The sequence below is a fragment of the Streptomyces sp. NPDC002125 genome, from assembly GCF_053593715.1.
The window spans coordinates 1-57,671 of the sequence record NZ_JBSFDD010000024.1 but is presented as its reverse complement, the minus strand read 5'-3'; the positions used below and the strand labels follow the sequence as shown (position 1 = coordinate 57,671).

Below are 57,671 nucleotides of genomic sequence, written 5' to 3'. Positions count from 1 at the left end.
ACCTGAAGAAGAGCATCGGCCTCCGGGGATACACCGTGCCGGACTTCTGGGCGGGCGACGACCAGGTCGCCGCAGCCCGGGCCGGCATGGACCTCGCCGGACTCGGCCCCGCCGGGGTGAAGCTCCCGGCGGGAGCACTCACCGGCGGCGCGATACCGGACGCACGGCTGGACGACGCGGCCCGCCGCATCCTCGTCACGATGTACGCGAACGGCCTCTTCGAACACCCCGTGCCCGCCCCCGCCGACGACGTCAGCACCCCGGAGCACCAGAAGCTGGCCCATGAGGTCGCCGTCGCCTCGACGGTCCTGCTCGCCAACCGGGCCTCGGCGCTCCCGCTGCCCGCCGCGCTGAAGTCCCTCGCCGTGATCGGCCCCGCCGGCACCGACGCCGTCACCGGTGTGGCGGGCTCCACCTACGTCGACCCCGGGACCTGGGCCACCCCCCTGCAGGCGATCCGCGACCGGGCCGGAAGCAAGGTCGCGGTCACGCACTCCCAGGGCACCAGCGGAGACCTGCCCCTCGCCCCGGTCCCCTCCTCCGTGCTCCGCGACGCCACCGGCACGGCCGGACTGACCGCGGCCTACTACGCGGGCACCGACGCCTCGGGCACCCCGGTGGCGACCCGCACCGACGCCACCGTCGACTTCGCCGCCGCGCCCGTGGAAGGGCTGCCGGACGTCTGGTCGGCGCGCTGGACCGGCACCCTCGTGCCCACCACCACCGGACCGCACCGCTTCTCGCTGCTCGCCGCCGGGACCGCGGAACTGAGGATCGACGGCGCCGTCGTCGTCTCCGGCACCCGGCACAGCCGCCGCTTCTTCCTCGGCCCGTACGACTACCCGCTCCAGGGCGCCACCGTGCTGACCGCGGGACGCCCGGTCACCGTCGAGCTGACGTACACCAACGCCACGGCGGACCGCGGCACCAGCGGACTGACCCTCGGCTGGCAGCCCGACTCCCCGATCCCCGCCGCGGTCAAGGCGGCCCGCGCCGCCGACGCCGCCGTGGTCCTCGTGAACCGGATCGCGGGCGAGGACATGGACCACGGCACGCTCCGGCTGCCGGGCGACCAGGACCGGCTGATCTCGGCCGTCGCCGCCGTGAACCCCCGTACCGTCGTCGTGCTCAACACGGACGGCCCGGTCGCCATGCCGTGGCTGGACGAGGTGGAGGCCGTGATCCAGGCGTGGTACGGGGGACGCGCGACGGGCACCGCGCTCGCCGCCGTCCTCTTCGGCGACAGCGACCCCTCGGGCCGGCTCCCGGTCACCTTCCCCGCCGACGAGACCCAGGGACCCGGCACCGGAGCCGCGAGCTACCCCGGCACCGGCGGCACCGTCTCCTACGAGGAGGGCATCGCGGTCGGCTACCGCTTCTACGAGGCCGAGGGGCAGCGGCCCCGCTTCGCCTTCGGCCACGGGCTGTCCTACACGACCTTCGCCCACGGAGCCGTGGAAGCCGTGTACGACCCCGCCACCCGGACCGTCGACGTGACGGCCACCGTCACCAACACGGGCCGCCGCGAGGGCACCGAGGTGCTCCAGGTGTACGCGACCCTGCCCGGCGCCGCGGCGTCGGAACCGCGCCGTCTGGCCGCCTTCCGCAAGGTCACCCTGGCGCCGGGGGCGTCACGGCGCCTCACCCTCACGGTCGACGCGAGGGACCTGGCCGTACGGCAGCCCGGCCGCTGGACCCTGCTCCCCGGCCGGTACACCTTCGCGACCGCGCGCTCGTCGGAGACCATCACCGCACAGCGGAAGGTGACCATCGGCTGACCCACGCACGCTGCCCCGCCCGCCCGGCGAAAACCGATACCGGACGGGCGGGGGCAGGGTGCAGACTCGTCCCATGGCTGACATGGGGGCATTCCGGGACGCGGTCACCGCGTGGGCGGCCGGCGGCCCCGCCGGACCCGCGGGCGAACTGGCCGATCGGCTCTCCGTACGGACGGTGGTCCTGCTCGAAGGGCCCAGCGACGCCGCGGCGGTCGAGGCCCTGGCCGAGAGCCGCGGACGGGACCTGGAGGCCGAGGGGATCTGCGTCCTGGCGATGGGCGGCGCGATGAGCGTCGGACGCTTCGCCCAGCTCCTCGGACCTCCCGGCCTGGACCTGTGCCTCACCGGACTCTGCGACGAGGCGGAGCGCCCCTACTACACCCGCGGCCTGGAGCGTGCCGGAGCGGCACAGCGGGGGTTCTTCGTCTGCGCGGCGGATCTGGAGGACGAGCTCGTCCGCGCGCTGGGCGTGACCCGTGTGGAGGAGCTCATCCGCGAGGAGGGCGATCTGCGCGCCCTCCAGACCTTCCTCCAGCAGCCCGCACAGCGTGGCCGCACCCCGCGGCAGCAGCTGAGGCGCTTCCTCGGCACGAAGAAGGGCCGCAAGATCCACTACGGCCGGGTCCTCGTCGAGGCGCTCAGCCCCGACCGCGTACCCGCACCGCTCGACGGTCTCCTCGGCACCCTCTGACCGCCCGGCTCCCGTGGGCCCGGTAGCGGAGCGGCCCTCCCGCCGGGCTGCCGAGGCCACCGGGGTATAGCGTCGAAGGCGCCGCCGGACAGCGCGCGTGCGGCCCGCCGCGCGCCCTTCGGCACCGGACCTCCCGCCGCGATCCGCCGGCGGTCCGTCCACGAACGACCAGGAGAAGGAGCCCATGTCCAAGCCCCCGCTGCCCTCCGAAGCCGTCACCCTGCTGGGACGGCCCAACCCGGCCGTCATGGCCACGCTGCGCTCGGACGGCACCCCGGTGTCCACGCCCACCTGGTACGTGTGGGAGGACGGCCACCTGCTGATCAGCCTCGACGAGGGCCGGGTACGCCTGAAGCACCTGCGCCGGGACCCCCGGGTGACCCTCACGGTCCTCGACAAGGACGACTGGTACACCCATGTCACCCTCGTCGGCCGGGCGACCGAGCTGTACGAGGACGAGGGCCTGGCCGACATCGACCGCATCGCCCGGCACTACACCGGCGGGCCCTACCCGGACCGGGTCCGCGCACGGGTCACCGCGCGGATCGAGGTGGAGCGCTGGCACGGCTGGGGCGCGATGAAGGACAGCGACCAGGCGTCCACCTGATCACCCCTCACGCAGTGCGTCGGAGACCGACTTGACGCCCCCGTGTGCGGTGAGGCCGCCGTCCACGGGGATCTCGGCGCCGGTGATGAACGAGGACGCGTCGGACAGCAGGAAGACGACCAGCGGAGTGATCTCGTCGACGGTTCCGGTGCGGCCGAGCGGCGTCTCGCGGATGTTGGCCTCCCGGAAGGCGGGTGCGGCCGACGCGGTCATCTCGGTCTCGATGTAGCCGGGGTGGATGGTGTTGACCCTGATGCCGCGCGGACCGAGCTCCAGCGCCGCGGTCTTCGACAGGCCCCTCAGCGCCCACTTGCTGGTCGTGTACGCGACCGGGTAATGGGCGGTGAGGGCTGCCGACGAGCCGACGTTGACGACGGAGGCGCCCGGGGGCATCAGCGGGGCGAGATGCTGGATGCCGAGCAGCGGGCCGGTGACGTTGACCGCGTGGACGCGCGCCATGTCCTCGGGGCGCACCTCGCCGATCCTGGCCCGCCAGGTGATGCCCGCGTTGTTGACGAGCCCGTGCACCTGCCCGTACGTCCCGCGCAGTTCGGCGGCCAGTTCGGCCCAGTCCCTCCCGCTGGTCACGTCGAGGTGCCGGCAGCCCTCCCGGGGCTCCACGTCGGTGGCGACGACCCGGGCACCCTCCAGGGCCAGGGCGCGCGCCTCGGCGGCTCCCTGGCCGCGGGCCGCGCCGGTCACGACGACGACCTTGCCGAGGAGCCGGCCGGGTCCGGTCACGGCCGTTCCCTGTCGCGCCGCCGGCCGGCGGGCAGCGGCACCGGATCGACGCCCGGGACGACCGTGCTGGTGAGCGTCCCGATGCCCTCGACCGTCAGCGAGACCGTGTCGCCGGGCTTCAGCGGCGGAGGGTTCTGCTCGCCGCGCAGGCCCCAGAGCTCGGCGAGGCAGCCGCCGTTGCCGCAGGTGCCGGAGCCGAGGACGTCACCCGGCACGACACGGGTGCCGCGTGAGGCGTAGGCGGTCATCTCCTCGAAGGTCCAGCTCATGTTGGACAGCAGGTCCTTGCCGATCACCTCGCCGTTGACCTCGGCGGTCAGCGCGAGGCGCAGCAGCCCCTCGGAGTCCCGGTACGGCTCCAGCTCGTCGGCGGTGACCAGCCAGGGGCCGAGGGTGGTCGCGGTGTCCTTGCCCTTGCAGGGGCCCAGGCCGACCTTCATCTCCGCGGACTGGAGGTCGCGCGCGGACCAGTCGTTGAAGACGGTGTAGCCCACGATGTGGTCGCGGGCCCGCTCGGGGGTGAGGTCACGGCCCTCGCGGCCGATGACGGCGCCCACCTCGAGTTCGAAGTCGAGCACCGCCGACCCGGGAGGCACGGGCACAGGATCGCCGTGTCCGAAGACCGCGTGCGGGTTGGTGAAGTAGAAGGTCGGCGCCGCGTACCACTGTTCGGGAACCCCCGGTACGCCGTCGACGGCACGGCGTACCCCTTCCACGTGCTCCTCGAAGGTGACGAAGTCCCGCACGGACGTGGGCTGGAGGGGCGGCAGCAGCCGCACCTGGGAGACGTGCGGGCCGGGCGGCACGTCGAGCGCCGAGGCGCCGGCGGCGAGCAGCCCGGGCAGGCCGTCGGTCTCCGCGATCAGTGTGCCGAGCGAGGTGACGCCGGGCAGGGGGAAGAGCGTGCCGTCCTCCTCCACGACGGCCACGCGCCGGCGCTGCTGGTGTTCGTAGGCGGCGAAACGCATGGTGTGCGGCTCCTGACGGAAGTGGGTGGGGGCGGGGACGCGGCGGTGGAGAACAGTCGCCGCGTCCCCGGGGCCGGGGGTGGCTCAGACCGGCGGGGCGATGAAGACGCCGCGGTCGGGGTCGTTGAAGGACTCCTTGGCGACGAGTTCGTTCATCGCGTTGGCCGTCCCCCACTGGTCGGTGACCTCGGGCCGGGAGAAGTCGTAGACGTGCGGGTGCCAGGTGTCCTCGTCGAGGTTCTCCAGCTCGGTGGTGTACTCGACGGTGTTGCCGTGCGGGTCGAGGAAGTACGTGAAGGTGTTGTCCCCGGCCATGTGCCTGCCGGGCCCCCAGATCTTGCGGAAGCCGGCCCGCATGACCCGGCCGGAGCCCCGCATGTACTCGTCGATCCCGCGCATCTCGAACGAGACGTGGTGCAGCGCGGTGTGCGGGCCCTGCGCGATGGCCATGGAGTGGTGCTGGTTGGAGATCCGCATGAAGTGCATCACCTCGCCCATGTGCGGCGAGCTGAGGGTGTCGGAGAGGGCGAAGCCGAGGTGGCGCTCGTACCACTCGCGGGTCCGGTTGAGATCGGGGGAGTTGAGGACGACGTGGGAGAGCTTGACCGGGATGGCCTCCTTCTCCTCGATCTTCCGGTGCTGCCGCACCTCGACGTCGGCGGACACCTCGATGGTGCGGCCGTCGACGTCGAAGAAGCGGAAGCCGTAGCCGCCGCCCGGGGTGTCCACCGTGCCGGGCCGCGAGATCAGCTGCACGCCGCCGGCCAGGAGCCGTTCGGCGAGGGTGTCGACGTCGGCCGCGTTCGCCGCGCCGTAGGAGACGAGGTCGAGCCGCTTCTCCTCGGCCTTGCGCAGCCGTACGACGTACTGCTCGGGGGAGCCCTCGGCGGCCAGGAAGGAGATCCCGGAGTCCTCGGAGACCTTGGTGAGGCCCCAGACACCGCCGTAGAAGTCGAGCTGCTTGTCGTAGTCGGGCACCGCCAGGTCGACGTGGCGCAGATGGGTGAGCAGGCGTGCGCTCATGATGGTTCCTCCTCGTTGAGGTCAGGCGAGTCGCAGCAGGGCGGCGGCGTTGCCGCCGCGTACGGCGTCGAAGTCGGTCCCGGACAGCCCGGCGGCGCGCAGCGCGCCGACCGGGTCCTCGGAGCCCATGTCGAAGGGGAAGTCGGAGCCGAGCAGGACCCGGTCCGCCCCCGCGACCCGGATCAGCGCGTCCAGCACCCCGGGGTCGTGGACGAGGGAGTCGAAGTACAGCCGGCTCAGGTAGCTGCTGGGCGGGTGCGCGCATCCGGCGCCCGCGTCGGTGCGGGCGGACCATGCGTGGTCGGAGCGGCCGATGTGGGTGGGCAGATAGCCCCCGCCGTGCGCGGCGATCAGCTTCAGGCCGGGGTGGCGGTCCAGGACCCCGGAGAAGATCAGGTGCGAGAGCGCAACGGCGTTCTCGGTGGGCTGGCCGACGGTGTTGGAGAGGTACCACCGGTCGAGGCGTTCGTCGAGCGTGCAGCCGAAGGGGTGCAGGAAGACCAGTGCTCCGGCCTCCTCGGCCCGCGTCCAGAAGGGCTCGTACGCCGGGTCGGAGAGCTCGCGCCCCGGCGCGTGGCTGGAGATCTCCACGCCCTCCAGCCCTTGTTCCAGGGCGTGGTCGAGCGCGCGCACCGTCAGGTCCGGATGCTGGAGCGGCACGAGCCCGAGACCCCGCAGCCGTTCGGGCGCCCCGGAACAGTGGGCGGCCGTCGCCTCGTTGGCCAGCCGGCAGAGCTTCTCCGCCGTGTCCTCGTCCGCCCAGTAGTGATAGTGCGAGGGGGAGGGGCTGACCAGCTGGACGTCCACGCCCTGCGTGTCCATCGCCGCGAGCCTTGTGGCCACGTCGGTCATCTGCGGGACGCGGTCGCGGACCATCGGGCCGCTGACGGCGAGCGCGTCGGGGCCGTTGCGCCGGGCGTCCAGCTCCCGGGCCTCGGCGTGGCCGGGCAGCCCGGCCACGAGCGCCTCCACCTCGGGAAGCAGCACATGGGCGTGTACGTCGATGGTGGGCGCGGTCACGGCAGCTCCCGGAGCATGGTCATGGTGCGGCCCATCAGGCCGGGCACATCGGCGTCGCGCACCCCGTCGAGCTGCCACCGCCCGATCTGTACGGACGCCTCGACGACCGGCCGGACACGCGCGATACGCCGCTCGTAGTACGCCTGGAGCAGGTCGTCGTCCCACTCCTCGGCCGCGGTCAGCATCTGCGCCAGCACCCAGGCGTCCTCCAGGGACAGCGCGGCGCCCTGCGCGAGGGTGGGCGGGCAGCAGTGCGCGGCGTCGCCGATGAGCACGACCCGCCCGCGGTGCCAGGAGCCCTCGACCAGCATCCGGTCGAACCAGGTGTAGTTGACCTTCGCCGGGTCCTTGATCGACTCGGTGATCTCCGGCCAGAAGCCGCCGTAGGCGGAGGCCAGGCCGCGCATCTCGTCGGCGTACGTCTCCGGGGGGATCGAGGCCCGGTCGCGGTTGGCCTCGACGACGTACGCGTAGAGCGTGGTCTCGCTGGTGGGGCAGTAGCCGGCGATGTAGGCCGGGCCGCCATAGGCGAGGTCCGTGCGGGTGACCCCGGCGGGGCGCGGCGCCGCGATGCGCCAGATGGCCATGCCGGTCGGCTCGGGCGCGGCCTCGATGCCGATGGCGGCGCGGGTGGTGGAGCCGAGGCCGTCGGCGGCGATCACCAGGTCGTAGCGCCCCTCGGTGCCGTCGGTGAAACGGGCCGTCACGCCATCGGCGTCCTGCTCGAACGAGGTGGCGCGGGTGCCCAGCCGGACCGACGCGCCGCTCTCCCGGACGGCGTCGATCAGGATCCGCTGAAGCTGGGGGCGCTGCATGCCGACGGTGGCCGGCAGGTCGTCGCCGCCGCTGCGGATGTCGTCCTGCGCGTGCAGGACCGTCCCGTCGGGAGCGGTGATGCCCACCGATCCGAAGCCGTAACCCGACTCCCGGACCCGCTCCCACACGCCCAGTTCACGCAGTACGCGCAGGGCGTTGCCCTGGAGGGTGATGCCGGACCCTGCGGTCGCGTTCCAGTCGTCCCTGGCCTCGACCAGGTCCACCGTGACGCCCGCGCGGCGCAGCAGGACCGTCACGGCGTTGCCGGCCGCCCCGCCGCCGACGACCAGGACCTTGCGTGGTGTGCTCATGAGGGAACTCCCTTGTTCCACTTGTTACTTGACGGCGATCGGGTTGACGGGGCTGCCGACCGCGCCGGTGATCGGCAGGGGGGCGGCGGTGAGCCAGAAGTCGTACACGCCGTCGGCCGCGCAGTCCTCGGCCAGTGCCTCCGGATCCCACATCTCGCCTATCAGCAGACCGATGTTGGGGATGGCGACCTGGTGCAGCGGCTGGAAGGCGTGCTCGAACTCGTTGGGCCGGACCTCGAAGCCCCAGGTGTCGGTGGCGATCGCGGCGATCTCCGTGCCGTGCAGCCAGCCGGCCGCCGTGAAGGACAGCCCGGGCGCGGGACCGCCTGCGTACTCGCCCCAGCCGTCGCGGCGGACCCTGGCGAGCTGCCCGGTACGCACCACTACGATGTCGCCGCGCCCCACGCGCACGCCCTGGGCCTCGGCCGTGGCCGTCAGGTGTTCCTCGGTGATCGCGAAACCGTCAGCCAGCTCTCCGCCCTCGCCGATGGCCCGGCCCACGTCCAGCAGCACCCCGCGGCCCGCCACGTGCGGCGCCATGTGCTCGATGCCGGTGACCAGGTCGCCCTCGGAGGTGACGACCTTCTCCGCCGGGCGCCCGTTCCACGCCTTGCCGTGGTCGAAGATGTGCCCGAGCCCGTCCCACTGCGTGGAGCACTGCAGGGGCATCGCGATGACGTCGTCCGCGCCGCCGAGGCCGTGCGGGAAGCCCTGCCCGGTGACGACGGCGTCCGTGCCGGTGTCGAGCATCGTGTGCACGGGGTTGGTGCGCCGGCGCCAGCCCTTCTGCGGGCCGTTCATGTCGAAGCTCTGGGAGAGGGAGAAGCTGACGCCGCGCCGGATGAGCGCGGCCCCCTCGCGGCGCTTGGCCTCGTCGAGGAAGTTGAGGGTGCCGAGCACGTCGTCCTCGCCCCAGCGGCCCCAGTTGGAGTACGCCTCGGCGGCCTCGGCGATGGAAGCCTCGGGATTCGCGCGGTCCAAGGTCACGACTCCTCCGCCACACAGAGGGTGCGCTGGGCGCCGAGCCCGGTGACGGACGCGTCCATGACGTCGCCGTCGCGCAGCAGCCGGCCCCAGTGCATGCCGTTGCCCGCCGGGCTGCCGGTCAGGACCAGGTCGCCGGGGAGGAGCCGGGCGGACTGCGAGGCGTACGAGACCACGCGCGCCACGTCGAAGATCATGTCCTTGGTGGACTCGTCCTGCATCGTCTCGCCGTTGAGCTTCAGCACGAGACGCAGGTCCCCGGGGTCGGCGACGGACTCGGCCGGCACGATCCAGGGGCCGAGGGGGGTGAAGCCCGGGGCGTTCTTGCTGCGCAGCCAGTCCGTGCCGATCTGCGGCATGTCCCGCCGGAAGACGGTGGCGCGGTCGGTGAGGTCGTTGGCGATCGTGTAGCCGGCGACGTACTCCAAAGCCTCCTCGGCGGAGACCCGGTACGCGGCCCGGCCGATGACCGCGGCCACTTCCAGCTCCCAGTCGGGCTTCTGGGCCCAGGCGGGGAGCACCACGTCGTCGTACGGCCCGGTGATCGCGCTCGGCAGGCCGATGAACACATAGGGCAGGTCCTCGGCCGCCCGGCGGTCCATGATCTCCGCCGCCTCGGCGCGACGCTCGTCCTCGGGCCGCTCGTCGCCGGGAGCCCGGTGGGCGACGTGTAGGTCGATGACGTGCTGCCGGTAGTTCGCGCCCGACTGGAAGACCTGCCGCGGCGCGACCGGCGCGTGCACACGGAAGTCCGCGAGCGCGGCGCGCTCCAGGGAGCCGTCGGCGGCCAGCGCCCGCAGCCGGGGCAGGCGCGCCGGCCAGTCCTCCAGGAGACCCAGGACCGTCAGCCCCGGTTCCGCGAGGGCGGTCCGGAGGTCGGCCACCAGGCCGTCCGGGGTGACGAGGGCGGGGAACGCGGGCCCGTCCTGGGCCGACAGGGTGGCGAGGGCGAACGGTCCTGCGAAGAGCGCGGACGCGGGTTCAGATTTCACGAACATGTCCTCCTGATTGCGATGTGACTAATCTGGACCTGCCGCCAGTGATCGGGGAAATCGATTGTGTGGATGATCGTCATCCATCGCGCCTATTCACCCCTGGTCGGCGCCCTGTCGAAAGGAGGAGCTTCCGTGAATCTGGCCAGCCTGGATCTCAATCTCGTGGTCGCGCTGCGTGCCCTGCTGGAGGAACGCAACGTCACCCGTGCCGGGCAGCGCGTCGGGCTGAGCCAGCCGGCCATGAGCGCCTCACTGGCCCGGCTGCGCCGCCACTTCGGCGACGACCTGCTCGCCCGGGTCGGCGGCCACTACGAACTCACCGCCCTCGGGCAGGTGCTCCTGGACCGGACCTCCACGGCCTACGACGTGCTGGAGCGGCTCTTCGCCAGCCAGGCCGACTTCGACCCGGTGAGCGAGAGCCGGGAGTTCAAGCTGATCGCGTCCGACTACGCCGTCGCCGTGTTCGGCACCGAGCTCGCGCGGGTCATGCACGAGGAGGCCCCAGGCATCCGTCTGCGCTTCACCCAGACACCGAACACCGTCGTCGACGACACGGCGACGCTCCTGAGCACCGCCGACGGACTGCTCATGCCGCACGGCGTCATCAGCGGCTTCCCCGCCACCGACCTCTACGGGGACAGCTGGGTCTTCCTGGTCGCCGAGGACCATCCGGGCGTCGAGGACCGGCTCACCCGCCAGGACCTGGCCCGGCTGCCGTGGGTCACCTACCAGCGCACCTACGACGCCCCTGCCGTCCGCCAGCTCGGCATGCTCGGGGTCGAGCCCCGCGTGGAGGTATCCGTCGACAGTTTCCAGCTGCTCCCCCTGCTGGTGGCGGGCACCCGGCGCATCGCCCTGATCCAGGCGCGCCTGGCCCGCCTCCTCGAACCCCTCGCCGCCGTGCGGGTGCTGGAGCCGCCGTACGAGGCGGTCCCGCTCCAGGAGGCGATGTGGTGGCACCCGGTGCACACGCACGACGCGGCGCACATCTGGCTGCGTGAGACGGCCGCCAGGGTCGGCAGACGGGTGTCCGGGGAGCGGGGAGCAGCCGAGGGGCCGCCACCCCACGCGGGGTGACGGCCTCCTGGGCGCCCGCTCCTCGGACGCCGTTGCCGGCCGCCCGTTCCCAACTGGCCCTTCCCAGCCGCTCGTTCTCAGGCGTTCAGGCCGAAGAACAGGGACGCGTAGTACGGACCGCAGAGCGAGTCGTGCCCCTGACCCGTGGTGCCGCACCGGTCGATGCCCGTCCCGGGGTCGACGGGTGCCTCGTGTCCCATCGCGTCGATCAGATACGTCTCGACCTGCCCGGCGCCGTACACCTGTTTGGTGACCCCGAGGGCGGGCCGCGAGGTGGAGGAGGGGGTCCGCGGGATGCCGAACACGTCGGTCCAGCCGTCGCGCTGCTTCTCCAGCGACTTCTTGTTGATCAGCAGGTCGGAACCTCCGTGCCAGATCTGCACACGCGGCCGTTCGCCCGTGTAGCCGGGGTGGGCGCCCCTGATCCTGTCGCCCCACTCCTGCGGGGACACCAGGTTGTAGCGGCCGGGGCACGGCGCGAAGGAGCCGGTCTCGAAGTAGTCCGCCTCGTTGTCGGCGCATCCGTAGGCCATGCCGAAGAAGACGGCGCCCGCCTTGAACACCTCGGGGTGGGCCGCCAGCATCACGTTCGTCGCGGCGCCACCGCCGGAGTACCCGGTGGCGTAGACGCGGTTCGCGTCGGCGGCGTGGGCGGTCTTCATGTAGTCGACCATCTGGACCACCGAGCGGGCCTCGCCCTGGCCGTCATGGGTGCGGTCGGCCGGGTTCCACGCGCTGAAACACGTGTGCGGCACCAGGCCGCCGGAGCCGACGTTCTCGGCCTTCTGCTCGGGGAGGACGAGGGTGAAGCCGTACGTGTCGGCGTACTTGCGCCAGCCGGTGTTGACGTCCAGGTTCAGGGCGGAGCCCCCGCAGCCGTGGAAGAGGACCACGACCGGGGCGCCCGACCGCGCCTTCTCGGGGACGTACGCGAACATCTTCAGGTTGCCGGGATTGCTGCCGAAGGACGGCACCTCGTGGAAGCCGGTCTCCGCCCGTGCCGGTACGGCGGAGAGCATCGCCGCCGCCAGCACCGCGACGAGCACCACCAGCAGGGCCTTCGCCCTGCGCACTGTGAAGCGGGATTCCGCGCCCGCCGCGCCTGTCTCGTTCATGCCCCGAAGGGTGGCGGCCGGGCCCGTGAGGGGGCATCGGCAGGATGACCGGCATCGGTCCGCGGGCGCCCTTCCCGGGGCGCGGGCGGGATATGGCATGGCGCACATCCGGTGCGGCCGCTCCGCCGTGAATCCCGTGCCAGCACGGACCTGCGGCCCCTTCCCCGTGCCGCGTCCGGCTGCCGCTGTGACCCGGATCTCTACCGCGCCGCCCGTATCCCCTGGCAATGTGGTCGGGTCACCGGGGGACGCCACAGCCGAACGACCGAGCGAGATGCCATGACCGCGACCGCAGCCGAGAAGTCCGCCTACGCCCGCCGTGCCCGCACCGGCGGACCCCAGGACGGGCCGAAGATCCTGGAGCACATCCTCGGCTGGACGCTCGTCGTCGTACTGGCCATGCTCGTCACCCAGGCCGGACTGTTCTGAGCCCCGGCCGGGCGCGATGACGGGTGGGGTGGGGCGCCCGCCCGGCACCCCACCCCTGACCCGCCCTGTGGCGCGTGTACCCCGCCAGGGCCCGTTGATGGCCCTCGGTGCTAGCTGATCGCCTTGATGAGCTCGCCGTCGGCCGTGTCGCCGCTGAGCTCCCAGAAGAAGGTGCCGCCCAGGCCCTGCTGGTCCTTGTAGTCCATCTTCGTGCCGATGGTGGCCGGGGTGTCGTAGCTCCACCAGTTGGTGCCGCAGTGGGCGTACGCCGTGCCCGCGACCGTCCCGGTGGCCGGGCAGCTGTTCTTCAGGACCTTGTAGTCCTCGATGCCCGCCTCGTACGTCCCCGGGGCCGCCCCCGTCGCCGTGCCGCCGGGCTCCGACTGTGTGACGCCGGTCCAGCCGCGGCCGTAGAAGCCGATGCCCAGCAGCAGCTTCTCCGCGGGGATGCCCAGGCCCTTGAGCTTGGAGATCGCCGCGTCGCTGTTGAAGCCCTCCGTGGGGATGCCCGGGTAGGAGGTCAGCGGGGAGTGCGGGGCCGTCGGCCCCTGCGCCGCGAACGCGCCGAAGAAGTCGTACGTCATCGGGTTGTACCAGTCGAGGTACTGCGCCGCCCCGGCGTAGTCCACCGCGTCGATCTTGCCGCCGTCCGAACCGTCGGCGGTGATCGCCGAGGTGATCAGATTGCCGGTGCCGAACTTCGTGCGCAGCGCCGACAGGAGGTCGCCGTAGGCGTCACGGCCGCTCGTGTCGCACGTCAGGCCGCAGGCGTTCGGGTACTCCCAGTCGATGTCGATGCCGTCGAAGACATCGGCCCAGCGGGGGTCCTCGACCAGGCCGTAGCAGGACTCGGCGAAGGCGGCGGGGTTCTGCGCGGCCTCGGCGAAGCCGCCGGACCAGCTCCAGCCGCCGAAGGACCAGATGACCTTCAGATCGGGGTGCAGCTTCTTGAGCTTGCGCAACTGGTTGAAGTTGCCCCGCAGTTCCTGGTCCCAGGTGTCCGCGACGCCGTCCACCGACTGGTCGGCCGTGTAGGCCTTCTCGTAGTCGGCGTAGCTGTCCCCGATGGTGCACTTGCCGCCCTGGACGTTGCCGAAGGCGTAGTTGATGTGCGTGAGCTTGTCGGCCGAGCCCGAGGTCTCGATGTTCTTGACGTGGTAATTCCGCTGGTAGACACCCCAGTTGGTGAAGTATCCGACCACCTTGTCACCGGCGGCGGCAGGGGCGGCCTCGGCGGACGCCGGCGCGGCGGCCGTGAGGGCGGCACCCGCCGAGGACGTACCGGCGACGCCGAGCAGGGCGGCGCCGAGGGCTGCGGTGCAGAGGGTCGCGGCGAGCGCCCTGAGACGGCCGCGGGGACGGTGAAGTCCGGTCATTGTGGCTCCTCGTGGGGGAGGGCTTGGGCGTGGGGGTATCTCGTCGCGTTCACTCCAGGAATTGGCATGAACGCGATGAGGTAATGGGGGAGACCGTAGAAGGACTAGACCAGTTGGGTCAATGGTTCGGACCAATGTCCCTGATCAAGGGGCAGGTGACCGGTGACGTCCGCGCTCCGATCGGGCATACTCGACGCGCCACAGCCACCGGCCGCCGCCTCCCGTGATCCGGGCAGGCAGGATCGGCCGAGGAGCCGTAGATTTCCGGGCATCGCCCGGGACAACCCGGCGGTACCGCGCACACCCCGCGCGCGACCGCCGCATACGCCCGACAGGGAGGAGAGCGCCGTCATGTCCGACGTTGCCCCGCAGCCGGTGGAACGCCGTCTGCCCACCGAGGAGTCCCGGCAGCTCATCGAGCTCGTACGCGACATCGTGTCGAAGGAGATCGCTCCCCGGGCGGCCGACGAGGAGGAGGCGGGCGTCTTCCCCCGCGAGGTGTTCACCCTCCTCTCCGAGGCCGGACTGCTCGGACTCCCGTACGACTCCGCGTACGGCGGCGGCGACCAGCCGTACGAGGTCTACCTCCAGGTCCTCGAAGAACTCGCGGCCGCGCGGCTCACCGTCGGGCTCGGCGTCAGCGTGCACTCGCTGTCCTGCCACGCGCTCGCCAACTTCGGCACCGAGGAGCAGCGCGCCGCCCACCTCCCCGCGATGCTCGCCGGCGGCCTGCTGGGCGCCTACTGCCTCTCCGAGCCGTCCTCGGGCTCCGACGCCGCCTCGCTCCGCACCAAGGCCGTACGGGACGGCGACGACTGGGTGCTCAACGGCACCAAGGCCTGGATCACGCACGGCGGCATCGCCGACTTCTACACCGTGCTGGCCCGCACCGGCGAGGAGGGACCCCGGGGCATCACCGCGTTCCTCGTGCCCGGCGACGCCGGCGGTCTCGAAGCGGCGGCCCCCGAGAAGAAGATGGGCATGAAGGGCTCGCCCACCGCCCAGCTGCACTTCGACGGCGTACGGATCTCCGGCGACCGCCGCATCGGTGAGGAGGGGCAGGGCTTCGCCATCGCCCTGTCCGCGCTCGACTCGGGGCGGCTGGGGATCGCCGCCTGCGCCATCGGCGTCGCCCAGGCGGCCCTGGACGAGGCGGTCGGATATGCCACGGGGCGGCGCCAGTTCGGCCGCCCCATCGCGGACTTCCAGGGGCTGCGCTTCATGCTCGCCGACATGGCCACCCGGATCGAGGCGGGCCGGGCGCTCTGTCTGGAGGCGGCACGGCTCCGCGACGCGGGTCTGCCGTTCTCGCGGCAGGCGGCCATGGCGAAACTCTTCTGCACCGATGCGGCCATGCGGGTGACCACCGACGCGGTCCAGGTACTCGGGGGCTACGGCTACACCCTCGACTTCCCGGTCGAACGGCTGATGCGCGAGGCGAAGGTGCTCCAGATCGTCGAGGGCACCAATCAGATCCAGCGGATGGTCATCGCCCGTCACCTCGCGGGTCCCGAGACGCGCTGACCCGGACCGGCCGGTCCGACCAGACGGGTGTCGTCATGATCCGGTTCCACTCCTGGTCATGGCGGCCCGGCATGGTCCGGCCCGTGGACTCCCAATGGCGCAGCATGGCGCGGTAGATGGGCGGGTCGGTGGAGTGCGGCACGGACTCGCGGGGCGGCGATCCGGGCTGAGGAACCGATTCTCCGGACGCCGGAGCTGTGAGACGGCGGCGGGTGGGGCCGGCCGTCGAATGCAGGGTGGTCATACAGAAACAACGCCCGTACGGGGCTCGGGGTCACTGTCCGGCCGATTCGCGCGCCCGTTCCTCCCGGGTGCGGCGGTCACCGGCCGTCCGGTGAACTGTCCGCACCACGCCGGACCGGCCGTCGTGGTGCGCTCAGAGGTGGTACGCCCGCCGGGCGGCCGTCAGGCAGCCTGCCGTCCCGCCTGCGGCACGTACCGCCGGGGACGCGAGCCGGGACCGCCGGCGTGCGAGAAGGGCTGCATCCGCCAGTCGAGTCCCTGAGGGAGCGTCAGCAGCAGCGCCGTCTCCTGCTCCTGGGCCTCCAGCGTCTCGTCGGCCGGGCGCGCCAGGGAGGCGTCGCGGGCCGTGCCGGGGCAGACGGTGAGGACGAACGGATTCCACGGCGTCGGGCAGAGCGCGTGCTCGGGAAGGACGTCCTCGTCCGCCAGCAGGGCGATCGGCTGGGTGCAGTCCGGGCAGATCACCCGGTACATCTCGAATGTGTCGTACGCGTCGGGAACACTGTCCTCGTCCGGATCCGCGTATGCGTCGGGCTCCGGTTCGGTACGTCCGGTGAGCTTCAGGCTCTGCATGGGATCTTCCCCCCTCGGGTGGGCCGGCAAGCCGCCACGGCCTCGGCCACAGCAAGCACTTCCCGTCCGAAGTCGGCCGTAACCGCGAGGTCGTCGGCTACCCACCCGTAAACTTGTGGCATTCGTCACATGCCCCTCGAACCTGCCCTTCAGAGGCCCCCGCGACTGTGCCTGGAGGGACCTGGGGCCATAGGTTGATCCGCATGGAGGAGCTGGACCGACAGATTGTGGAGTTGCTCGTCAAGGACGGGCGGATGAGCTACACCGACCTGGGCAAGGCCACCGGCCTGTCCACCTCGGCCGTTCATCAGCGTGTTCGCCGGCTGGAGCAGCGCGGGGTGATCCGGGGCTATGCCGCGGTCGTCGACCCCGAGGCCGTCGGCCTGCCCCTGACCGCGTTCATCTCGGTGAAACCCTTCGACCCGAGCGCACCCGACGACATCGCCGAACGCCTCGCGGGCGTGCCGGAGCTGGAGGCGTGCCACAGCGTCGCGGGCGACGAGAACTACATCCTCAAGGTGCGGGTCTCCAGCCCCCTGGAGCTGGAACACCTGCTCACCCGGATCCGTACGCTGGCGGGTGTCTCCACGCGTACGACCGTCGTCCTCTCCACGCCGTACGAGGCCCGGCCGCCCCGCATCTGAGGCATCCGTCCGCCGTGGCGGAGGGGGCGGGCGCCGAACCGGTCCCGGCAGGCGCGAGACTGGTCCCATGACCGAGAGCACCGCCCCCCAGAGCGAACACCGCACCGTGCTGCTGCGCGGTGGAGACGTCCACAGCCCAGCCGATCCCTTCGCCACCGCGATGGTCGTCGAACGCGGCCATGTCGCCTGGGTGGGCTCGGAGGGGGCCGCGGACTCCTTCGCGAGCGGCGTCGACGAGGTGATCGACCTGGAAGGGGCCCTGGTCACCCCGGCGTTCACCGACTCCCACGTCCACACCACGTCGACCGGACTCGCCCTCACCGGGCTGGACCTCTCCGGCGCGCGCACGCTCACCGAAGCCCTTGAGCTCGTACGCGCGTTCGCCGAAGGGCACCCGGGGGAGCGGGTGATCCTCGGCCACGGCTGGGACGCCGCCCGCTGGCCCGGGCAGCGGCCCCCCTCCCGCGCGGAACTCGACGAGGCGTCCGGCGGCCGCGCGGTCTACCTGCCCCGTGTGGACGTCCACTCCGCCGTCGCGACCACGGCGCTCCTGGACCTCGTCCCGGGCGTCACCGGCCTGGCCGGATACCACCCCGACGCCCCTCTGACCGGCGACGCCCACCACGCGGTGCGCGCGGCGGCCCACCGTGCCGTCACCCCGGCGCAGCGGGCCGGGGCCCAGCGCGCCGCCCTGGCCCACGCCGCCTCCCTCGGCATCGGAACCGTCCACGAGTGCGCCGGCCCCGAGATCTCCGACGAGGAGGACTTCACGGGCCTGCTGGAGCTCGCCTCCGAGCAGCCCGGCCCCCGGGTCTTCGGCTACTGGGCCGAGCGCGTCGACGACGCCAAGGGCGCCGCCCGGGTCCGCGAGCTCGGCGCCATCGGCGCGGCGGGCGACCTCTTCGTCGACGGCTCGCTGGGCTCGCACACCGCCCACCTGCACGAGCCGTACGCCGACGCCCCGCACACCGGCGGCGCCCGGCTCGACGCCCGGCAGATCGCCGCACATGTGACGGCGTGCACCGAGGCGGGACTCCAGGCCGGTTTCCACGCCATCGGCGACGCGGCCGTGTCCGCCGTCGTGGAGGGCGTGCGCGCCGCGTCCGAGACGCTCGGGCTCGCCCGGATCAGGGCCGCCAGGCACCGCGTGGAGCACGCCGAGATGCTCACCCCGGAGACGGTCGCCGCCTTCGCCGAACTGGGCCTCACCGCCTCCGTCCAGCCCGCCTTCGACGCCGCCTGGGGCGGCCCCGACGGCATGTACGCCCAGCGCCTGGGCGCGGAGCGAGCGGCGACCCTCAACCCGTACGCGGCGATGCTGCGCGCCGGTGTGCCCCTCGCCTTCGGCTCGGACAGCCCGGTCACCCCGCTGGACCCCTGGGGAACGGTGCGGGCCGCGGCCCACCACGGCACGCCCGGGCACCGGGTCTCCGTACGCGCCGGCTTCACCGCCCACACCCGGGGCGGCTGGCGCGCCGTCGGCCGTGACGACGCGGGCGTGCTCGTGCCGGGGGCCCCTGCCGACTACGCCGTCTGGCGTACCGGCGGACTGTTCGTCCAGGCCCCCGACGACCGGGTGGCGCGCTGGTCCACGGACCCCCGCTCCGGCACCCCCGGCCTGCCCGATCTCACCCCGGGAGGGGACCTTCCGGTCTGTCTGCGCACGGTGGTCTTCGGACAAACCGTCTACGTAAGGCCGAACGAGTGACGTGAGGATGTTCCGTACCGCCGATCGAAGGCGCCGGGACTCCGCCGCGACCTGCGCGTCCTCCGCGCTGACCAGGCACTTTCGGGAGAAAGCGCAGGTCGAACGGCTGTTGACAGAGAGCGCCCACGGGCCGGTAGGTTCGGCCGGGTCCACCACTGGACGTCCGACCGGTCAGACCTCCACGCAGTCGTCGAACGCCGCTGGGTCATGGGGCGGTGTGCCGCACCGGTGCACCACCGCTGGCAGCCAGGGTCAGCGCTCGCGCCTCGGGGGCGAGGGAAGGTTTCGGCTGGGCGGCAGGTGTGACCCGGGTGGGGCCCGGAGGTTCAGTAGACAACGGCTCTCGGTCGACCCGCAGCCAGCGGGTCCCAGGTCGGCCCGAAGGACACCGGGCCCCGATCCGCAGTGCTGTGATCCGCTGTGCTGTCCTTCTGTCCGCAGTTCCACGCTTCTGTCCGCGCGCACCGAGCCACCCCGTGACCGTGTCGGAGTCCTGCCGTGGTGCGCTGGATATGGTGTGCACCTGCGTACGGACTTTAAGGGGCAGTAGTGAACGACGGCGGTCAGAGGCAGTTCGGCCCGCTCGGCAGAGTCTTGGTGATCATTCCGACCTACAACGAGGCCGAGAACGTCAAGCTGATCGTCGCCCGGGTGCGCGCCGCCGTTCCGGACGCGGACATCCTCGTCGCGGACGACAACAGCCCCGACGGCACCGGCAAGGTCGCCGACGAGCTCGCCGCGGCCGACAGCCAGGTGCACGTCCTGCACCGCAAGGGCAAGGAAGGGCTCGGCGCCGCCTACCTGGCCGGCTTCCGCTGGGGCTCCGAGCACGACTACGGCGTCCTGGTCGAGATGGACGCGGACGGCTCCCACCAGCCCGAGGAACTGCCCAGGCTCCTCACCGCCCTGAAGGGCGCCGACCTCGTCCTCGGCTCGCGCTGGGTCCCCGGCGGCCGGGTCGTCAACTGGCCCAGGCACCGCGAGATGATCTCGCGCGGCGGCAGCCTCTACTCCCGCATGCTGCTGGGCCTCTCGGTGCGTGACGTGACCGGCGGCTACCGGGCCTTCCGCACGCCGACGCTGGACGGCCTCGGCCTCGACGAGGTGGCCTCGCAGGGCTACTGCTTCCAGGTCGACCTGGCCAGGCGTGCCGTCGAGGCCGGGTACCACGTCGTCGAGGTGCCCATCACCTTCATGGAGCGCGAGATCGGCGACTCCAAGATGAGCAGGGACATCCTCGTCGAGGCGCTGTGGCGGGTCACCGGCTGGGGCATCACGGGCCGGGCCAACAAGGTGCTGGGCCGCAAGAGCTCCTGACCCCGTGCCGGTGCCGTCATGATCACCCCCTTACGCCGCTCGCACGCGCGTACAGGCACACTGGGGGCATGACGACCGGCACACCGCCTCCGAACCGTCCACGGCGCTCACGCGCCCGTACCTTCCTGCCGCTGGGCGTCGCGGCCTGGATCGTGCTGGAGATCTGGCTGCTCACCGTGGTGGCCGACGCGGCGAACGGGTTCACCGTGCTGCTGATCCTGGTCGCGAGCGCCGTCCTGGGCGCCGCGGTGATCAAGCGGGCGGGCCGGAGGGCCTTCCGCACGCTCACCGAGACCCTCCAGCAGATGCCGGGGCAGCCCGGCGCGTCCACCGGCCCCGCCGCCGCCCCCACGGGCAGCAAGGGCAACGGCTTCCTGATGCTGGGCGGCCTGCTCCTGATGATCCCCGGCGTGATCTCCGACGCGGCGGGGCTCCTGCTCCTGCTGCCCCCGGTCCGCTCGGTGCTCGGCCGCTACGCGGAACGCTCCCTGGAGCGCCGTATGAGGGCCGCGGCACCTGGCGGCTTCTCCGACGCCTTCCAGCAGGCCCGTATCCACCGCCCCGACGGCAAGGTGGTCCAGGGCGAGGTCATCCGCGAGGACGGCGCGCCCGCACGCCCCCGCCCCGACGACGGCCCCGGCGCGGACCGCCCGCCGCTGGCCGGCTGACCCGTGCCCGCGCGGCGCCCCGGACGGGGGCGCCGCGCACGTACGGGCTGACGAGAACGTACGGACAGGCAGAACCGCGGGCCGGCAAGGGAGCACCGGACAGACGAAAGCCGCGGGCCGTGACACAGATTCTGTGTCACGGCCCGCGGCTCGATCAGTGCGGTGTGCGGTCAGGCAGACTTCCTGCTGTCCCGCGGGTGCACGGCGATGTTCATGGCTCCGGAGCGCAGAACCGCCAGCCTCTCGGCCAGCACCTCCTCCAGCTCCTCGCGGGTGCGCCGCTCCATGAGCATGTCCCAGTGCGTACGCGCCGGCTTGCCCTTCTTCTCCTCGGGGCCATCCCCGTCCACCAGGAGTGCCGTGGCGCCGCACGCCTTGCACTCCCACTCCGGCGGAATTTCCGCCTCTACCGAGAACGGCATCTCAAATCGATGTCCGTTCGGGCATGCGTACTCCACCGCCTGGCGCGGGGCCAGATCGATGCCGCGGTCCGTCTCGTAGCTGGTAACCACGAGTCGCGTGCCGCGGAGAGCTCGCTCACTCATGAATCGTGCCTCCCGGGCTTGTCGCCCACAGGACAGGTGTCGCTGTCGTCGTCATCCGGTCAACGTCCGGTCGGCGGCAAAGATTCCCGTTGCCGGTCATGCGTCGCCCGTCGTGCCGCTGCCATGTCTGGGTTGATTACCCTTCGGTGCCCGGTTTGTCACCTCTGGTCGAAGGTGTCACCCAACGGTTTGACTTCTTCCACTCGCAGTAACGGTCCTCCGGGCAGGCCAAAGGCGTACACTACCGGCCTTTCACTTCAACGTCTAAATCCGTTTCGGAACGGCGTTGCCCGCGGCGGCCACTGCCGCCCGTACGGGGACCCTCGCCAGCAGCACCGAACCGAGCACGAAGAAGATCACCAGGGACAGGATCGCGTCCCGGTAGCTGCCTGTCAGCTGATAGCAGAGACCGAACACCAACGGGCCCAGCCAGCTCAGTCCCCGGTCGCTCATCTCGTACGCCGAGAAGTACTCCGCCTCCTTGCCCCTCGGCACCAGATGCGAGAACAGCGACCGGGAGAGGGCCTGGCTGCCGCCCAGCACGAGCCCGATCGCGGCCGCCAGGGTGTAGAAGAACACCGGCGCACCGGCGGGCAGCAGATACGCCGCGGCGAGGATCAGCGTCCAGACGGCCAGCGAGGCGAGAATCGTGCGCTTCGCGCCGTACGCCCGGGCGAGCCGCCCCATCCCGAGTGCCCCCGCCACGGCCAGCACCTGCACGAGCAGCACCGCCGTGATCAGAGTGGTCTGGTCGAGGCCGAGCTCCTCGGAGCCGTACAGCGAGGCCTGGGAGATCACCGTCTGGATGCCGTCGTTGTAGACCAGGTAGGCGAGCAGGAAGGAGAGCGTGAGCGGATGACGGCGCATGTCGCGCAGCGTCGCCCTCAGCTGGCGCCAGCCGGAGCCGACCGCGCCCTCGCCGCCCGGGGCCACCCGCCGGTCGCGCAGCCGCCGCAGCGGCACGATCGCGAAGGCGCCCCACCACACCCCGGCGGACGCCAGGCAGATGCGGACCGCGTCGGACTCGGAGAGCCCGAAGGAGTCGTGGCCCGTGAAGAGCACCAGGTTGAGCACGAGCACGAGCGCGCCCGAGGTGTAACCGAAGGCCCAGCCGCGCGAGGAGACCGCGTCGCGCTCCTCGGGGGCCGAGATCTGCGGCAGATAGGCGTTGTACAGGGCCATCGACACCGAGATCGACGCGTTCGCCACGATCAGCAGGAAGGCCCCCAGCAGATAGCGGTGGCCGTCCAGGAAGAACATGCAGGCCGTCGCCGTGGCGCCCGTGTACGCGGCAGCCGCCAGCAGCGGCTTCTTGCGGCCCGTGCGGTCCGCCGCCGCGCCCGCGACGGGCATGAGGACCACCGCCACGACGATGGACACCGACACGGAGTACGCGAAGAGCGAGCCCGCACGCACGGGTATGCCCAGCGGATGGACGAATCCGTCCGCGTCGGCGGCGGCCTTGGCGATCGACGTCAGATACGGGCCGAGGAACACCGTGAGCACGCTCGTCGAATACACGGAGCACGCGAAGTCGTAGAAATACCAGCCGCGTTGCTCCCGCTTGCGGTCGGCGGCCTCGGCCGGCCGTCCGGCGGGATCCGCCGTTCCTGCGGTACCGGTGCTCACGCCGCGCCCCCTCGATCGTTCCGTGCCGCCGCGGCAGGTCCCGGCGTCAGGCCCATGCCCCCCGCTCGCTCAGCACCGTGCGCAGCGTCTCGATGTGATCGGTCATGATGCCATCCACCCCGAGGTCCAGGAGGGCCGCCATCCGTTCCGGTTCGTTGACCGTCCAGACATGGACCTGCAGGCCGCGCGCGTGTGCCGTGCGGACGAAGCTCCGGTCGACGACGCGGATGCCGTTCTGGCTCTCGGGGACCTGCGCGCAGACCGCGCCCGCCCTGAGCGCCGCCGGGATGCCGTACGAGCGCAGCCGCAGGCCGAGCACCCCGCGCACCCCGTAGGAGGTCGCCAGCCGGGGGCCGCCGAGGCGGTGCGCCCGGGCCACGCGCGCTTCCGAGAACGAGCCCACGCACACCCGGTCCCAGGCGTCCGTCCTGCGGATCAGAGCGATGAGAGGTTCGAGGGCGGGCTCCGCCTTGATGTCCACGTTCCAGCGGGCGTCGGGGAACTCCTCCAGCAGCTCCTCGAAGAGCGGCAGCGGTTCGCTGCCCGCCACCCTCGCCCGGCTCACCTCGCTCCAGGGGAGCCGGTCTATCCGGCCCCGGGAGTCCGTCACCCGGTCCAGGGTCGGGTCGTGGAAGGCGACCAGGCGGCCGTCCGCCGTGGCGTGCACGTCCGTCTCGAAGTAGCGGTAGCCCGCGCCGGCCGCCCGGCGGAAGGCCGCGGCCGTGTTCTCCATGCCGTCGGCCGCCCCGCCGCGATGGGCGAAGGGGATCGTCGAAGGATGGTCCAGATAGGGATGGCGTCCAGAAGTCGCTGCGGTCACCGCGGAAGTATCGCTCCTCGTGGTGACCTCCCGGCAACGGTCCGGCTGCCCGCGTCCGGCGCGGGGAGGGCGAAGAAGCGCAGGAAGAACTGGGCGAGCGGGCCGATCGCCAGCGCGTAGAGGACCGTTCCCGCGCCGAGCGAACCGCCGAGCAGGAAGCCCGTCACGACGACGGCCACCTCGATCGCCGTACGCACCAGCCGGATGGAGCGGCCGGTGAGCAGGTTCAGCCCCGTCATGAGCCCGTCGCGGGGGCCGGGCCCGAAGCGCGCCGAGATGTACAGGCCCGTGGCGACACCGTTGAGCGCGATGCCCGCGGCCATCAACGGGATCTGGGCGCCGAGCCCGTGCACATCCGGTACGAGGGCGAGCGTGCCGTCCATCGCGAGGCCGACGGCGAAGACGTTGGAGACGGTGCCGAGCCCCGGACGCTGCCTGATCGGGATCCACAGCAGCAGGACGACCGCCCCGACGATGATCGAGACGACCCCGATGGAGATGCCGGTCCGCTCGGCGAGCCCCTGGTGCAGGACGCCCCACGGTTCGAGTCCGAGTCCGGCGCGCACCAGCAGCGCCGAACTCGCGCCGTACAGCGCCAGGCCGACGTACAGATGGATCAGCCGGCGGACGAGCCGGGGATCGCCCGGATCGGTGGAATCGGACAACTGGTGCCCCCTGTGTAGTGGTAGTGGACTGTTGCATGTCACTCTGTGGCAGGGGATTGGCTGCCAACTATGGCCAATCCGAGGAAGGTGGACTGATTTCCATGGCCCAGTGGACTTCGACGGTCGGTGCGGCGCAGCTCGCACGTCAGCTCCAGGCCCAGCAGGCCCGGCCCCAGGCGCCCGGCACCCGCAAGCCGCCGGCCTACCGCGCCCTGGCCGACGGGGTGCGGCTGCTCGTCCTGGAGGGCCGGGTCCCGGTCGCCGCGCGCCTCCCCGCCGAGCGGGAGCTCGCGCTCGCCCTGTCGCTCAGCCGCACCACCGTCGCCGCCGCCTACGAGGCACTGCGGACCGAGGGCTTCCTGGAGTCGCGGCGCGGAGCGGGCAGCTGGACCGCGGTCCCGGCCGGGAGCACCCTGCCCGCCCGCGGTCTCGCCCCCCTGCCCCCGGAGTCGCTCGGCTCGCTGATCGACCTGGGCTGCGCCTCGCTGACCGCTCCGGAGCCCTGGCTGACCCGGGCCGTGCAGGGCGCCCTGGAGGAGCTTCCGCCGTACGCGCACACCCACGGCGACTACCCGGCGGGGCTGCCGGCGCTGCGGCAGATGATCGCGGACCGCTACACCGGGCGCGGCATCCCCACCATGCCGGAGCAGATCATGGTCACCACCGGGGCGATGGGGGCCATCGACGCCATCTGTCATCTCTTCGCGGGACGCGGCGAACGCATCGCCGTGGAGTCGCCGAGCTATGCCAACATCCTCCAGCTCATGCGCGAGGCGGGCGCCAGGCTGGTGCCCGTGGCGATGGAGGAGGGCCTCGGCGGCTGGGACATGAACCGCTGGCGGCAGGTGCTGCGGGACGCGGCGCCCCGGCTGGCCTACGTCGTCGCGGACTTCCACAACCCCACCGGCGCGCTGGCGGGCGAGCAGCAGCGCCGCGAACTGGTCGAGGCGGCCCGTTCGGCGGGCACGGTCCTGCTGGTCGACGAGACCATGAGCGAGCTGCATCTGGACGCCGACGTCGAGATGCCGCGCCAGGTCTGCGCGTTCGACCCGGCGGGCAGCACCGTCCTGACCGTGGGTTCCGCCAGCAAGGCGTTCTGGGCGGGCATGCGGATCGGCTGGGTCCGGGCCGCGCCGGACGTCATCCGCAGCCTGGTCTCGGCGCGTGCGTACGCCGACATGGGGACCCCCGTGCTGGAGCAGCTGGCCATCAACTGGCTGATGCGGACGGGCGGCTGGGAGCAGGCCGTGGACTTCCGGCGCGAGCAGGCCCGGCAGAACAGGGACGACCTGGTGCGGGCCGTGCGCAGGGAGCTCCCGGAGTGGGAGTTCGAGGTGCCGAGCGGCGGCCTCACGCTCTGGGTGCGCACCGGCGGGCTCTCCGGCTCCCGGCTCGCCGTGGCGGGCGAGCGGGTGGGCGTACGCGTCCCGTCGGGCCCCCGGTTCGGGGTGGACGGGGCGTTCGAGGGGTATGTGCGGCTGCCCTTCACCGTGGGCGGCCCCGTGGCGGACGAGGCGGCGCTGAGGCTCGCCGCGGCCGCCGAGCTGGTCGGCTCCGGCGCCAGCTCCAGTGCCGAGGCGCCCCGGACCTTCGTGGCCTGAGGCGCCCCGGCCCTCAGCCCTCGGCGGCGGCCGGCGCCGCGACGAGCTGGTCCGTGTGGACGGACGCCGCACCGGCCTCGGCCCGGGGCGCGGCCTGCTCCACCGCGGTCGGAGTGCCGGGCAGCAGGTCGAGCACCGCCTGCCGGTGCGCCTCGCTCGTGGCGTCGTCGTACGGGTCCGGGGTGGCCGGCACCTGGAGCCGCAGGACCGGGCCCGCGCCCAGCCGGGTGTAGCCGCGGCCGGGCGGGACATCGGCGGTGGGCGTCGTGTGCGGTTGGGCTCCCAGGAAGGACTCGACCTCCTCGCGGGTCGCGGGGCCGAGCACGGCGCGGGCCCTGGTGTGGGTCCGTACGGTTTCGGTGAGCCCGTCCAGGCAGTCGGACTGTTCCGCGACGACGACCGTCACCCCGGCGGCGCGTCCGTGCCGCAGTGGCACCCGGAGCAGTTCCTGCGGGTCCTGCCTGCCGTCGGCCGCGGCCAGGTGCCCCAGCGCGCTCGGGCGGTCCAGCAGGATCCAGAGGGGGCGCTTGATGTCCTCGGGCTCGGGGTGCCCGGCCTGGCGCGCCCGGTTGGCGGCGATGAGCCGCCGCTCGGTCTCGTGCGCCGCCCATTCGAGCGTCGCGAGGGCCCCGGCGAGGCCGCACTCCACGGCCAGCACGCCGTCCCGGCCGCTCAGGAAGCCGTACTCGCCGGTGCCTCCGCCGTCGACGACGAGGACGTCGCCGTGCTGGAGCGCCTGGAGGGCGAGGGACCGCATCAGGGTCGTGGTGCCGCTGCCGGGGTGCCCGGAGACCAGCAGATGGGGTTCCGTGGAGCGGGCGCCGGTCCGCCAGATCACCGGGGCGGCGTCCCGCGTCGTGTCGCCGTCCTGGACCGGGACGGTGCGCTGGACCGCGTCGGCGTCGGTGAAGCCCAGCACGGTCTCGCCGGGAGCGGTGACGAAGCGCTGGGCGGCGATGGTGGTGGGGAGCGCGCCGAGCACGGTCATGAGGACGTGGTTGCCCTCCTCGTCCCAGGCGAAGTGGTATTCACGGCCGCGTCCCGACTTGGCGTGCAGCACCTGTTCGACCCGGGCGCGGGACTCCGGGTCGCCGTCGGTGAAGTACGCCGGGTAGTTCACCTGGAGCCGGGTGAGGCGACCGTTGCCGTCGAAGGCGTACGAGGTGCCGAAGGCCTTCTCCCAGTCGCCGCCGTGGGAGAACAGCGGACCGGGGTCGTCGGCCACCGAGAAGTGCGGCACGAGCGCCTCGTACAGCGCCCGGAGCCGTGCGGTCTCCGCCTCGTCGGGGCCGGTCCTGCGCGGGGTGCGCTCGCGCCCCCGCCATGCGGCAGCGCCCATCACCGAGATCAGGGCCAGCAGGGGCCCGTAGGGGATGAGCGCCACCACCAGTACGCAGGCCGCGACGAGGAACAGCACGTGACCGCGCCGTTCCCTGGGTGTCGCGGCCCACTTCTGCCGCCCCGCTCCCGCCAGCAGCCGCAGGCCCCGGGTGACCGTGATCAGCGGATGGAGGACGTCGGTGGCGTTGTCGGCGGCCGTGCGCGCGATCTCGCGACTGCGGGTGATCGAAGCGCTGCCGCGCTGAAGGATGCGGGGGAGTGGTCGCCGGGCCACGTCGGTCTCCTGGAGAGGTGGGAGCGGTTTCGGAGCGTCAGAACTTGATCCCGCCCAGCATGCTGGCGAGGCTCGCCCCGCCGGCCGTGATGCTCGGGGCGATGGCTGTGCCGGCCAGATAGAAGCCGAACAGAGCGCAGATGAGGGCGTGGGACGCCTTGAGCCCGTCCTTCTTGAAGAACAGGAAGACGATGATGCCGAGCAGTACCACGCCGGAGATGGAGAGGATCATGAGCGGTTCTCCTGGTTGAGGGGGACAGTCACCATGAGTACTTCCAGGATCACAACATGTACCTATACGATAAAAGGTGCAAGTGAGTGAATATCGTTCTATTTCACTCGACCGGTGGGTGAAAACCGACGACCCGGGAAACGCCGGGAGCCGCACCGGGCCCGTCCGGCCCGGAAATCGCACCGGGCGCGTGATCTCCCACCGCATCGGGGCAGACTGACGACTGCCCCGGAGCAGTACCCTGTCGATTCACCCGTACGGCCCCCGCCGTACGTCCCCACCAGGTCAGACGAAGTCAATGGAAGGCGGCCGTCCGATGAGCGAAACCCCTGATCCCGAGGTGGTCGAGCTGGCGACCAAGGTCTTCGACCTGGCCCGCCGGGGCGAGAGCGACGCGCTCGCCGCCTACGTCGACGCGGGCCTCCCCGCGAACCTCACCAACGACCGCGGCGACACCCTGCTGATGCTCGCCGCCTACCACGGGCACGCCCCCGCCGTCACCGCGCTCGCGGACCGGGGCGCGGATCCGGACCGGGCCAACGACCGGGGGCAGACGCCCTTGGCCGGAGCGGTCTTCAAGGGCGAGCGCCCGGTGATCGACGCGCTGCTCGCCGCGGGGGCCGATCCGGCCGCCGGAACACCCTCCGCCGTGGACACCGCGCGCATGTTCGGCAAGGACGACCTGCTGGAACTCTTCGGTGCGCGCTGAGACGCGGTCCGGGCCCCGGGCCGGCGGGGGCGCCGTAAATGTGGTCGCGTCGGCGAAATGGGTGGGTCATCATGACGTCGCGGGTCCGCTCAGGACCACCGACGAGAGGCAGAGGAAGATGAGCACCAGGCAGAAGACGGCGGTCGGCCGATCATGTTGCTGCGCGGCCTAGGGGATGTCACCCCGGCACATGGAACAGCACAGTCCCGGTTGCGTCGACAGCTTGATGTGAGGCTTTCCCCATGTTCGATCCGTTCATAGCGCCGAGCGGCACACTGCTCGGCCTGCTGCAGAGGGGCCGCGGAGACGGCACGCTCCACGCGCTCGCCGCGCCCCGCCCCGAAGCCCTGACGGCTCTCAACCACTGCGTCCTGAGTGATCCGCGTCATGACTGGCAGGTCGAGAACCGCTCCCTCTACTACGCACGTCTCTACCTCGACCTCGACGGTGGGACCGAGGAGATCGAGCGGCACCTGTGGGACCCCGAGGACCATCTCGACACCGAGGACTCACGCACGGGCCTCGCCCTCTCCGTACTCGGCCACCTCGCGTCCTACGGCCGTGACGACGCCCTCGCGCTCCTGCGGCGTTACGCCGCGACCGGGTCCAACTGGGCCTGGGCGCTCGACGAACTCGCCCTGCGCGACGACGACGCCGGGCTCCGCGCCCTGGCCGAGCCGGTGCTCGCCCGCTTCCCCGACACCCCCGAGGGCGCCGCCGAGCTCTCCGCCGCCGTACGGGACGCCTTCGAGCCCCGCCCCTGGCGGCTGTGGGCCGACGACCCGCGTGAAGCGGTCCGCGCCCGGATCAGGGCCGCGTCCGAGCAGGGCTCCTTCGACCGGTGGCAGCGCCAGATGCGGCCGGGCGGCCCCCGTCCCGGCTGGAGCGTCCAGGCGGTCTTCGACTGGGCCCAGGAAGGGCTGGAGCGCGGCAGCGTCCTCCATGTGCCCGCCGCCCGCTGCCTCTCCGCCGTCGCAGGCGACGAGGACCGGCCGCTGATCGTCGAGGCCGCCCGCAGCGGCTCCGAAGGGGCGCGCTGCGCCGCCCTGCACTACCTGGCCGAGGTCCAGGACCCCGACGTGCTCGACCTCGTCGAGCAGGCCGTCGCCGGCCCGTCCCGTACGGTCGCCGACGCCGCCGTGGCCGCCTTCGAGCGCATGTGCGGCGAAGCGGCCGTCGACCGGGCCCGGCGCTGGGCCCACCGCCCCGACGCCCTCGGAGCCTCGGCGGCCGGAGTCCTGGCCTGCCGGGGATCCGGCCAGGACGCCCCGCTCGTCCTCGCCGCGCTGCGCGAGGCCGTCAGGGGCGACGGCCCCGACGCCCCGCGCCTGTGGACCCTCGTCGACGGCACGGGCCGCCTGGGCATCGTCTGCGCCGCACCCGTGCTGCGCCACGTGTACCGCGAGACGTCCTCCTCGCACCTGCGCGGAAGGGCCGCACGGGCGCTGGCCGCCACCGACCCGTCCTTCGCCACCGGCTTCGCCGTCGAATGCCTGTGGGACTGCGAGGAGACCACCCGGGAACTGGCCGCGCTCCACGCGGAGACCGGGGACATCCGGGTCGCCGAACGCCTGCGGCGGCTCGCCGCGGACCCGGCCGAGGAGGCCGAGGTCCAGACGGCGGTGCGCAGCAGGATCGGACCCGACGCACCCGCCGTCTGAGCCGGCGCTCCGCTGACCGACGGAGCCCGGATGCCGCGCGCCGGGGGCGCGCGGCGCACACGCTCATAGGACGTTCCCCGCCCGGACAGATCCAAGTCGGCAAGGGCACGCCCGGCGCGGCGACAACACCCGTATGCGTGTCGTCATCGTCACCGAGTCCTTCCCTCCCGATGTCAACGGTGTGGCCCACTGCACCTTGCAGACCGCCCGGCACCTCGCCACGGCCGGTCACCAGCCCCTGGTCATCGCCCCCGCCGGGGCGACGGCCGCCACCGGCTCCGCGTACGACGGCGATCCCTGCCCCGTGGTGCGCGTCCCCTCACTCCCGCTGCCCGGCTACCCGCAGGTCCGGGTGGCCCTCCCCGGACGGCGTCTCGCCGCCGCGCTCACCGGGCACCGCGCCGGACTCGTCCACCTGGCAGGACCGTTCGTCCTCGGCCTGCGGGGCATGGCGGTCGCCACCCGGCTGGGGCTCCCCACCGTCGCCGTCTACCAGACCGACCTGGCCGGCTACGCCCGCACCTATCTCGGTACCGGCGAGAGCGCCGCCTGGCGCCGGATGCGCGCCGTCCACAGCGCGGCCGACCTCACCCTCGCTCCCTCCCCCGCCGCACTGCGCGACCTCACCGGCCACGGCGTGCCCCGGGTGCGGCTGTGGCTCAGGGGTGTCGACACCGCCCGGTTCCGTCCCGCGCTGCGCGACGAGGCGCCCGGCAGCGAACCCCGTCTGCCGCCCCGGGCAGGGCTGCCGCCGTCCGCCGGCCGGCCACCGAGGGCACGGGCTGGCTCGCCCGCCGCAGCACGGACCTGCTGCCCCAGCTGCTGGGCCTCGCGGCGGCCGAGGTCTGCCACCGGGCACGCGGCACGAGCGGCAGGCTCGACGCGCGGGCCGAACAGGCACTGCGGGAGGCACTGGGCCAGCTCGCCCGGACGCCCTCCCTGCGAGGGTCCGTCCCCCACGCGAGAATGGAGGGATGACCGGACGCTGGGAGTTCTGGATCGACCGCGGCGGCACCTTCACGGACGTGGTGGGACGTGACCCCGACGGTCACCTGGTCACCCGCAAACTGCTCTCGCACGACCCCGGCCGCTACCCGGACGCCGCCGTCGCCGGAATCCGGCTGCTGCTCGGCCTCGGCCCCCGCGACCCGGTCCCCGCCGACCGGGTCGCGGGCGTCAAGATGGGCACCACCGTCGCCACCAACGCCCTCCTGGAGCGGCGGGGCGAGCCGACCGTCCTCGTCATCACCGAAGGTTTCCGGGACGCCCTGCGGATCGCGTACCAGAACCGGCCCCGCCTCTTCGACCGCCGCATCCTGCTCCCCGAGGCCGTGTACGACCGGGTCATCGAGGTCCCGGAGCGCACCGACGCCCGGGGCGGTACCGTGCGGCCCCTCGACGTCCCCGCCGTGGCCGGGCGCCTGGAGGCCGCCGCCGCCGACGGGCTCCGCAGCGCGGCCGTCGTCCTCATGCACGGCTACCGCCACCCCGGTCACGAGAAGGCCGTGGCGGCGGAGGCCAGGAGGGCGGGGTTCACCCAGGTCAGCTGCTCGCACGAGGTCAGCCCGCTCATCAAGCTCGTACCGCGCGGCGACACCACCGTCGTCGACGCCTACCTCTCGCCGATCCTGCGCCGCTACGTCGACGAGGTGGCCGCCGAACTCGCCGGAATCCGGCTGATGTTCATGCAGTCCAACGGCGGACTGCGCGAGGCCTCCCACTTCCGGGGCAAGGACGCGGTGCTCTCGGGGCCCGCCGGGGGCGTCGTCGGCATGGCGCGTACGTCGGAACAGGCGGGCCATGACCGGGTCATCGGCTTCGACATGGGCGGCACGTCCACCGATGTGTCGCACTACGCGGGCGAGTTCGAACGCGAGCTCGGCACGCAGGTGGCCGGGGTGCGGATGAGCGCGCCCATGATGAGCATCCACACCGTGGCGGCCGGCGGCGGTTCCGTCCTGCACTTCGACGGCCGGCGCTACCGGGTCGGCCCCGACTCGGCCGGAGCCGACCCGGGACCCGCCTGCTACCGCAGGGGCGGGCCGCTCACCGTCACCGACGCCAACGTGATGCTCGGCCGCGTCCGCCCGGAGCACTTCCCCGCCGTCTTCGGGCCCCGGGGCGACCAGCCTCTCGACGCCGGGCGAGTACGGGAACGCTTCGACGCGCTGGCGCACGAGGTGTCGGAGGCCACCGGCCGGACCGCGGACGCCGCCGAGGTGGCCGCGGGCTTCCTGGAGATCGCCGTGCTCAACATGGCGAACGCGGTCAAGAAGATCTCCGTCCAGCGAGGCCACGACATCACGCGTTACGCGCTCACCGGCTTCGGAGGCGCGGGCGGGCAGCACGTCTGCGCGGTCGCCGACGCCCTGGGCATCGGGACCGTCCTCGTACCGCCGCTCGCCGGGGTCCTCTCCGCGTACGGGATCGGCCTCGCCGACGCCACCGCGATGCGTGAGCAGTCCGTCGAGGCCGGACTGGACGAGGAGACCAGGGCCCGGGTGGACGGCGTCCGCGAGGGACTCGCGGAGCGCACCCGCGCCGAACTCCGCGCCGACGGTGTCCCGGACGACGCCATCCGCACCCGGGCGCGGATCCTGCTGCGCTACGAGGGAACGGACGCCGCGCTGCCCGTCGGGCCCGGCACGGTCGCCGCCATGGGCGAGGAGTTCGGAGCTCTCCACCGGGCGCGGTACGGCTTCACCATGGACAAGCCCCTGGTGGTCGAGACCGTCTCCGTGGAGGCCACCGGAGCCGCCGGACCGCACCTCCCGCACGCGGTCGCCCAGGACGCGCGCGAGGGGCCGCCCCGGCCGCTGGGGCAGGTCCGGATGTTCGCCGGGGACGGCTGGCGGGACGCCGGGCTGTACCGGCGGGAGGCACTGCGCCCCGGGGACACCGTGGCCGGCCCCGCACTCGTCGCGGAGGACGACGCCACCACCGTCGTCGAACCCGGCTGGCGTGCCACCGCCGGGCCGGCCGGACACCTCGTGCTGCGACGGGTGGACCCACGGCCGGAACGGACCGCCGTCGGCACCCGGGTGGACCCGGTCATGCTCGAAGTGTTCAACAACCTCTTCATGTCGATCGCCGAACAGATGGGCGTGCGGCTGCAGAACACGGCGCACTCCGTCAACATCAAGGAGCGCCTGGACTTCTCGTGCGCGCTGTTCGACGCGGACGGCAGTCTGATCGCCAACGCACCGCACATCCCCGTCCATCTGGGCTCGATGGGGGAGTCCATCAAGGAGGTGCTGAGGCGCGACAGGGACTCGATGTGCCCCGGGGACGTCTACGCCGTCAACGATCCGTACCACGGGGGTACCCATCTGCCCGATGTGACCGTCGTGACACCCGTGTTCGACTTCGACTTCGACTCCGACCTCGACTGCGACGAGTCCTCGCCCGGCCGGGCGCGCGAGCTGCGGTTCCTGGTGGCGTCGCGAGGCCACCACGCGGAGATCGGCGGCATCACCCCCGGCTCCATGCCCGCCTTCAGCCGCACGGTCCACGAGGAGGGCGTCCTCTTCGACAACTGGCTGCTGGTGCGCGACGGAACCCTGCGCGAGGCGGAGACCCGTGAGCTCCTCACCACCGCGGCGTACCCCTCCAGGGATCCGGACACCAACCTCGCCGATCTCCGCGCCCAGATCGCGGCCAACGAGAAGGGCATCGAGGAACTGCGCCGCATGACGCGCCAGTTCGGCCAGGACGTCGTCGAGGCGTACATGGGGCACGTCCAGGACAACGCCGAGGAGTCCGTACGCCGGATCGTGGCGGAGCTGCGCGACGGCTCCTGCCGCTACGAGACCGACAACGGCGCCGTCATCGAGGTGGCCGTGACCGTGGACCGGGAGGCCCGCCGGGCCGTCCTCGACTTCGCCGGCACCTCGCCGCAGCAGTCCGGCAACCTCAACGCCCCGAAGTCCGTGGTCATGGCCGCCGTCCTCTATGTGTTCAGGACGCTCGTCGACGAGGACATCCCGCTCAACAGCGGCTGTCTGAAGCCCCTGGACGTGCGAATCCCGGAGGGATCGATGCTGGCCCCCGTCCACCCCGCGGCGACCGTCGCGGGCAACGTGGAGACCTCCCAGGCCGTCACCGGGGCCCTGTACGCGGCCCTGGGCGTCCAGGCCGAGGGCTCGGGCACCATGAACAACCTCACCTTCGGCAACGACCGCGTCCAGTACTACGAGACGGTCGCGAGCGGGTCGGGCGCCGGTGACGGATTCGACGGGGCCGACGCCGTGCAGACCCACATGACCAACTCGCGGCTCACCGACCCCGAGATCCTCGAATGGCGCTACCCGGTGCTGCTGGAGAGCTTCGGCGTACGCGAGGACAGCGGCGGCACGGGCCGCTGGCACGGCGGCCGGGGAGTCGAACGCAGGCTCCGCTTCCTCGAACCCGTCACCGTCGCCCTGCTGTCCGGACACCGCAGGGTGGCGCCGTACGGCATGGCCGGCGGAGGGCCCGGCGCGCTCGGCGGGAGTCACGTCGAACGCGCCGACGGCACGACCGTCACCCCGCTCGACGGCTGCGACACCGCCGAGCTGGCCGCCGGGGACGTCCTGGTGCTGCGCACCCCCGGCGGGGGCGGATACGGGCGCGCGTGAGCGGTCGCTTCCGCACCGTTTCGACCGTTGTCGGTGCGAGGACCTAATCTGTGCAGCGTGACTTCGCCTGCCGACACCCAGACCGCTGCGCCCCAGCTCAGCGCGGGACCGAGGCCCGCCTTGGGCCCCGCCGCCGATGAGGGGCTCTCGCGTCGGCTGCGCGCACTCGCCTGCACCGCCCCGCTGCACGACCTGGACGTGCGCAAGGCGAATCTGGCCGGTGAGTACACGGTCTACGCGATGGCCGAGGTCGCCCTCGCCGCGATCGACCTGGTCACCCTCAACATGGACTTCGACACGGGCGCCGACCACGACCAGATAGTGGCCAGGCTGCTTCCCCGGGTCGCCGCCCAGGCACCGCGCCGCCCCGTCACCGAGCACGAACGGGTCGCCCGCTGGGTCCTGGAGAACCTGATCAACGTCGGCAGCGTGGACCGCGGCTTCCGCGCGGTCTACGGCACCTTCGGCCCCGACGGCGTCTACGTCCGCAGGGACTACGACTTCAAGCTCGTCGAGGAAGTCCCCGGCCACGGCGGCACCGTCTACCTCCGCGCCACCGACGAGGCGGTCAACGTCCTGGTCGGTGCCCTGGACACGGATGTCACCAGCGCCCAGATCGCCGCCGAGGTGAAGCTGGAGGTCCTGATCAGCAGGGGCCGCCTCGCCGACGCGCAGCTCGCCGCCGAACAGGCCCGCTACCGCACCGTGCAGTACGCCGAGACGCTCCGCAGGACGCTGGAGGCGACCCGGCGCAACGTCCGCGCCGTCGACTGGCTCAACGCCGTCCCCGACATGATCACCGAGGCGCTGGACCACGTCGCCGACCGCTACCGCCACGAGAACGCGATCCTCACCAACATCCGCAAGGCCCGGGACGAGGCGGAGGAACCCGAGCACAAGCGCCGCGCCGCCGAGCTCGTCGACATCGTCAAGGACTGCATCCGCCGCCACACCCAGCTCCAGTCCAGGCTGCTGGAGGCCGGGCCGCTCTTCCGAGCCGAGCAGGACCGGCAGGCGTTCGCCACCCCCACCGCGCGGGCCGGCCTCGACCTGTACGGCCAGCTCGTCGCCCCGCTCCTGCCGCTGCCCGTCGAGGAGGCGACCCGGGTCACCGACGCGTTCTTCGCGCACGGCACCGGACTGCGCACCCCCACGTCGGTGCGCGTCGGCGACCTCGTCGACCTGCTGCTCATGCCCCCGGTGGAGCGGGAGCACCTCGGCGCCGAGATGCCCGAACCCGACCTCATCGCCACCCCCGACGACAGCCGGTTCAGCGAGGAACAGCTCGGACACGCCATGGAGCTGCTCGACCTGGAGCACGACGCACCCCGCAGGCTCTCCGGGCTCCTCGCCGAGGCCCGGCTGCGCGACCCCGAGCTGCCCTACCTGGTGGCCCTGCTCGCCGTGCACGCCGCGAGCCCGCCGGTCGGCACGGCCTACCGCCAGGGAGAGCGCCGGCTGCTCTTCGCCGTCGACGACGGCACCCCGCTCGAGGACCACGAGTTCGGCGGTGCCGACCTGATAGTGGGCATGGCCCTGCTGGACGCGGCGGGCATGGCGGCGGACCGCAAGGACGCCTCATGACCGCCCAGCCGCCCGATCGCCGCACCCCCACCCGTACCGAGGAGCCACCGAGTTGAGCGAGCAGCACGCCAAGCACACCGACGCGTGGGGCGACCAGCCCCCCACGCAGGCGGCCGACGCCGCACGGCAGGCCGCTCCCGCCGCGCTCACCCCCGCCGACGCGGCCGACGCGGCCCGGCTGGTCTCCTTCGGGCTGCAGCCCAAGCTGATGCCCGCCCGCGACGCCGAATACGCCGAGCTGCTCCGCCGGTACAGGGAGGAGCCCGCCTTCGCCCGGCTCGCGGACGCCGTCGCCACCGGGCTCGGACTCATCGTCCTGGAGGTCTCCACCCGCGCCGGGATGGCCGTGACCGCCGCCGAGGACTCGGTCTTCGCCGTACGCATGGGCGACTACGCCCGGCGCGCCTCCACGGACTCCGCGGACCGCTTCCTGCACGGCCTCGCCCACCTCGCCGTGGCCGCCATGGCCTTCCCCCGGCCCGAGGACCTGGCCGACGACTCCTACATCGGCCGCATCACGGTCAACGGCGTCGACGCCTTCGTCCGCCAGGCCTGCCGCCGGCTGGAGGAGCGCGCCGAGGAGCAGGGCGACAACACCGACCCGGCCACCGACACCCCGGGCCTGGAGTCCGGGTGGCGGATCTACGCCCGCCGCAGCTCCACCGGAGCGACCAAGGACGCCCGCAGGCTCGCCGGATCCACCACGGGCATCATCGGCAAGGCCGTCGCCTTCCTCACCGACTCCGGCTTCCTCCAGCGCACCGGGGACGACGCGGGCGGCGCGTACCGCACGACCGCCCGCTACCAGCTCCAGGTGCGCGACATGGCGGGCAGCGCCGCCATGGCCGAACTGCTGGAGCTGGGCGTGGTCCCGGTCACCGACGGCTCGGCCACCCTGCTGCCCCCGCCCGACGCCGAGGGCCTGGAGCTGGCCGCCGACGCGGGACTCCCCTTCCACTCCTGAACCAGCCCCGCCCAAGCTCCCCGACCACCGCCTGAACGACGAGAGTCCGCCGCCATGTACGAGTTGTCCCGGGTCCGCCTCTATTCGATCGGGCCCGCCGGTGCGCGTTACGCCGACACCGTGCTCGACCTGCGCGGAGTCGGCGAGCCCGTCCCCAGGCCCGCCCCGGCCCAGGCGGAGTTCTTCGAGGACGAGCCCGTCGGACCGCCGCGCCGCCCGGCCCCCGCCGGTGTGCTGTTCCTGGAGAACGGCGGCGGCAAGTCCGTCCTGCTCAAGCTGATCTTCTCGGTGATGCTGCCGGGACACCGCAACACCCTGGGCGGCGCCAGCTCCGGTGTCCTGCGCAAGTTCCTGCTCGCCGACGACTGCGGCCACGTCGCCCTGGAGTGGCAGCACACGCTGACCGGCGAGTGCGTGGTCGTCGGAAAGGTCAGCGAGTGGCGCGGGCGCCAGGTCTCCAACGACCCCCGCAAGTTCGCCGAGGCCTGGTACTCCTTCCGCCCCGGACCCGGCCTCAGCCTCGACAGCCTTCCCGTCGCGGAGGCCACCTCGGTGGGCAGGCCCGTCGAAGGGGTCTCGGGTGCCCGCGGCAGGCGGCGCACCATGAAGGGCTTCCGCGACGCCCTCATGGACGCGGGCAAGTTCTACCCGCACCTCGACGTGCACTGGGAAGAGATCCACGACCGCTGGAACGAACACCTCGGCGACCTCGGACTCGACCCGGAACTCTTCCGCTACCAGCGCGAGATGAACGCCGACGAGGGCGAGGCGGCGGGCCTCTTCGCCGTCAAGAAGGACTCCGACTTCACCGACCTGCTGCTGCGGGCCGTCACCGACACCCGCGACACGGACGGTCTCGCCGACCTCGTCAGCGGCTTCGGCAACAAGCTCGGCCGCCGCGCCGAGCTCACCGCCGAGCGCGACTTCACCGCAGGCTCCGTCGACCTGCTGGGCCGGATCGTCGACGCCACCGCGACCCGGGCCCGCAGCCGGGACATCCACACCGGCGCCGAGCGGCGCACCCGCACCCTCGCCCGCCGGCTCTCCGGCCGTGCCGCCGAGGAACGCGGCCGTACCGCCGAGCTCGCCCAGCAGGTCACGGCCGCCGCCCACACCGTCACCGAGGCCGAGGCGACCCGGGGCCACCGGGACCGGATCGCCGCCGAGCTGGCCTACCGGCACGCCTCCCTCGCCCTGGCCGCGGCCGAGAAGAGCGCCGCAGCCCAGCGCCGCGAACTGGGCGAGGCGCGCACCCTGCACTCCGCCTGGCAGGCCGCCGAAGCCGTCCTGCGCCACCGGGCCGCCGCCGACCGCTCGGCCAGGGTCGCCGTGGCCATCCGCGAGGCCGAGCGCGACGCGGCCCCCGCACTCGCGGCCCGCGCCACGGCCGCCGCCGATCTCGTGCGCGCCCTGCACACCGCGGCCGAGGCCGGGGAGCGGGTCGCCGACGAGGAGGAGGAGCGCTCCGCGACCCTCCAGTCCACCGGGGAGACGGCTCACCGCGACGCCACCACCGCGGCCACCGAGGCGCAGCGCGCCCGCAGCGAGGCCGGTCATCTGCGCCAGCGCCTCGCCGAGGTCGAGCAGGAGACCGCCGAGGCCGTCCGGGCCGGCTGGCTCGACGACACCGCGCCGGACGCCGACCCGGCCCGCGCCGCCCTCGCCGCCAACGACGCGGAGAAGGCCGCCGTCGCCGCCTGGGACACCGCGCGCGAGGCCGCCCGTGCCACCTCCGACCAGGCCAGGGAGGCCGCAGCGGCGGAGAGCCGCACCGAGCTCGCGGCGGCCCGCGCCGCCGACGGCGCACAGGCCGCCGAGCAGTCCTACGAGGCCGAGCGCAGGGCCGCCGAGTCGATCGCGGCCGACCCCCGCCTCGCCGACCTGCTGGGGCTCCCCGCCCCCTCCGGCGGCGTGCCGCACCCCCGCCGGGCCGCCGCGACGGACGAGACGGGCGACAGCGACCACGAAACCGGCTCCGGGGACGAGCGGTTCCTCACGGCCGAGGAGTTCGACACCAGCGCCGACGAGCTGAAGGAGCTCCTGGACCAGGGAGTCTCCGCCGCCGAGCGCCGGCTCTTCGACCTGCGCACCGCCGCCGCCGACGACTCCCGCATCCTCGGAGCGCTCGGTGACGGAGGGCTGCTGCCCCCGGGGCCCGACGTCCTCGCCACCGTCGAGTACCTCGGCGAGCACGGCATCCCGGCCCTGCCCGGCTGGCGCTACCTCGCCCAGGCCGTCGACCCCGCCGACCACGCCTCGGTCCTGGCCGCACGCCCCGAGCTCGTCGACGGCGTCGTCATCACCGACCCGGACGCGCACACCCGTGCCCGGGAGGTACTCGCCGCCGCCGCCCTGCTGCCCAGGTCGGCCGTGGCCGTCGGAACCACCGCGGCTCTCCTCGCCCCCGTGCCCGCCCCGGGCGGTGACGGGGCCGACGGCGTCTTCCTCGTACCCCCGAACCCGGCGATGCACGACGAACACGCGGCCGACGAGGAGCGGCAGGCCCTCAGGGCCAGGGCAGCGGCGCGCGACGAGGACATCCGGACGCTCGCCGCCCGGCTGACCGCCGACCGCTCGCTCGCCGCCCGCATCGGTTCCTGGCGCGCCGACTGCCCGCCCGGCATGCTCGCGGAGCTCGGCGAAGCGGCTCGTACGTCCCGGGCCGCCGCCGAGACCGCGCAGGCCGCGCTCGCCGAGGCGCGCACCGTCCGGGCGGAGGCCGACGAGGCCGCCGCCGACGCCGCGCGCGTCCGCGACGAGCGGCAGGAGGCGGCCCAGCGCGCCCGCCGCGCGGCCGACGCCCTCGCCGGCCTCGCCCACCGGCTCCGCGACCGTGCGGGCTGGCAGGCGCGGCTGCGCGAACTCACCGACGAGGCGGCCGAGTCCGAGGCACGCGCCACGGCCTGCCTGGAGCGGGCCCGGGCCGCCGACGAGGACCGCAGGGCCGCCCAGCGCGCAGCGGACGACGCCCACCGCACCGCACGCGCTCTGCGCGCCGAGCGCGCCGAGATCGCCGGGGCCCCGGAAACCCTCCCGGAGCCGGACGACTCCGCCCCGCGCACCTCCCTCCCCGCCCTGCGCGAGGCGTACCGCGCCGCGTCCCGGCTGTACGAGAAGGTCGGCGTCGGCGCGGATCTGCGCGCCGAGCAGGCGCGCGCCGAGAGCGACGAGAGTGCCGCCCTCGCCGAGCTCGACCGCCTGACCAACAAGGTGCGTACCCGGGCCGCCCAGCTCCTCGAAGGCACCGACGGGGCCGACGGCCCCTCACGGCAGGCAGCCGCCGCCCGCGCCGAGTCCCTCGTACAGCTCCTGGAGACCCGCGCCTCGGCCGCCAGCGAGCAGCTCGGCCGGTTCCGCGGCGAGGCCGAGCGGCTCGCGCCCGCCGACGAGGCGCCCCACCACACCGAGCTCCCCGACGAGCTCGTCCCGGCCGACGCCGAACAGGCCCAGAGCCTGCTGCGCACGGCCACGTCCGAACTCGCCTCCGCCACCGCGGCGCTGGACAGCGCCCGCGCCGCCCACGCCGAACTGCTGCGCGCGCACCGCACCGCCGAGGATTCCGCGAGCGGCTTCGACGAGACCGCGGCGCTCCTGCGCGACCTGCTGAGGGACCACGGCGCGGACGAGGAGACCGAGGCCCCCGACCCCTATCCCGGCACCCTGGAAGAGGCCAGGCAGTCCGCCGCCGAGGCCCGCCGCTCACTGCGCGGCTGCGCCACCGACCTGTCCGCCGCGGAGAGCTCGGTCCGGGAGGCGAGCGACGTCCTCGTACGGCACGCCAACTCCACCCGCTACGAACAGGTCCGCACCCCGGCCCGGCAGCAGATCCGGGAACTCCCGGCCGTCGCCCTGCCCGACCACGCGGAGAAGTGGGCGGCGGCCTTCGCCCCCAGGCTGCGCGTGCTCACCGACGAGCTGGTCCAGCTGGAACGCAACCGCGACTCCATCGTCGACCGGCTCCGGGGCCTCGTGGAGTCCGCACTCACCACCCTGCGCTCCGCCCAGCGCCTCTCCCAGCTTCCCGAGGGACTGGGGGAGTGGTCGGGCCAGGAGTTCCTCCGGATCCGCTTCGAGGAGCCCGACCAGGCCACCCTCACCGAGCGGCTCGGCGAGGTCATCGACGAGGCCACGCACGCCGCCCTCAAGAAGAACTCCGATCTGCGCAGGGACGGCATGTCCCTCCTGCTGCGCGGTGTGCAGGCGGCCCTGCAGCCCAAGGGCATCGCGGTGGAGATCCTGAAGCCGGACGCGGTGCTCCGCGCGGAGCGCGTCCCGGTCGGGCAGATGGGCGACGTCTTCTCCGGAGGCCAGCTACTCACCGCCGCCATCGCGCTGTACTGCACGATGGCGGCACTGCGGAGCAACGACCGGGGACGCGACCGGCACCGCCACGCGGGCACGCTCTTCCTCGACAACCCCATCGGCCGCGCCAACGCCACCTATCTGCTGGAACTCCAGCGCGCCGTCTCCGACGCGCTGGGCGTCCAGCTCCTCTACACGACGGGGCTGTTCGACACGACGGCACTCGCGGAGTTCCCCCTCGTCATCCGGCTGCGCAACGACGCGGACCTGCGGGCCGGGCTGAAGTACATCAGCGTCGAGGAGCACCTGCGCCCCGGACTGCCCCAGCAGGACCCCGAGGGCGAGACCGTGCACGGCGAGATCACCGCCACCCGCATGTTCAAGCGGACCGGCCAGGCATCCGGTGCCCCGGGCGGGGCACCGGTGCCGGAGATGCGCACGGAGATGACCGAGACGCTGGAGAAGTCGTAGGGCCTCTCCTCCGGATCAGGCCGATTCCCGCGCGTGAGCATCCGGGGCGAGGACCGTCAGGCCCGAGAGAGCCTGCCCTCGCCCCGGCGGCGTATCCGGTCCTCCCTGCGGGCCCGGGCCCTGGCAGCCCGGCGCTCCCGACGCATGCGGCGCGCGGTACTGCTCGGCATGGACACCACGCCGTTGCGCTGGTTCCACACCTGGCGTGTCACCCAGACGTCCAGCACCGACCAGGTCGCGACCACCGTGCTCGCGACACCGCTCAGCACCATCGGGAAGGCGAGCCAGGAACCCGCCACGGTGCACAGGAACGCCACCATGGCCAGAATGAGGGTCAGCGACATGATGAGGACGGCCCGCACGGCGGCCGTCCGCACCGGGTCGGGCATTCTGCGCCGTATCGCGGGCTCCTCCACCCACAGCTGCTGTCGTGGGATGCGGGCTCCGGCCGCCGGTGCCTCTGCCGGTGATTCCGCTCCGTTCCGGCGCTCATCCGTTTCCAAGGACCTTCAACTCCCCGCCACTGTCCGACTCCAGGGTGGCTGCCCGGCTGTCGCCCGTTCTACGCGGGCGATACCGCTCGCCTGTCGCACGTACCCCCGTGAGGTTCTTCTGCCCCGTACATGTGGACGAACGCCATGGAGTGAAGATTCCCGCCCGGAGGTCTCAATCAGCCCCGAAAGGTCACGGAACGAAGAATTCCAGCCAACTGCCTTGTGAGGATGCACCGCCTTCGGCCTGGGACTCTCTGTCGCTTTCGCGAACTTCATCGCCGGGAATACCGGTACAACTGGTGAGCAAGACAAGGGAGAGCGGCTGGAAAACGTCCGGACGTGTCTTCGAGTTACCCGTGGGTCAGTAGTAGGCTCGCGCCGCTTGTTGACGGAACACCGGCAGACGTACGGTGGGCCGCGGCGGGATCACGGGAACACACAGGAAATCCGGCAACGACACCGACACGACCACCCCCGCGACGCGGGGCCGATCTGGGGGAGGCCATGCGCTTTCGCGGGAAGTCCATCCGCAGGAAGATCGTGGCGTTGCTCCTGGTGCCGCTCGCCTCCCTCACGGGCCTCTGGGTCTTCGCCACCTACGTCACCGGCCGTGAGGCCACCGAACTCATGGGCGCGAGCGCCGTGGTGGAGAAGGTCGGCCACCCCCTCGAAGACACCATCCGCGCCGTCCAGGACGAACGCCGCCAGACACTCGTCTTCCTCGCGGACCCCCGGGCCTCGGACGCCCTCCCCCTGCTGCGCCGTCAGCGCGCGGCGACGGACCGGATCGTGGCGGACGTCCGGCGGAGCGCGAAGAGCAAGGACGTCCGGGACAAGCTGAGCCAGGAATCGGAAGCCCGGCTCGACGCGATCCTCGGCGAGATCGACGGACTGGACGCGCTGCGCGGGTCCGTGGAGAAGCGCACCATCGACCGGACCAGGGCGCTCGCCTTCTACAACGGTCTCGTCGACCCCTGCTACCGATTCCTGAACGGTCTCCACACGATGGAGAACGTGTCGATGGACAAGCAGGTCCGGGCCCTCGTCGGCATCTCCCGCGCCCGCGAGATGCTCTCCCGCGAGGACGCCCTGGTCGCCTCGGGCCTGATCGCGGGACGGCTCGGCGCACCCGAACTCCGCGCGGTCTCCGACCTCGCCGCCAGCCGTACGCTCCTGTACGACGTCAACCTCGAACTCCTGCCCGGGGACGAGCGCGCGCGCATGGAGCAGTACTGGCGCAGCCCCGACACCGAGCCGCTGCGCACCGCCGAGCAGAAGCTCATCGCCGCGGGCCCGTTCACCAAGCCCGGCGCCGTCGACACCGAGCGCTGGGAGGAGGTCGCCCCGGCGGTCCTGGCACACCTGGCCAACGACAGCACCGAGATGTCCAACCGCTTCCAGGACCGCGCCGAGCCCGCCGGCTACCGGGTCCTGATCCAGGCGGGCGTCGCCGGCGTCCTGGGCTTCGCCGCCCTGCTGGTGTCGGTCTTCGTGTCCGTCCGGGTGGGCCGCGAACTCGTCCGGGACCTCTCCCGGCTGCGCAAGGACGCCCACGAGGTGTCCGGGGTGCGGCTGCCCAGCGTGATGCGGCGGCTGGCCGCGGGCGAACAGGTCGACGTGGAGACCGAGGCCCCGCACCTCAGTTACGAGCGCGACGAGATCGGCCAGGTCGGACAGGCGCTCAACACCCTCCAGCGGGCCGCCGTCGAGGCCGCGGTGAAGCAGGCGGACATGCGCCGGGGCGTCTCCGAGGTCTTCGTCAACCTCGCACGACGCAACCAGGTGCTCCTGCACCGTCAGCTGACCCTCCTGGACACCATGGAGCGGCGCACCGAGAACAGCGACGAACTCGCCGACCTCTTCCGCCTCGACCACCTCACCACCCGCATGCGGCGCCACGCGGAAGGCCTCGTGATCCTCTCCGGGGCGGCCCCCTCCCGGCAGTGGCGCAAGCCGATCCAGCTCATGGACGTGGTGCGGGCGGCGGTCGCGGAGGTCGAGGACTACGAACGGATCGAGGTCCGGCGCCTGCCCCGCATCGGCGTGGGCGGCCCCGCCGTCGCCGACCTCACCCATCTGATCGCCGAACTGCTGGAGAACGCCACGGTGTTCTCACCCCCGCACACCGCGGTCCAGGTGCACGGCGAACGCGTGGCCAACGGCTTCACCCTGGAGATCCACGACCGCGGCCTCGGCATGACCCCGGAAGTCCTCCTGGACGCCAACCTCCGGCTCGCCGAGACCCCCGACTTCGAGCTCTCCGACACCGACCGGCTCGGCCTCTTCGTCGTCAGCCGGCTGGCCCAGCGGCAGAACGTCAGGGTGTCGCTCCAGACATCGCCGTACGGGGGGACGACCGCCGTCGTCTTCATACCGTCGCAGCTGCTCACCGACGCCCCCGACACCCACGGCACCGGCTTCCGCCTGGACCGCCGGGCCGAGAAGGCGATCGGCGGCCGTCCGGTCAGCGGCGCGCCCGGCAGTGACAAGGCACGCAGGGACGGCATCGCCGACGGGGACATCGCGGGCAGGCCCGCCGGGCTCTCCCCGGTCCCCACCGGGCTCACCGGCCCGTCCGTGCTGGACGGCCCGGTCGAGCTCGAAGGGCCGGTCGGCACACTCGGGTTCACCGACGATCCCGCCCTCGACAGGGCGCTCGACCCGGCGCTCGCCCCCGTACTCGACGGTGTGTCCGACCTGGAGGACACCGAGAGCGAGCGGGGCGGCATCTTCCGGGCCCGCGACCTGCGCAGGGACGCCGACCGCGAGCAGCACCAGCAGGCCTACGACGCCTCCGAAGGGCCCTCCGCCGACGTCCGGCCGATGCGGCCCTCCGGGCCCGTCCCGCTGCCGCGCCGCAAGACGCCGAAGCTGGTGGCCGACCAGGGCCGCCGGATCGGCGACCGCGACCGCACGGGCGACAGCGGCCGGGCCCATCCCACGGCGCCCCACACCGTCCCCGACGGCCGGACGGCCTGCGGGTCCGACGACCCGCAGCGGCCACGGCCCGCCTCCGGGCGGCCCGCGCCGGACACGGTGGGCGGCCTCCCGCGCAGGGTCCGGCAGGCCAGCCTCGCCCCACAGCTCCGGGAGGACTCCGCAGGGCGGACTTCCGGCCAGGCCCCCGCGGACACCGCCGATGACCTCGAACGTGACGCGGACGAAGTACGCAATCGCATGGCTTCGCTTCAACGCGGCTGGCAGCGTGGCCGTCGGCAGAACGCCGAGGACGCGACCGGCCCCGGCGAGACAGCACCAGGAACGACTCCGGGAGGGGACGGTCGATGACCGCACCGAACGCCGCAGCACAGAACGCAGCACGCCAGGGTTCCGGCGAACTGAATTGGCTCCTCGACGAACTGGTCGAGCGCGTCGCGAGCATCCGCAAGGCACTGGTCCTCTCCAGCGACGGCCTCGCCACCGGCACGTCCAAGGACCTGACCCGGGAGGACAGCGAGCACCTCGCCGCCGTCGCCTCCGGATTCCACAGCCTCGCCAAGGGCGTCGGCCGTCACTTCGACGCCGGCCGGGTCCGTCAGACCGTCGTCGAACTCGACGAGGCCTTCCTCTTCGTCACGGCCGCCGGTGACGGCAGCTGTCTCGCCGTCCTCGCCGACTCCGACTCGGACGTCGGCCAGGTGGCGTACGAGATGACCCTGATGGTCAAGCGCGTGGGGGCCCACCTGGCGAACGCCCCCCGGACCACCGGTATGCCCGCCGGAGGGTGAGGCGAGGGCATGAGCGCCGACTCCGTCCGTGACACCGCGTCCGGCTCATCGCCCGCTTCCGCTGAAGCGGGCTCCTCGCGCTGGTACGACGCCGACGCGGGTCCGGTGGTCCGGCCCTACGCGATGACCCGGGGGCGAACCAGCAGCGCGTCCCGCCACCGTCTCGACCTGATCGCGATCGTCATCCCCGAACCGGCGGCCGACGATCCCGGCCGGGACCAGACGCTCTCCCCGGAACACGTGGAGATCGTCCGACTGTGCCACGACATGCCCCAGTCGATCGCCGAGCTCGCCTCCGGACTGGACCTCCCCGTCGGGGTGGTCCGGGTCCTGGTCGGTGACCTCGTCGAGGACGAGCTGGTGCACGTCACCCGTCCTGTTCCGCCGGCCGAGCTGCCGGACGAGAGCATTCTTCGCGAGGTGATCAATGGCCTTCGGGCGCTCTAGCCGCAGAAAGCGGCCCGTCGAGCCCGTCACCCTGAAAATCCTGGTGGCGGGTGGCTTCGGCGTGGGCAAGACGACCCTGGTGGGCGCGGTCAGCGAGATCAGACCGCTGCGTACGGAGGAGAGGCTGAGCGAGGCGGGACGCCCCGTGGACGACGTCGCGGGCGTCGAGGGCAAGCACACCACCACGGTGGCCATGGACTTCGGCCGGATCACCCTGCGCGAAGACCTCGTCCTCTACCTGTTCGGGACGCCCGGGCAGGACCGCTTCTGGTTCCTCTGGGACGAGCTGGCCCAGGGCTCCCTGGGAGCGGTGGTCCTCGCGGACACCAGGCGGCTGGAGGACTGCTTCGCGGCGGTCGACTACTTCGAGCGCCGCGCGATCCCCTTCACCGTCGCGGTCAACCTCTTCGAAGGCGCCGAACAGTTCCCCACCGAGACGGTCCGGGCGGCCCTCGACCTCGACCCCGAGGTGCCGGTGCTGCTCTGCGACGCCCGCGACAGGGCGTCCGTACGGGATGTGCTGGTCGCGGTCGTCGAACACGCCATGGTGCGTGCGGACCGGCTCAGGGAACCCGCCACGACCTGACGGCCGCTCGCGCCCGGACAGAACGCGGCCCGTACCCCCGCCGACCGGGGTACGGGCCGCGCGTACGGTGAGGGGGGCGGCGGGCGTGACAGGAGTCTTCACCCGGGGTGACGGACCGTCAACCCTGCGCGCAGCATTGGATCACGCGTTCTCCGCGAGCCACTTCTGCGCGGTCTCCGCGAGTTCCGCATCCCGCCCCGCGAGCATCATCCGGATCATCTGCGCATCGCCGCGCAGCGACCACGCGGGGTTGCCGAACGTCGCCGGATTGTTCTTCTCGATGAGGAAGTGAGCCGGCCACGCCGTCCCGTAACCGATCAGCGGCAGCGCCAGGGCGTACCGCTTCCGGCCGCGCGCCAGACCGTAGGCGGTCAGGGCGAGACCGGTCAGGGTGCCCGTCAGATGGATCCACCGGGTGGCCGCCCTGGAGTGCATCGCGACGTAGTAGGGCCAGAATTCTTCGTACGAACCGAATGTCTGCTGAGGCATACGGGCACCGTAACGGCTGGAACGGCAACCTGATACGGCAGTTCCGCGTCCGGCTGCGGGAACGGGCGGCCGGAGCCCACGGAGGTGGTCCCGGTCGCCCGTTCCCCGTGCGGGGCCGCTGTCAGTGACCCGCGACGGAACGCCTGGACACCGGGAAGTCGAAATAGGTGTCGGGGAAGAGCTCGGGCTTGTAGGTGAAGTGCCACCACTCCTCGGCGAGATTCACGAAGCCAAGCCCGGTCAGCGTCTCCTTGAGGAACTGCCGGTTGGCGCGCTGCACCCCCTGCACCCGGGGGTCGTCCGTGTGCGACAGGGTGTCGAAACAGTCGTAGCCCGTGCCCATGTCCACCGAGTTGTCGGGGAAGCGCGCCTCCTTGGGCGCGTAGCACGGCGCCAGCTTCTCACCGGGCTCGTACGGCCTGGTCGGCAGCGCCGGCAGCTTCACCAGGGTGAGGTCAACTGTGCTGCCCCGGCTGTGCCCGGACTTCTCCGCGATGTAACCGTCCTCGAACAGACGCGTCTTGTCGACGTGCGGATAGAACTCGTCCTTCATGGCCTGGTCGTCGAGATCCTCGGCCCAGCGCACGAAGTGGTCGACAGCGCGCTGCGGGCGGTAACAGTCGTACACCTTGAGCGAGTAGCCCTTCCGCAGGAGGCTCCGCTGGGCCGTGCGCAGCGCTTGTGCCGCCGGCCGCGTCAGGATGCACACGGGCTGGCGGTAGCCGTCCACCGGCTCTCCCACGAAGTTGTGCGCGGTGGTGTAGCGCATCTCCGTGAGGATCGTCGGATCGACGGAGCGCAGGTCGACGAACTCCGGGGGAGCCTTCGGTTCGGGCCGGGCGGAGGCCACCGGGGCGGCGGCGGTCGAGGCGAGCAGAGCGGCGGCGGCGATGGCCACGGCGCGGAGAACACGGTTCATTCCTGTCATGGGCACACCGTCTATCAGCTTCGGAGCCCCAGGAGAAGAGTGATCGGATACAGTCCGCCCGTGAAGGACTCCCACTGCGGCTTCTGCGGAGCCCCGTACGCCGCCGACACCTGGCCGCGCACCTGCGCCGCCTGCGGCCACACCGCGTACAGCAACCCGCTGCCCGTCGCCGTCGCCCTTCTGCCCGTGACCGGACCGCAGGGCACCGGACTGGTCGTCATCACCCGCACCATCCCTCCGCACCAGGGCGGCATCGCCCTGCCCGGCGGCTACGTCGACCGGGCCGAGGACTGGCGCCACGCCGTCGTACGCGAACTCCGCGAGGAGACCGGCATCCCGGCCGACGAGACCGACGTACGCCTCGCCGACGCGCTGAGCTCCCCGGACGGACACCTGCTGCTCTTCGGACTGCTCCCGCGCCGCCCCGCCGACGAACTCCCGCCCTCCGCACCGACGGACGAGACCTCCGGATACGCGGTGCTGCGCACCCCGGACGAACTTGCTTTCCCCCTGCACACCCTGGCCGTACGCTCCTGGTTCGCCGGCGACTACAGCTGAGCGGGCCACCGCCGCCCAGCCAGGTACCCGGGCTGCGCGGGCGACCACGACCGAGCCAGGTATCCGGGCTGCGCGGGCGACCACGGCTGCGCGGGCGGAAGGCGAGTCCGGCCGGGCGGGCCACTACGCCCGATCCGGATCCGCCAGCCCCCGCACCCGGACCGGCCACCCCACCGCGCTCTCCTCACCGTCCCGCTCGACCACCACACGCCCGCCCGAGAGACGCGAGGTGTACCGCTCCACCTCCGCCCGCTCCCACCCGTCGCCCATGTCCCGTACGACAAGACCGCCGCCGGTACGCCCCGCACGCGGCGCCCACACCTCCAGTTCGAGCCCGCCGTCCGCACCCCGCACCGGGATCACCGCACCGGCCCGCGCCAGCACCGGAATCCGGGACAGCGGCGCGTCCACCACGACCTGCCCCGGCCCCTCGTACGCCCGGCCGGTCGCCGTGTCGTACCACCGCCCGTGCGGCAGCCGCACCTGCCTGCGGACGGCGCCCTCCTCCAGCACCGGGGCCACGAGCAGCGCGTCACCCAGCAGGAACGCGTCCCCGCAGTCCCGCAGCGCCCGGTCCGTGGACGACCCCCACCACAGCGGACGCACATACGGCGCACCGGTCAGCCGGGCCCAGTGCGCCAGCGTCACGAAGTACGGCAGCAGCCGCTCCCGCTCCTCCAGCGCCTCCCTGGCGTGCGCGAGCACCCGGGGCCCGAACTCCCACGGCTCGCGGCGCCCCGCGTCGATCGCCGCATGGGTACGGAACAGCGGCATGTACGCGCCCAGCTGGAACCAGCGCAGATACAGCTCGGGCGACGGCGACCCGTCGAACCCGCCGACATCCGGCCCCGAATACGGCACCCCGCAGAGCCCCAGGCCGAGGACCAGGGACAGCGAGGCCTTGAGCCCCGGCCACCCCGTGGCCACATCGCCGGACCAGGTGCCCCCGAACCGCTGCATCCCCGCCCAGCCCGAACGGGAGAACAGGAACGGCCGCTCGTCCGGGCGCAACCGGAGCAGACCCTCGTAACCGGCCCGCGCCATCGCCAGGCCGTACACGTTGTGCGCCTCCCGGTGGTCCCCGCCGGCACCCTCCAGCGCGTGCCTGGCCGAACGCGGCAGCGTCGGATCGCCGAACGCCGAGAAGGACACCGGCTCGTTCATGTCGTGCCACACCCCGGAGAACCCCCGGGCGAGCCGCTCCTCGTAGAGCCCGCCCCACCACTCCCGCACCAGCGGATCGGTGAAGTCCGGATAGACGCATTCGCCGGGCCAGACCTCACCGACCACCGGACGCCCCTGCGGATCCCGGACGAACGCCCCCGCGGGCCCCACCTCCCGGCCGCTGTCGAACACCGCGTTCCCCACCGAAGCCCGCACCGCGGGATCGACGATCGACACCAGGCGTACGCCGTCCTCACGCAGCTCCTTCGCCAGCCCGGGCAGATCGGGGAACCGCTCCCCGTCGACGGTGAACACCTGATGCGCGTCGTGGTGGTCGATGTCGAGATGCAGCACCGACAGCGGAAGCCCCCGCTCCCGGTACCCCGCCACGACCCTGCGCACCTCCCGCTCGCTGCCGAAGCCCCACCTGGCGTGCTGCGGACCCAGCGCCCACGACGGCGGCAACGCGGGCGCACCCGTCAGCGCCGTCCAGCCCTGGAGCACCCGGGCCGGCGTGCCCGCGACCACCCAGCAGCGCAGCGGGCCGCCCTCCATCCGCACCTCGCACGCCCCCGGGCGGTCATGGCCCGAACCCTCGCCCTCCTCACCCTCCCGCAAGGTCACCGCGCCCGGCCAGCTGTTGTCGTGGAAGGCCAGGTGCGTCCCCGCGTCCGACACCACCAGCTGCACGGGCATCGTCACGTACAGAGGATCGTCCTCCGGACCGAAACGGCCTCCCGGATCGGTGTTCCACAGCCGGTACACGCCCTCCCGCAGCCTCGGGCCCCCGGCACGCCCGCCCAGCCCGAAGAAGCGGGCGTCCGCCGGGACCTCGGACCGCTGCACCCAGCGCGCCGATCCCCCCGCCACCGGCTCCCACCAGCGCGGCGGCAGCTCCCGGCGCAGCACCACGCCGCCCGGCGTGCGCAGCTCCACTGCCCCGTGCCGCGACACGACGACCGTCAGCCGCTCCGACACCACCTGCCAGCCGCCGTTCGTGGCGGGCTCCAGCCGGGCCCGGGGGTCCGCCTCCGGCGCCGCTTCCGGCAGGGCGTACGACGGCAGCGGACCGGCGCCGTCCCAGGACCAGAACACCGCACCGCCGACAGCCACCCGGATCAGCAGCTGCGAGCGGGCGAACCTGACGACACCCCCGCCCGGCTCCGGCTCCGCACTGACCAGAAGCCCCGGCACACGCGCCCGTTCGGCCCCGCGCGGAGCCAGCGCCCGCGCATCCGCGCGATGGCGCCGCCAGGCCGAGCGCACCGTGCGCATCCCCTGTACGGAACCGACCATTTTCACCGAGCGCAGCAGGTCACGACCATCCATGCGGGCCACCCTGCCATCCACCCGGACGTATCCGGGCTCCGTTCAGCTTCCGTTCACCTGTGTGTCCACCACACAGCGGGACACGCAACCATGGCGGGCGGACCCTGGTGCGCAAGACGATCACATGGCATCGTCCGTGAATGCCGTTCGCGCGCACGACCCAGCCGGTGAGCGCGCCGGTCGCCCACCCCGCGAACCCGAAAGGCCAGGGAGCCTCCATGACCTCAGCAGCCGACGAAGCCCCCCTCTGGCAGCCGGAGCCCGAGCGCGTCGAGGCTGCGGCCGTCACCCGCTTCCAGCGATGGGCGGCCGAGCGGTACGGAGCACCGGCCGAGGGGGGATACGCGGCGCTGCACCGCTGGTCCGTCGATGAACTCGACACCTTCTGGAAGGCCGTCGCCGACTGGTTCGACGTGCGCTTCTCCACCCCGTACGAAGCGGTCATCGGCGACCGCACCATGCCCGGCGCCCAGTGGTTCCCCGGCGCCACCCTCAACTACGCCGAACACGCCCTGCGCACGGCCGACGACCCGCTCCGCGCCGACGCCCCCGCCCTGCTGTACGTCGACGAGACCCACACCCAGGTCGCCATCAGCTGGTCCGAACTCCGGCGCCAGGCAGGCTCGCTGGCCGCCGAGCTCCGCGCCATCGGCGTCACGCCCGGCGACCGCGTCAGCGGATACCTCCCCAACATCCCGCAGGCGGTCGTCGCGTTCCTCGCCACCGCGGCCGTCGGCGGCGTCTGGACGTCCTGCGCCCCCGACTTCGGGGCACGCAGCGTCCTGGACCGGTTCCAGCAGGTCGAACCCGTCGTCCTGTTCACCGTCGACGGCTACCGCTACGGCGGCAAGGAGCACGACCGTACCGACACCGTGGCCGAACTCCGCCGCGAACTGCCCACCCTGCGCGCGGTCGTCCACATCCCGCTCCTCGGCACCGACGCGCCCGACGGGGCCCTGGAGTGGTCGGCGCTCACCGCCGCGGACACAGAGCCCGTCTTCGAGCAGGTGCCCTTCGACCACCCCCTCTGGGTGCTGTACTCCTCCGGCACCACGGGGCTTCCGAAGGCGATCGTCCAGTCCCAGGGCGGCATCCTGCTCGAACACTTCAAGCAGATCGGCCTGCACTGCGACCTCGGCCCCGACGACCGCTTCTTCTGGTACACCTCCACCGGCTGGATGATGTGGAACTTCCTCGTCTCCGGTCTGCTCACCGGCACCACCGTCGTGCTGTACGACGGAAGCCCCGGCTACCCGGACGTCAGCGCCCAGTGGCGCGTCGCCGAGCAGACCGGCGCGACCCTCTTCGGCACCTCCGCCGCCTACGTGATGGCCTGCCGCAAGGCGGACGTCCACCCGGGCCGCGACTACGACCTCAGCCGTGTGCAGTGCGTCGCCACCACCGGCTCACCGCTCCCGCCCGACGGCTTCCGCTGGCTCCACGACGAGGTCGCCGAGGACCTCTGGATCGCCTCGGTCAGCGGAGGGACGGACGTCTGCAGCTGCTTCGCGGGCGCGGTCCCCACCCTGCCGGTCCACATCGGCGAACTCCAGGCCCCCTGCCTCGGCACGGATCTCCAGTCCTGGGACCCCGCGGGCGAACCGCTCACGGGCGAGGTCGGCGAGCTCGTCGTCACGGCCCCCATGCCGTCCATGCCGGTCCGCTTCTGGAACGACCCGGACGGAAGCCGCTACCACGACAGCTACTTCGACATGTACCCCGGCGTGTGGCGCCACGGGGACTGGATCACCCTCACCGAACGGGGATCGGTGATCATCCACGGCCGCTCGGACTCCACCCTCAACAGGCAGGGCGTCCGGATGGGATCCGCCGACATCTACGAGGCGGTGGAGCGGCTCCCCGAGATCCGCGAATCCCTCGTCATCGGCCTGGAGGAGCCGGACGGGGGCTACTGGATGCCGCTGTTCGTGCACCTCGCCGACGGTGCCGTGCTCGACGACGCACTCCGCGACAGCATCAAGCGGACCATCCGCGAGAACCTCTCCCCACGCCATGTACCGGACGAGGTCATCGAGGTCCCCGGCATCCCGCACACCCTGACCGGCAAGCGCATCGAGGTTCCGGTCAAGCGGCTCCTCCAGGGCACAGCCCTGTCCAAGGCGGTCAATCCGGGCTCCATCGACAACCTCGAACTGCTCCACTTCTACGAGCAGCTGGCCCGCGAGCGCCGCTGAGCCGCCCGCGGGACCGTCACTGTCAGTCCCCCTGATTACGCTGAGTGAGCATCGATCCACAGTGCACAGGGGGACTCATGGCGCACAGCAAACAGACCAGGCGCGTCCAGCACCGGTCCGGAACATCCATCAGGCGCGCACTGCGCCGCGAAGTGCCCAGCACCGTCGGCCTCCTGGTCGACGCCGAGGACTTCGCGGCCATGCGCCACTACCGGACCTTCACCTTCGACGACCACTCCGTCTACCTCCGGCAGGTCGAAGGCCTGCTCAGGACACTCGCAGCCCAGGGGACGCACACCACGGTGGCCCTCTTCGACCCGGAGGACTACGCCGAGTTCTGCGTGGAAGCGGGCATCGACCCGGACGACCGTACGAGCCGCAGCCGGTTCACCGCCGAGATCGCCGCGGCAGGCGCCACCGTGGCCTATGCGGGCCAGCCCCTCGACACGCTGATCCCGCTGCTCGTCTCCCGGGCGGTCCGCCGCGCGACCTGGGAGTACGCCACGATGCTGCTGGCAGGCCTCGGCGACTGCGCGGACTGCGGGCAGGACATCGGCCGCGCGGCCTTCGACCGGGCGTCCCACCTGCTGGGGCGGCTGCTGGACGCCGCGGGACCCGGCACCCACCACGTCGTCTGCAGCACACCCACGGACGACGACCAGCTCCTCGCCGTCCTGCACACCTCACGGGACACCGACGGCCCGGCACGGCTCGCGTCCTCGGAAGGAGCGGAGTTCGCCACCGTGCTCGCCGTCGGCGTCGCACTGGAGACACAGGGCGGCGTCGTCCTGCGCACCACCGCACCGGGCGCGCCGGACCGTGTGCACGGCTGGCGCCTGGACCGGGGCAGCCTCGTCCCGCTCACGGCGGGCGCGGTCTTCAGCGCCTACTGCACCGACGCCGACACCGGCGAACCCGTGTCCCCGGAGTCCGGCGTCGAGTACTGCGCGGGCTTCGACCTCGGCGCCGACGAACCGGAGGCGCACCGCTGACCCACCACCGAAAGCAGACGGGCCCCCACCGTCACCGGCGGGGACCCGTCAGCGGCCGGCCGCGCCCACGCGCGGCCGGACCGTCACTCGCCCGACAGCACCGCCTGAGCCGCGAGACGCGCCTCGTCGGCGGAGTCGGCGGCGCGCGCGGCGGAGGCCGCACGCTCGCACTGCGCGAGCGTGTGCTTCGCCAGCGTCGCCCGCACATAGGGAATGGACGCCGCACCCATCGACAGAGAGGTGACACCGAGACCGGTCAGCACACACGCGAGCAGCGGATCCGAAGCGGCCTCACCACAGACACCGCAGCTCTTGCCCTCCGCCCTGGCGGCATCGGCCGACAGCGCGACCAGATCCAGCAGCGCCGGCTGCCACGGGTCCTGGAGGCGCGACACCGCCCCCACCTGACGGTCGGCGGCAAAGGTGTACTGCGCCAGGTCGTTGGTGCCCAGCGACAGGAACTCCACCTCCTGCAGGATCGACCGGGCCCGGAGCGCGGCGGACGGGATCTCCACCATCGCGCCGAACTTCGCCTGGAGCCCCGCTTCACGGCACGCGTCGGCGAACGCCTTCGCGTCGGCACGGTCCGCCACCATCGGGGCCATGACCTCGAGATAGACCGGCAGCCCCTCGGCCGCCCGGGACAGCGCCGTCAGCTGGGTCCGCAGCACATCCGGGTGGTCCAGCAGGCTGCGCAGACCACGCACACCCAGAGCGGGGTTCGGCTCGTCCGCAGGAGTCAGGAAGTCCAGCGGCTTGTCGGCGCCCGCGTCCAGCACGCGGACCACGACGCGCCCCTCGGGGAACGCCTCCAGCACCGCACGGTAGGCCTCGACCTGCTTCTCCTCGGACGGAGCCCGCTTGCTGTCGTCGAGGAACAGGAACTCCGTACGGAACAGCCCGACACCCTCGGCACCGGCCTCCAGCGCCGCCGGAACGTCACCGGGGCCGCCGACGTTGGCGAGCAGCGGCACCTTGTGACCGTCGGACGTGGCACCGGGACCGGTCACGGCCGACAGCGCCGCCTTGCGGGCGGCCGAGGCGCTCTCCATCTCGGCGCGCTTCTCCGGGCTCGGCTCGACGAAGATCTCACCGGTGCTGCCGTCGACCGCGACGACCGTGCCCTCGGCGATCTCACCGGCTCCGGGGAGCGCCACCACGGCCGGCACACCGAGCGCCCGCGCGAGAATCGCGCTGTGGCTGGTCGGCCCGCCCTCCTCGGTGACGAAACCCAGCACGAGGGTGGGGTCGAGCAGAGCCGTGTCGGCGGGTGCCAGGTCACGCGCGATCAGCACGTACGGCTCGTCGCTGTCCGGAACACCCGGCATCGGGACACCGAGGAGCCGGGCCACGATCCGGTTCCGTACGTCGTCCAGGTCGGCGACCCGCCCCGCCAGGTACTCCCCGGCATTGGCCAGCAGCGCCCGGTACGCGGCGAACGCGTCGTACACACCGCGCTCGGCGGTGCTGCCGACAGCGATGCGGCGCTCCACATCGGCGATGAGCTCGGGGTCCTGCGCCATCATGGCCTGGGCCTCCAGCACGTGCTGTGCCTCGCCCCCCGCCAGGTTGCCGCGCGCGATGAGGTCGGCCGCAACAGCTTCCACGGCCTGGCGGGCGCGCCCCTGCTCGCGCTCTGCCTCCTCCGCGGGAATCTGTTTGGCCGGGGGTTCGAGCACTGCCGTACCCATGTGCCGAACTTCGCCGATCGCCACACCGTGGCTCACGCCGACGCCTCGCAGCGTTGTCTCCATTTCACCCGTCTCCGATTGTGCGGCGGCTGCGCCGCCGCGGTGGATGCCCTACTGGCCGGTCACTGCGCCGAGGCTGTCACTGCCAGCCGAACAGCGTCTCGCCGACCTTCACGTCGCCGTCCTCACGGACCTCGGAGAGGGACTCCGCGGTGGCCTCCAGGGCCACGACCGGACAGATGGCCGACTTCCCGGCGGCTTCGACACCGGCCGGGTCCCAGCGCACGATGCCCTGCCCGCGGGTCACGGTGTCCCCCTTGTTCACGAGCAGCTCGAAGCCCTCGCCGTTGAGCTGCACCGTGTCGATCCCGAGGTGCGTCAGCACTCCGTGCCCCTGGTCGTCGACGACGACAAAGGCGTGGGGGTGCAGGGAGACGACGATTCCGTCGACCGGCGAGACGGCCTCGGAAGGCTCACGCACGGGGTTGATGGCCGTACCGGGACCCACCATCGCTCCGGAGAACACGGGGTCGGGCACCGCGGTGAGTCCGATGGCGCGGCCGGCAAGAGGGGACGTCACTGTGGTCATGGAGAGCCTCCCAGGGGCGGGGATCCGTCTGTCACCGCCACGGCTGATGGAGGGCGGCGTACTGATCAGCAGCGTAAGTCATATGAAGTCCCGGTTCCGCCCGAGAGCTACCGGTTGGTGGACCAAGGGGCACACCGGAAACGATTTGCCTCGTCTCACGGGGAGCTGTACTGTCGTACTCCTGCCTGGCTCCAAAGCGACCTCTGGTCCGGGACCGGCGGCGACTCCCAAGCCCAGACTGTAACTCTGATCGAGCTTCCGCATGCCTGCGGGACCCCCGGTCAGGGAATAGGAAAAGGCCTGATAGAGTCGGACTCGCCGGAAAGGGAAACGCGAAAGCGAAGAACTGGAAAGCGAAACAAGTAGTAACCCGCTTCGACCGGGAATCGGACACGAAAGAGTCTGATAGAGTCGGAAACGCAAGAACGAAGGGAAGCGCCCGGAGGGCCCCGGTGAAAC

At 72.5% G+C, this 57,671-nt stretch carries 47 protein-coding genes (1 of these 47 running past the window's edge); 25 read left to right on the top strand and 22 right to left on the bottom strand.

Annotated features, from left to right (window positions below; translation table 11 throughout):
* From ACWCQM_RS31045 to ACWCQM_RS31035, 3 genes are all read left to right on the top strand, one after another.
* Positions 1–1,778, top strand: partial view of a beta-glucosidase gene (locus tag ACWCQM_RS31045; RefSeq protein WP_450918401.1) — the 3' portion only. The gene continues 700 nt to the left of window position 1, outside the view; 1,778 of the gene's 2,478 nt are visible here — the last part of the coding sequence; the start codon falls outside the window, past its left edge; it ends in the stop codon at positions 1,776–1,778.
* A gap of 73 nt (positions 1,779–1,851) precedes the next feature.
* Positions 1,852–2,469, top strand: a complete 618-nt coding sequence (locus tag ACWCQM_RS31040; protein WP_450918400.1) for a TOPRIM nucleotidyl transferase/hydrolase domain-containing protein — start codon at positions 1,852–1,854, stop codon at positions 2,467–2,469.
* A gap of 184 nt (positions 2,470–2,653) precedes the next feature.
* Positions 2,654–3,076, top strand: a complete 423-nt coding sequence (locus ACWCQM_RS31035; protein WP_267078007.1) for a PPOX class F420-dependent oxidoreductase — start codon at positions 2,654–2,656, stop codon at positions 3,074–3,076.
* Here the strand turns inward: ACWCQM_RS31035 and ACWCQM_RS31030 are convergent, their stop codons facing one another.
* The 7 genes from ACWCQM_RS31030 to ACWCQM_RS31000 all read right to left on the bottom strand — a co-directional run bounded on the left by ACWCQM_RS31030 (position 3,077) and on the right by ACWCQM_RS31000 (position 9,937).
* Positions 3,077–3,817 carry an SDR family NAD(P)-dependent oxidoreductase gene (locus ACWCQM_RS31030; RefSeq protein ID WP_450918399.1) on the bottom strand — a complete coding sequence of 247 codons (741 nt, stop codon included), beginning with the start codon at positions 3,815–3,817 and terminating at the stop codon, positions 3,077–3,079.
* Positions 3,814–4,785, bottom strand: coding sequence for a fumarylacetoacetate hydrolase family protein (locus tag ACWCQM_RS31025; protein WP_450918398.1), 972 nt, complete (start codon positions 4,783–4,785; stop codon positions 3,814–3,816). The genes ACWCQM_RS31030 and ACWCQM_RS31025 overlap by 4 nt, the downstream gene beginning before the upstream one ends.
* Before the next feature lie 84 nt (positions 4,786–4,869).
* Positions 4,870–5,808: a VOC family protein gene (locus ACWCQM_RS31020; RefSeq protein ID WP_450918397.1), complete on the bottom strand. Its 939-nt coding sequence runs from the start codon at positions 5,806–5,808 to the stop codon at positions 4,870–4,872.
* 21 nt (positions 5,809–5,829) lie between these two features.
* Positions 5,830–6,828 (bottom strand): amidohydrolase family protein, encoded by a 999-nt coding sequence (locus ACWCQM_RS31015; RefSeq protein ID WP_450918396.1) that lies wholly within the window; start codon positions 6,826–6,828, stop codon positions 5,830–5,832.
* A complete protein-coding gene (locus tag ACWCQM_RS31010; RefSeq protein ID WP_450918395.1) occupies positions 6,825–7,955 on the bottom strand; it encodes an FAD-dependent oxidoreductase in 1,131 nt (376 codons plus the stop codon). Before ACWCQM_RS31010 ends, ACWCQM_RS31015 begins: the two co-directional genes overlap by 4 nt.
* Positions 7,956–7,979: 24 nt before the next feature.
* The gene (locus ACWCQM_RS31005) at positions 7,980–8,942 is read right to left on the bottom strand and encodes a cyclase family protein (protein WP_450918394.1); all 963 of its coding nucleotides are present in this window, start codon (positions 8,940–8,942) and stop codon (positions 7,980–7,982) included.
* Positions 8,939–9,937 (bottom strand): fumarylacetoacetate hydrolase family protein, encoded by a 999-nt coding sequence (locus ACWCQM_RS31000; RefSeq protein ID WP_450918393.1) that lies wholly within the window; start codon positions 9,935–9,937, stop codon positions 8,939–8,941. Before ACWCQM_RS31000 ends, ACWCQM_RS31005 begins: the two co-directional genes overlap by 4 nt.
* 129 nt (positions 9,938–10,066) lie before the next feature.
* Here ACWCQM_RS31000 and ACWCQM_RS30995 point away from each other — a divergent pair, with 129 nt between their 5' ends.
* Positions 10,067–11,011 carry a LysR family transcriptional regulator gene (locus ACWCQM_RS30995; RefSeq protein WP_450918392.1) on the top strand — a complete coding sequence of 315 codons (945 nt, stop codon included), beginning with the start codon at positions 10,067–10,069 and terminating at the stop codon, positions 11,009–11,011.
* Positions 11,012–11,088: 77 nt separating this feature from the next.
* Here ACWCQM_RS30995 and ACWCQM_RS30990 read toward each other — a convergent pair whose 3' ends face one another.
* Positions 11,089–12,126, bottom strand: a complete 1,038-nt coding sequence (locus ACWCQM_RS30990) for an extracellular catalytic domain type 1 short-chain-length polyhydroxyalkanoate depolymerase (protein ID WP_450918391.1) — start codon at positions 12,124–12,126, stop codon at positions 11,089–11,091.
* Positions 12,127–12,405: 279 nt separating this feature from the next.
* Between ACWCQM_RS30990 and ACWCQM_RS30985 the strand changes: the two genes are divergently transcribed.
* Entirely contained in the window at positions 12,406–12,555 is a 150-nt protein-coding gene (locus tag ACWCQM_RS30985) for an SCO1431 family membrane protein (protein WP_450918390.1), read from the top strand.
* Positions 12,556–12,665: 110 nt separating this feature from the next.
* Here ACWCQM_RS30985 and ACWCQM_RS30980 read toward each other — a convergent pair whose 3' ends face one another.
* Complete coding sequence (locus tag ACWCQM_RS30980; protein ID WP_450918389.1) at positions 12,666–13,931, bottom strand: glycoside hydrolase family 18 protein; 1,266 nt, start codon at positions 13,929–13,931, stop codon at positions 12,666–12,668.
* Positions 13,932–14,282: 351 nt separating this feature from the next.
* Here ACWCQM_RS30980 and ACWCQM_RS30975 point away from each other — a divergent pair, with 351 nt between their 5' ends.
* Entirely contained in the window at positions 14,283–15,455 is a 1,173-nt protein-coding gene (locus ACWCQM_RS30975) for an acyl-CoA dehydrogenase (RefSeq protein WP_450918388.1), read from the top strand.
* A gap of 405 nt (positions 15,456–15,860) precedes the next feature.
* On the opposite strand, the gene ACWCQM_RS30970 is transcribed toward ACWCQM_RS30975, so the two are convergent.
* The gene (locus tag ACWCQM_RS30970; protein WP_450918387.1) at positions 15,861–16,271 is read right to left on the bottom strand and encodes a hypothetical protein; all 411 of its coding nucleotides are present in this window, start codon (positions 16,269–16,271) and stop codon (positions 15,861–15,863) included.
* A 203-nt stretch (positions 16,272–16,474) separates the two neighbouring features.
* Between ACWCQM_RS30970 and ACWCQM_RS30965 the strand changes: the two genes are divergently transcribed.
* The 4 genes from ACWCQM_RS30965 to fxsA all read left to right on the top strand — a co-directional run bounded on the left by ACWCQM_RS30965 (position 16,475) and on the right by fxsA (position 20,608).
* Positions 16,475–16,915, top strand: coding sequence for an Lrp/AsnC family transcriptional regulator (locus tag ACWCQM_RS30965; RefSeq protein ID WP_033304241.1), 441 nt, complete (start codon positions 16,475–16,477; stop codon positions 16,913–16,915).
* Between the two features lie 67 nt (positions 16,916–16,982).
* Positions 16,983–18,623, top strand: coding sequence for an amidohydrolase (locus ACWCQM_RS30960; RefSeq protein ID WP_450918386.1), 1,641 nt, complete (start codon positions 16,983–16,985; stop codon positions 18,621–18,623).
* A 549-nt stretch (positions 18,624–19,172) separates the two neighbouring features.
* On the top strand, positions 19,173–19,940 hold the full coding sequence (locus ACWCQM_RS30955) for a polyprenol monophosphomannose synthase (protein ID WP_267076908.1): 768 nt from the start codon (positions 19,173–19,175) through the stop codon (positions 19,938–19,940).
* 68 nt (positions 19,941–20,008) lie between these two features.
* Positions 20,009–20,608, top strand: a complete 600-nt coding sequence (gene fxsA / locus ACWCQM_RS30950; protein ID WP_450918385.1) for an FxsA family membrane protein — start codon at positions 20,009–20,011, stop codon at positions 20,606–20,608.
* 170 nt (positions 20,609–20,778) lie between these two features.
* Here fxsA and ACWCQM_RS30945 read toward each other — a convergent pair whose 3' ends face one another.
* From ACWCQM_RS30945 to yczE, 4 genes are all read right to left on the bottom strand, one after another.
* Positions 20,779–21,153 carry an RNA polymerase-binding protein RbpA gene (locus ACWCQM_RS30945; protein WP_014044757.1) on the bottom strand — a complete coding sequence of 125 codons (375 nt, stop codon included), beginning with the start codon at positions 21,151–21,153 and terminating at the stop codon, positions 20,779–20,781.
* Positions 21,154–21,417: 264 nt separating this feature from the next.
* Positions 21,418–22,782 carry an MFS transporter gene (locus ACWCQM_RS30940; RefSeq protein WP_450918384.1) on the bottom strand — a complete coding sequence of 455 codons (1,365 nt, stop codon included), beginning with the start codon at positions 22,780–22,782 and terminating at the stop codon, positions 21,418–21,420.
* A 46-nt stretch (positions 22,783–22,828) separates the two neighbouring features.
* On the bottom strand, positions 22,829–23,602 hold the full coding sequence (locus ACWCQM_RS30935) for a glycerophosphodiester phosphodiesterase family protein (protein ID WP_450918383.1): 774 nt from the start codon (positions 23,600–23,602) through the stop codon (positions 22,829–22,831).
* Positions 23,599–24,267, bottom strand: a complete 669-nt coding sequence (gene yczE, locus ACWCQM_RS30930) for a membrane protein YczE (RefSeq protein ID WP_450918382.1) — start codon at positions 24,265–24,267, stop codon at positions 23,599–23,601. The genes ACWCQM_RS30935 and yczE overlap by 4 nt, the downstream gene beginning before the upstream one ends.
* A 101-nt stretch (positions 24,268–24,368) precedes the next feature.
* Between yczE and ACWCQM_RS30925 the strand changes: the two genes are divergently transcribed.
* Positions 24,369–25,868: an SCO1417 family MocR-like transcription factor gene (locus ACWCQM_RS30925; protein WP_450918381.1), complete on the top strand. Its 1,500-nt coding sequence runs from the start codon at positions 24,369–24,371 to the stop codon at positions 25,866–25,868.
* Positions 25,869–25,881: 13 nt separating this feature from the next.
* On the opposite strand, the gene ACWCQM_RS30920 is transcribed toward ACWCQM_RS30925, so the two are convergent.
* Positions 25,882–27,483: a hypothetical protein gene (locus ACWCQM_RS30920; RefSeq protein WP_450918380.1), complete on the bottom strand. Its 1,602-nt coding sequence runs from the start codon at positions 27,481–27,483 to the stop codon at positions 25,882–25,884.
* A gap of 37 nt (positions 27,484–27,520) precedes the next feature.
* Complete coding sequence (locus tag ACWCQM_RS30915) at positions 27,521–27,715, bottom strand: hypothetical protein (protein ID WP_014044751.1); 195 nt, start codon at positions 27,713–27,715, stop codon at positions 27,521–27,523.
* A 316-nt stretch (positions 27,716–28,031) separates the two neighbouring features.
* Between ACWCQM_RS30915 and ACWCQM_RS30910 the strand changes: the two genes are divergently transcribed.
* From ACWCQM_RS30910 to ACWCQM_RS30880, 7 genes are all read left to right on the top strand, one after another.
* Entirely contained in the window at positions 28,032–28,424 is a 393-nt protein-coding gene (locus ACWCQM_RS30910; RefSeq protein ID WP_450918379.1) for an ankyrin repeat domain-containing protein, read from the top strand.
* A 242-nt stretch (positions 28,425–28,666) separates the two neighbouring features.
* On the top strand, positions 28,667–30,085 hold the full coding sequence (locus ACWCQM_RS30905; RefSeq protein WP_450918378.1) for a HEAT repeat domain-containing protein: 1,419 nt from the start codon (positions 28,667–28,669) through the stop codon (positions 30,083–30,085).
* Positions 30,086–30,218: 133 nt separating this feature from the next.
* Positions 30,219–31,124, top strand: coding sequence for a glycosyltransferase (locus ACWCQM_RS30900; RefSeq protein WP_450918377.1), 906 nt, complete (start codon positions 30,219–30,221; stop codon positions 31,122–31,124).
* Positions 31,060–34,701: a hydantoinase B/oxoprolinase family protein gene (locus ACWCQM_RS30895; protein WP_450918376.1), complete on the top strand. Its 3,642-nt coding sequence runs from the start codon at positions 31,060–31,062 to the stop codon at positions 34,699–34,701. Before ACWCQM_RS30900 ends, ACWCQM_RS30895 begins: the two co-directional genes overlap by 65 nt.
* A gap of 57 nt (positions 34,702–34,758) precedes the next feature.
* Positions 34,759–36,285 (top strand): hypothetical protein, encoded by a 1,527-nt coding sequence (locus ACWCQM_RS30890; RefSeq protein WP_450918375.1) that lies wholly within the window; start codon positions 34,759–34,761, stop codon positions 36,283–36,285.
* Between the two features lie 52 nt (positions 36,286–36,337).
* On the top strand, positions 36,338–37,249 hold the full coding sequence (locus tag ACWCQM_RS30885) for a hypothetical protein (protein ID WP_450918374.1): 912 nt from the start codon (positions 36,338–36,340) through the stop codon (positions 37,247–37,249).
* A gap of 54 nt (positions 37,250–37,303) precedes the next feature.
* On the top strand, positions 37,304–42,022 hold the full coding sequence (locus ACWCQM_RS30880; RefSeq protein WP_450918373.1) for a hypothetical protein: 4,719 nt from the start codon (positions 37,304–37,306) through the stop codon (positions 42,020–42,022).
* Positions 42,023–42,078: 56 nt separating this feature from the next.
* Here the strand turns inward: ACWCQM_RS30880 and ACWCQM_RS30875 are convergent, their stop codons facing one another.
* Positions 42,079–42,525: a hypothetical protein gene (locus tag ACWCQM_RS30875; RefSeq protein WP_450918372.1), complete on the bottom strand. Its 447-nt coding sequence runs from the start codon at positions 42,523–42,525 to the stop codon at positions 42,079–42,081.
* 495 nt (positions 42,526–43,020) lie between these two features.
* On the opposite strand from ACWCQM_RS30875, the gene ACWCQM_RS30870 reads away from it, so the two are divergent.
* From ACWCQM_RS30870 to ACWCQM_RS30855, 4 genes are read left to right on the top strand one after another with little or no spacing between them, the layout of a single operon-like run.
* A complete protein-coding gene (locus ACWCQM_RS30870) occupies positions 43,021–45,804 on the top strand; it encodes a nitrate- and nitrite sensing domain-containing protein (RefSeq protein WP_450918371.1) in 2,784 nt (927 codons plus the stop codon).
* Positions 45,801–46,244, top strand: a complete 444-nt coding sequence (locus tag ACWCQM_RS30865; protein ID WP_073751940.1) for a roadblock/LC7 domain-containing protein — start codon at positions 45,801–45,803, stop codon at positions 46,242–46,244. The genes ACWCQM_RS30870 and ACWCQM_RS30865 overlap by 4 nt, the downstream gene beginning before the upstream one ends.
* Before the next feature lie 9 nt (positions 46,245–46,253).
* Positions 46,254–46,691, top strand: a complete 438-nt coding sequence (locus ACWCQM_RS30860) for a DUF742 domain-containing protein (protein ID WP_450918370.1) — start codon at positions 46,254–46,256, stop codon at positions 46,689–46,691.
* Complete coding sequence (locus tag ACWCQM_RS30855) at positions 46,672–47,277, top strand: GTP-binding protein (protein ID WP_450918369.1); 606 nt, start codon at positions 46,672–46,674, stop codon at positions 47,275–47,277. The genes ACWCQM_RS30860 and ACWCQM_RS30855 overlap by 20 nt, the downstream gene beginning before the upstream one ends.
* A 141-nt stretch (positions 47,278–47,418) precedes the next feature.
* Here the strand turns inward: ACWCQM_RS30855 and ACWCQM_RS30850 are convergent, their stop codons facing one another.
* Both ACWCQM_RS30850 and ACWCQM_RS30845 read right to left on the bottom strand, forming a co-directional pair.
* Positions 47,419–47,766 carry an Mpo1-like protein gene (locus ACWCQM_RS30850; protein WP_450918368.1) on the bottom strand — a complete coding sequence of 116 codons (348 nt, stop codon included), beginning with the start codon at positions 47,764–47,766 and terminating at the stop codon, positions 47,419–47,421.
* A 121-nt stretch (positions 47,767–47,887) separates the two neighbouring features.
* Positions 47,888–48,694 (bottom strand): M15 family metallopeptidase, encoded by an 807-nt coding sequence (locus tag ACWCQM_RS30845; RefSeq protein ID WP_450918367.1) that lies wholly within the window; start codon positions 48,692–48,694, stop codon positions 47,888–47,890.
* A 60-nt stretch (positions 48,695–48,754) separates the two neighbouring features.
* On the opposite strand from ACWCQM_RS30845, the gene ACWCQM_RS30840 reads away from it, so the two are divergent.
* Complete coding sequence (locus ACWCQM_RS30840) at positions 48,755–49,252, top strand: NUDIX domain-containing protein (protein ID WP_450918366.1); 498 nt, start codon at positions 48,755–48,757, stop codon at positions 49,250–49,252.
* A 123-nt stretch (positions 49,253–49,375) separates the two neighbouring features.
* Here ACWCQM_RS30840 and ACWCQM_RS30835 read toward each other — a convergent pair whose 3' ends face one another.
* Positions 49,376–51,745 carry a glycoside hydrolase family 31 protein gene (locus ACWCQM_RS30835; RefSeq protein ID WP_450918365.1) on the bottom strand — a complete coding sequence of 790 codons (2,370 nt, stop codon included), beginning with the start codon at positions 51,743–51,745 and terminating at the stop codon, positions 49,376–49,378.
* Positions 51,746–51,963: 218 nt separating this feature from the next.
* Here ACWCQM_RS30835 and ACWCQM_RS30830 point away from each other — a divergent pair, with 218 nt between their 5' ends.
* Positions 51,964–53,940: an acetoacetate--CoA ligase gene (locus tag ACWCQM_RS30830; protein WP_450918364.1), complete on the top strand. Its 1,977-nt coding sequence runs from the start codon at positions 51,964–51,966 to the stop codon at positions 53,938–53,940.
* 77 nt (positions 53,941–54,017) lie between these two features.
* Entirely contained in the window at positions 54,018–54,932 is a 915-nt protein-coding gene (locus ACWCQM_RS30825; protein WP_450918363.1) for a hypothetical protein, read from the top strand.
* Between the two features lie 83 nt (positions 54,933–55,015).
* Here ACWCQM_RS30825 and ptsP read toward each other — a convergent pair whose 3' ends face one another.
* Together ptsP and ACWCQM_RS30815 are read right to left on the bottom strand one after the other, a co-directional pair.
* A complete protein-coding gene (gene ptsP / locus ACWCQM_RS30820) occupies positions 55,016–56,686 on the bottom strand; it encodes a phosphoenolpyruvate--protein phosphotransferase (RefSeq protein WP_450918362.1) in 1,671 nt (556 codons plus the stop codon).
* 76 nt (positions 56,687–56,762) lie between these two features.
* Positions 56,763–57,212 (bottom strand): PTS sugar transporter subunit IIA, encoded by a 450-nt coding sequence (locus ACWCQM_RS30815; protein WP_450918361.1) that lies wholly within the window; start codon positions 57,210–57,212, stop codon positions 56,763–56,765.
* Positions 57,213–57,671 lie beyond the last annotated feature (459 nt).

What these genes read in the sequence shown, in the direction of transcription:
- ACWCQM_RS30980 (WP_450918389.1), bottom strand. Translation starts at nt 13,931, where the DNA reads ATGACCGGACTTCACCGTCCCCGCGGCCGTCTCAGGGCGCTCGCCGCG.
- ACWCQM_RS30945 (WP_014044757.1), bottom strand. Translation starts at nt 21,153, where the DNA reads ATGAGTGAGCGAGCTCTCCGCGGCACGCGACTCGTGGTTACCAGCTAC.
- ACWCQM_RS30990 (WP_450918391.1), bottom strand. Translation starts at nt 12,126, where the DNA reads ATGAACGAGACAGGCGCGGCGGGCGCGGAATCCCGCTTCACAGTGCGC.
- ACWCQM_RS30850 (WP_450918368.1), bottom strand. Translation starts at nt 47,766, where the DNA reads ATGCCTCAGCAGACATTCGGTTCGTACGAAGAATTCTGGCCCTACTAC.
- ACWCQM_RS30865 (WP_073751940.1), top strand. Translation starts at nt 45,801, where the DNA reads ATGACCGCACCGAACGCCGCAGCACAGAACGCAGCACGCCAGGGTTCC.
- ACWCQM_RS30830 (WP_450918364.1), top strand. Translation starts at nt 51,964, where the DNA reads ATGACCTCAGCAGCCGACGAAGCCCCCCTCTGGCAGCCGGAGCCCGAG.
- ACWCQM_RS30895 (WP_450918376.1), top strand. Translation starts at nt 31,060, where the DNA reads ATGACCGGACGCTGGGAGTTCTGGATCGACCGCGGCGGCACCTTCACG.
- ptsP (WP_450918362.1), bottom strand. Translation starts at nt 56,686, where the DNA reads ATGGAGACAACGCTGCGAGGCGTCGGCGTGAGCCACGGTGTGGCGATC.
- ACWCQM_RS30915 (WP_014044751.1), bottom strand. Translation starts at nt 27,715, where the DNA reads ATGATCCTCTCCATCTCCGGCGTGGTACTGCTCGGCATCATCGTCTTC.
- ACWCQM_RS30860 (WP_450918370.1), top strand. Translation starts at nt 46,254, where the DNA reads ATGAGCGCCGACTCCGTCCGTGACACCGCGTCCGGCTCATCGCCCGCT.
- ACWCQM_RS30985 (WP_450918390.1), top strand. Translation starts at nt 12,406, where the DNA reads ATGACCGCGACCGCAGCCGAGAAGTCCGCCTACGCCCGCCGTGCCCGC.
- ACWCQM_RS31020 (WP_450918397.1), bottom strand. Translation starts at nt 5,808, where the DNA reads ATGAGCGCACGCCTGCTCACCCATCTGCGCCACGTCGACCTGGCGGTG.
- ACWCQM_RS30905 (WP_450918378.1), top strand. Translation starts at nt 28,667, where the DNA reads ATGTTCGATCCGTTCATAGCGCCGAGCGGCACACTGCTCGGCCTGCTG.
- ACWCQM_RS31010 (WP_450918395.1), bottom strand. Translation starts at nt 7,955, where the DNA reads ATGAGCACACCACGCAAGGTCCTGGTCGTCGGCGGCGGGGCGGCCGGC.
- ACWCQM_RS31000 (WP_450918393.1), bottom strand. Translation starts at nt 9,937, where the DNA reads ATGTTCGTGAAATCTGAACCCGCGTCCGCGCTCTTCGCAGGACCGTTC.
- ACWCQM_RS30960 (WP_450918386.1), top strand. Translation starts at nt 16,983, where the DNA reads ATGACCGAGAGCACCGCCCCCCAGAGCGAACACCGCACCGTGCTGCTG.
- ACWCQM_RS30925 (WP_450918381.1), top strand. Translation starts at nt 24,369, where the DNA reads ATGGCCCAGTGGACTTCGACGGTCGGTGCGGCGCAGCTCGCACGTCAG.
- ACWCQM_RS30825 (WP_450918363.1), top strand. Translation starts at nt 54,018, where the DNA reads ATGGCGCACAGCAAACAGACCAGGCGCGTCCAGCACCGGTCCGGAACA.
- ACWCQM_RS31025 (WP_450918398.1), bottom strand. Translation starts at nt 4,785, where the DNA reads ATGCGTTTCGCCGCCTACGAACACCAGCAGCGCCGGCGCGTGGCCGTC.
- ACWCQM_RS30855 (WP_450918369.1), top strand. Translation starts at nt 46,672, where the DNA reads ATGGCCTTCGGGCGCTCTAGCCGCAGAAAGCGGCCCGTCGAGCCCGTC.
- ACWCQM_RS30965 (WP_033304241.1), top strand. Translation starts at nt 16,475, where the DNA reads ATGGAGGAGCTGGACCGACAGATTGTGGAGTTGCTCGTCAAGGACGGG.
- ACWCQM_RS30835 (WP_450918365.1), bottom strand. Translation starts at nt 51,745, where the DNA reads ATGGATGGTCGTGACCTGCTGCGCTCGGTGAAAATGGTCGGTTCCGTA.
- ACWCQM_RS30815 (WP_450918361.1), bottom strand. Translation starts at nt 57,212, where the DNA reads ATGACCACAGTGACGTCCCCTCTTGCCGGCCGCGCCATCGGACTCACC.
- ACWCQM_RS31035 (WP_267078007.1), top strand. Translation starts at nt 2,654, where the DNA reads ATGTCCAAGCCCCCGCTGCCCTCCGAAGCCGTCACCCTGCTGGGACGG.
- ACWCQM_RS30910 (WP_450918379.1), top strand. Translation starts at nt 28,032, where the DNA reads ATGAGCGAAACCCCTGATCCCGAGGTGGTCGAGCTGGCGACCAAGGTC.
- ACWCQM_RS30975 (WP_450918388.1), top strand. Translation starts at nt 14,283, where the DNA reads ATGTCCGACGTTGCCCCGCAGCCGGTGGAACGCCGTCTGCCCACCGAG.
- ACWCQM_RS30845 (WP_450918367.1), bottom strand. Translation starts at nt 48,694, where the DNA reads ATGACAGGAATGAACCGTGTTCTCCGCGCCGTGGCCATCGCCGCCGCC.
- ACWCQM_RS30900 (WP_450918377.1), top strand. Translation starts at nt 30,219, where the DNA reads ATGCGTGTCGTCATCGTCACCGAGTCCTTCCCTCCCGATGTCAACGGT.
- ACWCQM_RS30880 (WP_450918373.1), top strand. Translation starts at nt 37,304, where the DNA reads ATGTACGAGTTGTCCCGGGTCCGCCTCTATTCGATCGGGCCCGCCGGT.
- ACWCQM_RS30870 (WP_450918371.1), top strand. Translation starts at nt 43,021, where the DNA reads ATGCGCTTTCGCGGGAAGTCCATCCGCAGGAAGATCGTGGCGTTGCTC.
- ACWCQM_RS30970 (WP_450918387.1), bottom strand. Translation starts at nt 16,271, where the DNA reads ATGCAGAGCCTGAAGCTCACCGGACGTACCGAACCGGAGCCCGACGCA.
- ACWCQM_RS31040 (WP_450918400.1), top strand. Translation starts at nt 1,852, where the DNA reads ATGGCTGACATGGGGGCATTCCGGGACGCGGTCACCGCGTGGGCGGCC.
- fxsA (WP_450918385.1), top strand. Translation starts at nt 20,009, where the DNA reads ATGACGACCGGCACACCGCCTCCGAACCGTCCACGGCGCTCACGCGCC.